Source organism: Staphylococcus sp. IVB6181 (genome assembly GCF_025561445.1).
GTDB classification, from domain to species: domain Bacteria; phylum Bacillota; class Bacilli; order Staphylococcales; family Staphylococcaceae; genus Staphylococcus; species Staphylococcus simulans_B.
The window spans coordinates 1,441,788-1,499,458 of the sequence record NZ_CP095096.1; the positions used below are offsets into that span (position 1 = coordinate 1,441,788).

63 protein-coding genes, 2 pseudogenes and 1 riboswitch (2 of these 66 cut by a window edge) are annotated in these 57,671 nt (G+C 35.1%); of the genes and pseudogenes, 61 read left to right on the forward strand and 4 right to left on the reverse strand.

Annotated elements, in window-relative coordinates:
• From hemW to recO, 19 genes are all read left to right on the forward strand, one after another.
• On the forward strand, positions 1–410 hold the final stretch of the coding sequence (gene hemW, locus MUA90_RS07030) for a radical SAM family heme chaperone HemW (protein WP_262585938.1). It extends 712 nt beyond the left edge of the window; only the last 410 of its 1,122 coding nucleotides appear in the window; its start codon lies beyond the left edge, outside the window; it ends in the stop codon at positions 408–410.
• A gap of 99 nt (positions 411–509) precedes the next feature.
• Complete coding sequence (gene hrcA, locus MUA90_RS07035) at positions 510–1,469, forward strand: heat-inducible transcriptional repressor HrcA (RefSeq protein ID WP_262585940.1); 960 nt, start codon at positions 510–512, stop codon at positions 1,467–1,469.
• Between the two features lie 26 nt (positions 1,470–1,495).
• Positions 1,496–2,086 (forward strand): nucleotide exchange factor GrpE, encoded by a 591-nt coding sequence (gene grpE, locus MUA90_RS07040; protein ID WP_262585942.1) that lies wholly within the window; start codon positions 1,496–1,498, stop codon positions 2,084–2,086.
• Positions 2,087–2,137: 51 nt separating this feature from the next.
• A complete protein-coding gene (dnaK, locus tag MUA90_RS07045; protein WP_262585944.1) occupies positions 2,138–3,976 on the forward strand; it encodes a molecular chaperone DnaK in 1,839 nt (612 codons plus the stop codon).
• Between the two features lie 180 nt (positions 3,977–4,156).
• Entirely contained in the window at positions 4,157–5,290 is a 1,134-nt protein-coding gene (dnaJ, locus tag MUA90_RS07050) for a molecular chaperone DnaJ (RefSeq protein WP_262585946.1), read from the forward strand.
• 5 nt (positions 5,291–5,295) lie between these two features.
• A complete protein-coding gene (prmA, locus tag MUA90_RS07055) occupies positions 5,296–6,234 on the forward strand; it encodes a 50S ribosomal protein L11 methyltransferase (RefSeq protein WP_262585948.1) in 939 nt (312 codons plus the stop codon).
• Between the two features lies 1 nt (position 6,235).
• Entirely contained in the window at positions 6,236–6,988 is a 753-nt protein-coding gene (locus MUA90_RS07060) for a 16S rRNA (uracil(1498)-N(3))-methyltransferase (RefSeq protein WP_262585949.1), read from the forward strand.
• Between the two features lie 6 nt (positions 6,989–6,994).
• Positions 6,995–8,341, forward strand: a complete 1,347-nt coding sequence (mtaB, locus tag MUA90_RS07065; protein ID WP_262585951.1) for a tRNA (N(6)-L-threonylcarbamoyladenosine(37)-C(2))-methylthiotransferase MtaB — start codon at positions 6,995–6,997, stop codon at positions 8,339–8,341.
• Positions 8,342–8,471: 130 nt separating this feature from the next.
• Positions 8,472–8,648 carry a 30S ribosomal protein S21 gene (gene rpsU, locus MUA90_RS07070; protein ID WP_000048060.1) on the forward strand — a complete coding sequence of 59 codons (177 nt, stop codon included), beginning with the start codon at positions 8,472–8,474 and terminating at the stop codon, positions 8,646–8,648.
• A 210-nt stretch (positions 8,649–8,858) separates the two neighbouring features.
• Positions 8,859–9,572: an NfeD family protein gene (locus MUA90_RS07075; protein ID WP_262585953.1), complete on the forward strand. Its 714-nt coding sequence runs from the start codon at positions 8,859–8,861 to the stop codon at positions 9,570–9,572.
• A gap of 18 nt (positions 9,573–9,590) precedes the next feature.
• On the forward strand, positions 9,591–10,577 hold the full coding sequence (gene floA / locus MUA90_RS07080; protein WP_114603255.1) for a flotillin-like protein FloA: 987 nt from the start codon (positions 9,591–9,593) through the stop codon (positions 10,575–10,577).
• Positions 10,578–10,589: 12 nt separating this feature from the next.
• On the forward strand, positions 10,590–11,216 hold the full coding sequence (locus MUA90_RS07085; RefSeq protein ID WP_262585956.1) for a hypothetical protein: 627 nt from the start codon (positions 10,590–10,592) through the stop codon (positions 11,214–11,216).
• A gap of 209 nt (positions 11,217–11,425) precedes the next feature.
• Positions 11,426–12,748 (forward strand): ISL3 family transposase, encoded by a 1,323-nt coding sequence (locus MUA90_RS07090; protein ID WP_262585957.1) that lies wholly within the window; start codon positions 11,426–11,428, stop codon positions 12,746–12,748.
• Between the two features lie 281 nt (positions 12,749–13,029).
• Positions 13,030–13,977: a PhoH family protein gene (locus MUA90_RS07095; RefSeq protein WP_262585959.1), complete on the forward strand. Its 948-nt coding sequence runs from the start codon at positions 13,030–13,032 to the stop codon at positions 13,975–13,977.
• A gap of 6 nt (positions 13,978–13,983) precedes the next feature.
• Positions 13,984–14,445, forward strand: coding sequence for an rRNA maturation RNase YbeY (gene ybeY / locus MUA90_RS07100; protein ID WP_114603257.1), 462 nt, complete (start codon positions 13,984–13,986; stop codon positions 14,443–14,445).
• Positions 14,446–14,447: 2 nt separating this feature from the next.
• Positions 14,448–14,792 carry a diacylglycerol kinase family protein gene (locus MUA90_RS07105; RefSeq protein ID WP_262585961.1) on the forward strand — a complete coding sequence of 115 codons (345 nt, stop codon included), beginning with the start codon at positions 14,448–14,450 and terminating at the stop codon, positions 14,790–14,792.
• Between the two features lie 14 nt (positions 14,793–14,806).
• Positions 14,807–15,214, forward strand: a complete 408-nt coding sequence (cdd, locus tag MUA90_RS07110; RefSeq protein ID WP_105992672.1) for a cytidine deaminase — start codon at positions 14,807–14,809, stop codon at positions 15,212–15,214.
• The gene (gene era / locus MUA90_RS07115) at positions 15,211–16,110 is read left to right on the forward strand and encodes a GTPase Era (protein ID WP_262585964.1); all 900 of its coding nucleotides are present in this window, start codon (positions 15,211–15,213) and stop codon (positions 16,108–16,110) included. Before cdd ends, era begins: the two co-directional genes overlap by 4 nt.
• Before the next feature lie 25 nt (positions 16,111–16,135).
• Positions 16,136–16,900, forward strand: coding sequence for a DNA repair protein RecO (recO, locus tag MUA90_RS07120; RefSeq protein ID WP_262585965.1), 765 nt, complete (start codon positions 16,136–16,138; stop codon positions 16,898–16,900).
• A 49-nt stretch (positions 16,901–16,949) separates the two neighbouring features.
• Here the strand turns inward: recO and MUA90_RS07125 are convergent, their stop codons facing one another.
• Complete coding sequence (locus tag MUA90_RS07125; RefSeq protein WP_262585967.1) at positions 16,950–18,341, reverse strand: glycine--tRNA ligase; 1,392 nt, start codon at positions 18,339–18,341, stop codon at positions 16,950–16,952.
• 318 nt (positions 18,342–18,659) lie between these two features.
• Between MUA90_RS07125 and MUA90_RS07130 the strand changes: the two genes are divergently transcribed.
• From MUA90_RS07130 to gcvPB, 29 genes and pseudogenes are all read left to right on the forward strand, one after another.
• Positions 18,660–19,283 carry a transcriptional regulator CcpN gene (locus MUA90_RS07130; protein WP_105992676.1) on the forward strand — a complete coding sequence of 208 codons (624 nt, stop codon included), beginning with the start codon at positions 18,660–18,662 and terminating at the stop codon, positions 19,281–19,283.
• 12 nt (positions 19,284–19,295) lie between these two features.
• Positions 19,296–20,120, forward strand: a complete 825-nt coding sequence (locus MUA90_RS07135; RefSeq protein ID WP_262585969.1) for a pyruvate, water dikinase regulatory protein — start codon at positions 19,296–19,298, stop codon at positions 20,118–20,120.
• Between the two features lie 115 nt (positions 20,121–20,235).
• The gene (gene dnaG / locus MUA90_RS07140; protein ID WP_262585971.1) at positions 20,236–22,008 is read left to right on the forward strand and encodes a DNA primase; all 1,773 of its coding nucleotides are present in this window, start codon (positions 20,236–20,238) and stop codon (positions 22,006–22,008) included.
• An 81-nt stretch (positions 22,009–22,089) separates the two neighbouring features.
• On the forward strand, positions 22,090–23,199 hold the full coding sequence (rpoD, locus tag MUA90_RS07145) for an RNA polymerase sigma factor RpoD (protein WP_105992679.1): 1,110 nt from the start codon (positions 22,090–22,092) through the stop codon (positions 23,197–23,199).
• A gap of 129 nt (positions 23,200–23,328) precedes the next feature.
• Positions 23,329–24,000: a tRNA (adenine(22)-N(1))-methyltransferase gene (locus MUA90_RS07150; protein ID WP_262585973.1), complete on the forward strand. Its 672-nt coding sequence runs from the start codon at positions 23,329–23,331 to the stop codon at positions 23,998–24,000.
• Positions 24,000–25,094 (forward strand): Nif3-like dinuclear metal center hexameric protein, encoded by a 1,095-nt coding sequence (locus tag MUA90_RS07155; RefSeq protein ID WP_262585975.1) that lies wholly within the window; start codon positions 24,000–24,002, stop codon positions 25,092–25,094. The genes MUA90_RS07150 and MUA90_RS07155 overlap by 1 nt, the downstream gene beginning before the upstream one ends.
• 23 nt (positions 25,095–25,117) lie before the next feature.
• A complete protein-coding gene (locus MUA90_RS07160) occupies positions 25,118–26,458 on the forward strand; it encodes a DEAD/DEAH box helicase (protein ID WP_262585977.1) in 1,341 nt (446 codons plus the stop codon).
• Between the two features lie 16 nt (positions 26,459–26,474).
• The gene (locus MUA90_RS07165; RefSeq protein WP_262585978.1) at positions 26,475–27,368 is read left to right on the forward strand and encodes a deoxyribonuclease IV; all 894 of its coding nucleotides are present in this window, start codon (positions 26,475–26,477) and stop codon (positions 27,366–27,368) included.
• Positions 27,369–27,464: 96 nt separating this feature from the next.
• On the forward strand, positions 27,465–28,271 hold the full coding sequence (locus MUA90_RS07170) for a metal ABC transporter ATP-binding protein (RefSeq protein ID WP_199790638.1): 807 nt from the start codon (positions 27,465–27,467) through the stop codon (positions 28,269–28,271).
• A pseudogene (locus tag MUA90_RS07175) lies at positions 28,271–29,178 on the forward strand (metal ABC transporter permease). The gene MUA90_RS07170 and the pseudogene MUA90_RS07175 overlap by 1 nt, the downstream one beginning before the upstream one ends.
• On the forward strand, positions 29,120–29,527 hold the full coding sequence (locus MUA90_RS07180; protein WP_262585980.1) for a Fur family transcriptional regulator: 408 nt from the start codon (positions 29,120–29,122) through the stop codon (positions 29,525–29,527). Before MUA90_RS07175 ends, MUA90_RS07180 begins: the two are co-directional and overlap by 59 nt.
• A 179-nt stretch (positions 29,528–29,706) precedes the next feature.
• On the forward strand, positions 29,707–30,312 hold the full coding sequence (locus tag MUA90_RS07185) for a superoxide dismutase (RefSeq protein WP_105992687.1): 606 nt from the start codon (positions 29,707–29,709) through the stop codon (positions 30,310–30,312).
• 207 nt (positions 30,313–30,519) lie between these two features.
• Positions 30,520–32,580 (forward strand): peptidoglycan D,D-transpeptidase FtsI family protein, encoded by a 2,061-nt coding sequence (locus MUA90_RS07190; protein WP_262585982.1) that lies wholly within the window; start codon positions 30,520–30,522, stop codon positions 32,578–32,580.
• Positions 32,581–32,710: 130 nt separating this feature from the next.
• The gene (locus MUA90_RS07195; RefSeq protein WP_262585984.1) at positions 32,711–33,253 is read left to right on the forward strand and encodes a 5-formyltetrahydrofolate cyclo-ligase; all 543 of its coding nucleotides are present in this window, start codon (positions 32,711–32,713) and stop codon (positions 33,251–33,253) included.
• A 12-nt stretch (positions 33,254–33,265) separates the two neighbouring features.
• Complete coding sequence (locus tag MUA90_RS07200; protein ID WP_262585985.1) at positions 33,266–34,726, forward strand: rhomboid family intramembrane serine protease; 1,461 nt, start codon at positions 33,266–33,268, stop codon at positions 34,724–34,726.
• Positions 34,707–34,907: a YqgQ family protein gene (locus tag MUA90_RS07205; protein WP_105992691.1), complete on the forward strand. Its 201-nt coding sequence runs from the start codon at positions 34,707–34,709 to the stop codon at positions 34,905–34,907. The genes MUA90_RS07200 and MUA90_RS07205 overlap by 20 nt, the downstream gene beginning before the upstream one ends.
• A complete protein-coding gene (locus MUA90_RS07210; protein WP_114603277.1) occupies positions 34,907–35,893 on the forward strand; it encodes an ROK family glucokinase in 987 nt (328 codons plus the stop codon). Before MUA90_RS07205 ends, MUA90_RS07210 begins: the two co-directional genes overlap by 1 nt.
• Entirely contained in the window at positions 35,893–36,222 is a 330-nt protein-coding gene (locus tag MUA90_RS07215) for an MTH1187 family thiamine-binding protein (RefSeq protein WP_105992693.1), read from the forward strand. The genes MUA90_RS07210 and MUA90_RS07215 overlap by 1 nt, the downstream gene beginning before the upstream one ends.
• On the forward strand, positions 36,222–36,845 hold the full coding sequence (locus tag MUA90_RS07220) for an MBL fold metallo-hydrolase (RefSeq protein WP_262585988.1): 624 nt from the start codon (positions 36,222–36,224) through the stop codon (positions 36,843–36,845). The genes MUA90_RS07215 and MUA90_RS07220 overlap by 1 nt, the downstream gene beginning before the upstream one ends.
• A 66-nt stretch (positions 36,846–36,911) precedes the next feature.
• A pseudogene (gene comGA / locus MUA90_RS07225) lies at positions 36,912–37,877 on the forward strand (competence type IV pilus ATPase ComGA).
• Entirely contained in the window at positions 37,849–38,922 is a 1,074-nt protein-coding gene (gene comGB, locus MUA90_RS07230) for a competence type IV pilus assembly protein ComGB (RefSeq protein WP_262585990.1), read from the forward strand. The pseudogene comGA and the gene comGB overlap by 29 nt, the downstream one beginning before the upstream one ends.
• A gap of 17 nt (positions 38,923–38,939) precedes the next feature.
• Positions 38,940–39,269, forward strand: coding sequence for a competence type IV pilus major pilin ComGC (comGC, locus tag MUA90_RS07235; protein ID WP_262585991.1), 330 nt, complete (start codon positions 38,940–38,942; stop codon positions 39,267–39,269).
• A gap of 17 nt (positions 39,270–39,286) precedes the next feature.
• Positions 39,287–39,697, forward strand: a complete 411-nt coding sequence (locus MUA90_RS07240) for a prepilin-type cleavage/methylation domain-containing protein (RefSeq protein WP_262585993.1) — start codon at positions 39,287–39,289, stop codon at positions 39,695–39,697.
• Entirely contained in the window at positions 39,681–40,001 is a 321-nt protein-coding gene (locus MUA90_RS07245; protein ID WP_262585995.1) for a hypothetical protein, read from the forward strand. Before MUA90_RS07240 ends, MUA90_RS07245 begins: the two co-directional genes overlap by 17 nt.
• A gap of 52 nt (positions 40,002–40,053) precedes the next feature.
• A complete protein-coding gene (locus tag MUA90_RS14085) occupies positions 40,054–40,410 on the forward strand; it encodes a competence type IV pilus minor pilin ComGF (protein WP_398577384.1) in 357 nt (118 codons plus the stop codon).
• Between the two features lie 164 nt (positions 40,411–40,574).
• Positions 40,575–41,096 (forward strand): shikimate kinase, encoded by a 522-nt coding sequence (locus MUA90_RS07250; RefSeq protein WP_262585996.1) that lies wholly within the window; start codon positions 40,575–40,577, stop codon positions 41,094–41,096.
• Positions 41,093–41,212, forward strand: a riboswitch (glycine riboswitch). Its footprint overlaps the gene before it by 4 nt.
• Before the next feature lie 81 nt (positions 41,213–41,293).
• Entirely contained in the window at positions 41,294–42,388 is a 1,095-nt protein-coding gene (gene gcvT, locus MUA90_RS07255) for a glycine cleavage system aminomethyltransferase GcvT (RefSeq protein ID WP_114603286.1), read from the forward strand.
• A gap of 21 nt (positions 42,389–42,409) precedes the next feature.
• Positions 42,410–43,756 carry an aminomethyl-transferring glycine dehydrogenase subunit GcvPA gene (gcvPA, locus tag MUA90_RS07260; protein WP_262585999.1) on the forward strand — a complete coding sequence of 449 codons (1,347 nt, stop codon included), beginning with the start codon at positions 42,410–42,412 and terminating at the stop codon, positions 43,754–43,756.
• Positions 43,749–45,224, forward strand: a complete 1,476-nt coding sequence (gene gcvPB, locus MUA90_RS07265) for an aminomethyl-transferring glycine dehydrogenase subunit GcvPB (protein ID WP_262586001.1) — start codon at positions 43,749–43,751, stop codon at positions 45,222–45,224. Before gcvPA ends, gcvPB begins: the two co-directional genes overlap by 8 nt.
• 98 nt (positions 45,225–45,322) lie before the next feature.
• Here the strand turns inward: gcvPB and MUA90_RS07270 are convergent, their stop codons facing one another.
• Entirely contained in the window at positions 45,323–45,709 is a 387-nt protein-coding gene (locus MUA90_RS07270; RefSeq protein WP_105992705.1) for a rhodanese-like domain-containing protein, read from the reverse strand.
• 233 nt (positions 45,710–45,942) lie between these two features.
• Here MUA90_RS07270 and MUA90_RS07275 point away from each other — a divergent pair, with 233 nt between their 5' ends.
• Positions 45,943–46,773 carry a lipoate--protein ligase family protein gene (locus MUA90_RS07275; protein WP_262586005.1) on the forward strand — a complete coding sequence of 277 codons (831 nt, stop codon included), beginning with the start codon at positions 45,943–45,945 and terminating at the stop codon, positions 46,771–46,773.
• Between the two features lie 44 nt (positions 46,774–46,817).
• Here the strand turns inward: MUA90_RS07275 and MUA90_RS07280 are convergent, their stop codons facing one another.
• Both MUA90_RS07280 and MUA90_RS07285 read right to left on the reverse strand, forming a co-directional pair.
• Positions 46,818–47,030: an SA1362 family protein gene (locus MUA90_RS07280; RefSeq protein WP_114603290.1), complete on the reverse strand. Its 213-nt coding sequence runs from the start codon at positions 47,028–47,030 to the stop codon at positions 46,818–46,820.
• A 26-nt stretch (positions 47,031–47,056) separates the two neighbouring features.
• On the reverse strand, positions 47,057–47,644 hold the full coding sequence (locus MUA90_RS07285) for a hypothetical protein (RefSeq protein ID WP_262586007.1): 588 nt from the start codon (positions 47,642–47,644) through the stop codon (positions 47,057–47,059).
• 240 nt (positions 47,645–47,884) lie between these two features.
• Between MUA90_RS07285 and MUA90_RS07290 the strand changes: the two genes are divergently transcribed.
• The 12 genes from MUA90_RS07290 to MUA90_RS07345 form a co-directional block, all read left to right on the forward strand.
• Positions 47,885–48,943, forward strand: coding sequence for a M24 family metallopeptidase (locus MUA90_RS07290; protein ID WP_262586008.1), 1,059 nt, complete (start codon positions 47,885–47,887; stop codon positions 48,941–48,943).
• Positions 48,944–48,970: 27 nt separating this feature from the next.
• Complete coding sequence (gene efp, locus MUA90_RS07295; protein ID WP_105992709.1) at positions 48,971–49,528, forward strand: elongation factor P; 558 nt, start codon at positions 48,971–48,973, stop codon at positions 49,526–49,528.
• A gap of 231 nt (positions 49,529–49,759) precedes the next feature.
• Positions 49,760–50,233, forward strand: coding sequence for an acetyl-CoA carboxylase biotin carboxyl carrier protein (accB, locus tag MUA90_RS07300; protein ID WP_114603293.1), 474 nt, complete (start codon positions 49,760–49,762; stop codon positions 50,231–50,233).
• 2 nt (positions 50,234–50,235) lie between these two features.
• Entirely contained in the window at positions 50,236–51,588 is a 1,353-nt protein-coding gene (gene accC / locus MUA90_RS07305; protein WP_105992711.1) for an acetyl-CoA carboxylase biotin carboxylase subunit, read from the forward strand.
• Between the two features lie 21 nt (positions 51,589–51,609).
• Entirely contained in the window at positions 51,610–51,972 is a 363-nt protein-coding gene (locus MUA90_RS07310; protein WP_105992712.1) for an Asp23/Gls24 family envelope stress response protein, read from the forward strand.
• A gap of 32 nt (positions 51,973–52,004) precedes the next feature.
• Positions 52,005–52,394 carry a transcription antitermination factor NusB gene (nusB, locus tag MUA90_RS07315; RefSeq protein WP_105992713.1) on the forward strand — a complete coding sequence of 130 codons (390 nt, stop codon included), beginning with the start codon at positions 52,005–52,007 and terminating at the stop codon, positions 52,392–52,394.
• A 15-nt stretch (positions 52,395–52,409) separates the two neighbouring features.
• On the forward strand, positions 52,410–53,753 hold the full coding sequence (xseA, locus tag MUA90_RS07320) for an exodeoxyribonuclease VII large subunit (RefSeq protein ID WP_262586011.1): 1,344 nt from the start codon (positions 52,410–52,412) through the stop codon (positions 53,751–53,753).
• Positions 53,743–53,976 carry an exodeoxyribonuclease VII small subunit gene (locus tag MUA90_RS07325; protein ID WP_262586013.1) on the forward strand — a complete coding sequence of 78 codons (234 nt, stop codon included), beginning with the start codon at positions 53,743–53,745 and terminating at the stop codon, positions 53,974–53,976. Before xseA ends, MUA90_RS07325 begins: the two co-directional genes overlap by 11 nt.
• Positions 53,930–54,844 (forward strand): polyprenyl synthetase family protein, encoded by a 915-nt coding sequence (locus MUA90_RS07330; RefSeq protein WP_262586014.1) that lies wholly within the window; start codon positions 53,930–53,932, stop codon positions 54,842–54,844. Before MUA90_RS07325 ends, MUA90_RS07330 begins: the two co-directional genes overlap by 47 nt.
• A 181-nt stretch (positions 54,845–55,025) precedes the next feature.
• Entirely contained in the window at positions 55,026–55,478 is a 453-nt protein-coding gene (gene ahrC, locus MUA90_RS07335) for a transcriptional regulator AhrC/ArgR (RefSeq protein WP_262586016.1), read from the forward strand.
• Between the two features lie 14 nt (positions 55,479–55,492).
• Positions 55,493–57,172 (forward strand): DNA repair protein RecN, encoded by a 1,680-nt coding sequence (gene recN / locus MUA90_RS07340; RefSeq protein ID WP_262586018.1) that lies wholly within the window; start codon positions 55,493–55,495, stop codon positions 57,170–57,172.
• 24 nt (positions 57,173–57,196) lie between these two features.
• Positions 57,197–57,671: the 5' portion of a phosphate acyltransferase gene (locus tag MUA90_RS07345; RefSeq protein WP_262586019.1), read on the forward strand. Its footprint extends 416 nt past the window's final position; only the first 475 of its 891 coding nucleotides appear in the window; the start codon lies at positions 57,197–57,199; its stop codon lies off the right edge, out of view.

Here is a 57,671-nt window from a genome sequence, read left to right on the forward strand (position 1 = left end):
TCGGCCATGAATCTGAACATAATAAAGTATATTGGAAAAACGAAGGGTATTACGGCTTTGGTGCAGGCGCCAGCGGTTACGTGAATGGGGTAAGATATTCGAATGTTAATCCAGTCAATCACTACATTAAGAAAATACAAAATAATGAACGCCCAATACTTCATCAGACAACACCAACGCGTAATGAACAAATGGAAGAGCAAATGTTTTTAGGTTTACGTATGAATCAAGGCGTAGATAAAACAGTTTTCAAAGAAAAATTCCAAACTGATATCAATCAAGTTTATGAGAAAGCATTAACAGATTTAAGCAAAAAAGAACTGATTATTAATGATGAGAATCATGTTGCTTTAACCGACAGAGGGAAAGTAATCGGCAATGAAGTCTTCGAAGCATTTCTTATTGATTAACTTTTTTTACAGTCCAATGCTTTAACATTGACTTACTTTGACCAATTTGATAAATTATAATTAGCACTTGGAAGAAGAGAGTGCTAATGAGGTGGAAACATGATTACAGATAGACAATTGAGCATTTTAAATGCCATTGTTGAAGATTATGTAGATTATGGTTTACCTGTTGGATCTAAAACGATTATAGAGCGGCACAACGTAAATGTCAGTCCTGCTACTATTAGAAATGAAATGAAACAATTGGAATCAATTGGTTTAGTAGAGAAGTCTCATGCTTCATCTGGCAGGTCGCCGTCAGTGAAAGGTTTTAGATATTACGTAGACCAGCTGTTGGAAAATACTTCTCCTCTTAAAGAATCGCACAACCAGCGTTTAAACAAATTATTAATGGAATATAATTTCAATTTATCTGCTGCATTAAGTGTTTATGCAAATGAATTGTCATTATTTACCCAGTATACTACGTTGGTAATGAAACCGAATCAATCAAAAGATTTAATCAGCGATGTTCATTTGTTTAATGCGACCGCAAATTTGGTTATTATGGTAATTGTGTTCGAAACAGGTGATGTAGAGCACATTCAATTGGCCATAGATGAGAAAATTTCTAAATCGCGTTTAATCCAAATTGCCAACTACATCAAAGAAATTTATAATAACAAAGGCTTTGAAGATAAAACATTTGAACAATCCAATGATATCTCAACGGTTCATCAATTAACAGATTTGCTTTACCAAAGAGTAAATGATAGTCAAAACGACATTTACCTTGGCGGAAAATCTATTTTAATTGATACATTAAATGAACAGAATGTGAATTCAATACAACAAATTCTTCAATATTTAGAGTCCAATAAGATATTGAAACTGTTCGAAGAAGGTAATCACTCTGGTATCGATGTTAAAATCGGTCAAGAAATTGATAATAGATTAGAAGATATTTCCATTGTGATGAGTGATTATCATATTGATGAGCATCTTAAAGGGCACATAGCTGTTATTGGACCAACCGCTATGCGTTATCAAAATGTAATTCAATTACTATACAAAATATAGTGTTGAAACGTATTGGAGGACGGAAAATGGCAGAAAAAGATCAATCAGTAAACAATGAAGAAGTTGCTGAAAATGAAGAAACAGCAGTAGATTCAAATACTGAAGAACAGACTCAAACAACAGAGAATAATGAAGACGTTCAAAATGATTCAGAAGAGAATCAACAAGAGAATGAAATCCAACAACTTAAAGATGAGTTAAATGAACAAGAAGAAAAATATTTACGTCTTTATGCAGAGTTTGAAAACTACAAAAGACGTATTCAAAATGAAAATCAAACTTTAAAAACTTACCAATCTCAAAGTGTTTTAACAGATATCTTGCCGACAATCGATAACATCGAACGCGCGTTGCAAATCGAAGGCGACGATGAATCATTTAAATCTCTTCAAAAAGGGGTACAAATGGTTTATGAAAGCTTATTACGCGCATTGGAAGAAAATGGTCTTGAAAAAATTCAAGCACTTGGCGAACAATTCGATCCAAACTTCCATCAAGCTGTAATGCAAGATAATGATGATTCATACGAATCAGGCGCTGTTACACAAGAGCTTCAAATGGGTTATAAATTGAAGGATCGTGTATTACGCCCTTCAATGGTAAAAGTAAACCAATAAAAATAACTGATTAAATAAAACAACAAATGTAATTAGGAGGAATTATTAGTTATGGGTAAAATTATCGGTATTGACTTAGGTACAACAAATTCTTGCGTGTCTGTTTTAGAAGGCGACGAACCAAAAGTTATTCAAAATCCAGAAGGTGCACGTACAACTCCATCAGTTGTTGCATTTAAAAATGGTGAAACTCAAGTAGGTGAAGTTGCTAAACGACAAGCAATTACAAACCCTAACACAATTCAATCTATCAAACGTGAAATGGGTACTGAACACAAAGTAGACGTTGATGGAAAATCATATACACCACAAGAAATTTCAGCAATGATTCTTCAAAACCTAAAAAGCACTGCTGAAAGCTATTTAGGCGACAAAGTTGATAAAGCAGTTATCACAGTACCTGCATATTTCAACGACGCTGAACGTCAAGCAACTAAAGATGCTGGTAAAATTGCTGGTTTAGAAGTTGAACGTATTATCAACGAACCAACAGCAGCTGCATTAGCTTATGGTTTAGATAAAACTGAACAAGACGAAAAAGTCTTAGTATTCGACCTTGGCGGCGGTACTTTCGACGTATCTATCCTTGAATTAGGCGACGGCGTATTCGAAGTACTTTCTACTGCTGGCGACAACAAACTCGGCGGTGACGATTTCGACCAAGTAATCATTGACTATTTAGTAGAAGAATTCAAAAAAGAAAACGGAATCGACTTATCTCAAGATAAAATGGCATTGCAACGTTTGAAAGATGCAGCTGAAAAAGCTAAAAAAGACTTATCAGGTGTATCTCAAACTCAAATCTCATTACCATTCATTTCTGCTGGAGAAAGCGGTCCATTACACTTAGAAATCACACTTACGCGTTCTAAATTCGAAGAACTTTCTGATGATTTAGTACGTCGTACAATGGAACCGACTCGTCAAGCATTAAGCGATGCTGGTTTAACAAGCAAAGATATCGATGAAGTTATCTTAGTTGGTGGTTCTACTCGTATTCCTGCAGTTCAAGAAGCTGTTAAAAAAGAAATCGGCAAAGAACCAAACAAAAGTGTTAACCCTGACGAAGTAGTTGCTATGGGTGCAGCAATCCAAGGCGGCGTTATCTCAGGTGACGTTAAAGACGTTGTATTATTAGACGTTACACCATTATCATTAGGTATCGAAATCATGGGCGGCCGTATGAATACACTTATTGAACGTAATACAACAATCCCAACATCTAAATCTCAAGTTTATTCAACTGCTGCAGATAACCAACCAGCTGTAGACATTCACGTATTACAAGGTGAACGTCCAATGGCTTCAGACAACAAAACATTAGGACGCTTCTCATTAACTGATATTCCACCAGCTCCACGCGGTGTACCTCAAATCGAAGTAACATTCGACATTGATAAAAACGGTATCGTTAATGTAACAGCTAAAGACTTAGGTACTAATAAAGAACAAAATATCACAATCGAATCAAGCTCTTCATTATCTGACGATGAAATCGATCAAATGGTAAAAGATGCTGAACAAAATGCTGAAGCTGACAAAAAACGTCGTGAAGAAAGTGACTTACGCAACGAAGCTGACAGCTTAGTCTTCCAAGTTGAAAAAACATTGAAAGACTTAGGCGGCAACATTTCTGAAGACGACAAAAAACAAGCTGAAGACAAAAAAGAAGACTTGAAAAAAGCGCTTGAAGGTGACGATTTAGATGATATTAAATCTAAAAAAGAAGACCTTGAAAAAGTAGTTCAAGATTTATCAATGAAAGTTTACCAACAAGCTCAAGAAGCTCAGCAACAACAACAAGGTGATCAAGGCGGCAACAACAGCGATGTTGAAGATGCTGACTTCACTGAAGTTAAAGATGATGATAAAAAAGACGATAACAAATAATATTTGAAATCGTATATGTTTGAAAGCTGCTATAACTAAATAATAGAAGAAGGCGGCTTCTTGAATTAAAATTTAAGTCAAAGTCAATTGTACATTGGCTTTGACTTTTTATTATTTAACGAACTATACTTTAAAAGGTAAATAAAATCTATACTAGCAGAAAAGATAGGAGAGATTACAGTGGCAAAAAGAGACTACTATGAAGTCTTAGGTGTCAGCAAAGATGCGTCAAAAGACGAAATCAAAAAAGCCTACCGTAAATTATCCAAAAAATATCATCCAGATATTAATAAAGAAGAAGGCGCAGAAGACAAGTTCAAAGAGGTCACTGAAGCATATGAAGTCTTAAGTGATGAGAACAAACGTGCAAACTATGATCAGTTCGGCCATGATGGACCGCAAGGCGGATTCGGCAGCCAAGGCTTCGGCGGACAAGACTTCAGCGGATTCGGCGGCGGTTTCGAAGATATTTTCAGTTCATTCTTCGGCGGCGGAGGTGCTCAAAGAGATCCTAACGCACCCCGTAAAGGCGATGATTTACAATATACAATGACAATTTCTTTCGAAGAAGCAGTTTTCGGTACTGAAAAAGAAATTTCAATCAGAAAAGAAGTAAAATGTGAAACTTGCGGCGGATCAGGTGCAAAACCAGGTTCTAAAAAGAAAACTTGTCATTACTGTAATGGTACAGGACATGTATCAGTTGAACAAAATACAATACTAGGCCGTGTACGTACAGAAAAAGTTTGTCCAGTATGTAATGGTACAGGTGAAGAAATTGAAGAGCCATGTCCTACATGTCACGGTAAAGGTACTGAAACTAAAAATGTTAAACTTAAAGTCAAAGTACCTGAAGGTGTAGACAATGATCAGCAAATCCGTTTAGCAGGCGAAGGTGCACCGGGGCATAATGGCGGACCTCAAGGTGATTTATATGTTGTATTCAGAGTTCAACCTTCTGATAAATTCATTCGTGAAGGCGATGACATCTTCTACAACTTGAAAATCAGCTTCCCTCAAGCAGCACTTGGTGATGAAATCAAAGTACCTACACTTAATGGTCATGTTATGCTTACTGTGCCGGAAGGTACACAAGATGGTAAGCAATTCCGCATGAAAGACAAAGGTGTTAAAAATGTTCACGGTTATGGACATGGTGATTTATTCGTTAATATCAACGTTGTAACTCCAACGAAATTAAACGAAAAACAAAAATCATTAATGAGAGAATTTGCGGAAATCAGCGGTGAAGAAATTGAAGAACAACCATCAAACTTCAAAGAACGCGCACGCAGATTCTTTAAAGGAGATTAAATGCGATGAACTGGATGGAAATTTCAATTGTTGTGAATCATGAAGTCCAAGATGCTGCGTCCAATATACTAGAAAACTTTGGGTCAAATGGCGTTGCTATAGAAGATTCTAATGACTTGAAAGGTAATTTAGCGGATAAATTCGGAGAGATTTATGAGTTGAACCCAGAAGACTATCCGACTAGCGGCGTTAGAATAAAAGCATACTTTAATGAATTGGATTACTCAGAGCAATTAAAACAAGATATTTTAAATGAATTGAACAATTTGGATGATTTAGATAAAAATATCTTCAGTTTTGATGAAAAAACAATTCAAGAACAAGATTGGGCTAATGAATGGAAGAATTATTTCCATCCTTTCAAAGCCTCTGATAGATTTACAATTGTTCCAAGTTGGGAACAATACGATAAAACAGATGCTGATGAGCTGTTGATAGAATTAGATCCAGGCATGGCTTTCGGGACAGGAGATCATCCAACGACAAGCATGTGTTTAAAAGCGATAGAAAAATATGTGACACCTGATCATTCAGTGATAGATGTAGGTACAGGCTCTGGTATTTTAAGCATTGCTTGCTCTCTGCTTGGCGTTAAAAAGATAAAAGCTTTGGATTTAGATGAACTCGCTATCAAAGTAGCAAAAGAAAACTTTGAAAAAAATGGCTGCGTAGATCAAATTGAAACAGCAACAGGCAATTTATTACAAGGTGAAACACATCACTATGATGTTGTTATTGCAAATATATTAGCGCATATTATTGAAGAAATGATAGATGACGCTTATAATACTTTAAATGATGATGGTTTATTTATCACATCTGGTATCATCGAAGAGAAAAGCGATGAAATTATCAATCATATGAAGCGTACAGGTTTTAATATCATTTCTATTAATCACGACAACGGTTGGGTTTGTATCGTTGGCGAGAAAGCGAGCAATTAATATGCAAAGATATTTTTTAAATCAAAACGCTGATGAAGATCAGCGTTTTTTTATTACTGATAAAGAAGATATACACCATATAACGAATGTTATGCGTCATCAAATCGGCGACAAAATCATAATTACTTTCGAAAATTTAAAAGTTTATACATGCATCATTACTTCAATCGATGACACAGAAATTGAAGTCGAATTGGAAGAAGCACAACCGAACGATACTGAATTGCCGGTTGAAGTTACTATTTGCAGCGGATTGATAAAGGCAGATAAATATGAATGGCTGCTTCAAAAATCTACAGAGCTTGGTGCCTCTCATTTTATCGCTGTACAAATGGACCGCTCAGTTGTGAAATTAAACCAAAGCAAAGTTGATAAGAAAATGGTGCGTTGGAACAAAATTGTTAAAGAAGCAGCAGAACAAAGTTATCGTCTTGTTATCCCTACAATAGAATTTGTATCGAATTTAAAGGGAGTTTATGTTAATATAGATAAATATGATTATGTACTAGTCGCTTACGAAGACGTTGCCAAAGAAGGCGAAATGAGTGAATTCAAACGTGCTCTGAAGCAATTTGGCAGTGGAGATCGTGTATTAATTATTTTTGGACCAGAAGGCGGTTTAAGTCCTGAGGAAGTTGAATTGTTCAAAAACAATGGATACATAGTGGGCTTAGGTCATCGGATTTTAAGAGCAGAAACAGCTCCATTGTATGCGCTTAGTGCAATTAGTTATGAAAAAGAATTAATGGGGTGAAAATAAATGTCAACAGTAGCTTTTCATACTTTAGGTTGTAAAGTAAACCATTATGAAACTGAAGCAATTTGGCAATTATTTAAAGATGCCGGCTATGATCGTGTTGAATTCGATACAAATGCCGATGTCTTTGTTATAAATACATGTACAGTCACAAATACAGGCGATAAAAAAAGCAGACAAGTTATTAGAAGAGCAATTAGAAAAAATCCAGATGCAGTCGTATGCGTAACAGGCTGTTATGCACAAACTTCATCTGCGGAAATTATGGATATTCCAGGTGTAGATGTTGTAGTAGGAACACAAGACCGTACGAAATTACTTGGTTATATCGAAGAATTTAAAGCAGAACGTCAACCAATCAACGGTGTCGGCAACATTATGAAAAACCGTAAATATGAAGAGTTGGAAGTGCCTTACTTTACAGACAGAACACGTGCTTCACTTAAAATCCAAGAAGGCTGCAACAACTTCTGTACATTCTGTATTATTCCATGGGCGCGTGGTTTAATGCGTTCAAGAGATCCGGAGAAAGTTGTAGAACAAGCAACTACATTAGTCAACTCTGGTTATAAAGAGATTGTATTAACAGGTATTCATACCGGCGGATACGGTCAAGACTTGAAAGATTATAATTTAGCTCAATTACTGCGTGACCTTGAAGCAGTAGATGGACTAGAAAGAATCAGAATTTCATCAATTGAAGCAAGTCAATTAACTGATGAAGTCATTGATGTTATTTCAAATTCAAACAAAGTTGTACGTCACTTGCACGTACCATTGCAATCAGGTTCAGATTCAGTTCTAAAAAGAATGAGACGTAAATACTCAATGGCGCATTTCTCTGAACGCTTGATGAAATTACATGAAGCATTGCCTGGTTTAGCAGTAACCAGTGATGTGATTGTTGGATTCCCAGGCGAAACAGAAGAAGAATTCCAAGAAACTTACGACTTTATTCTTGATCATCATTTCTCTGAACTTCATGTATTCCCATATTCTGCTCGTACAGGTACACCTGCAGCTAGAATGGATGGACAAATTGATGAAAGTGTTAAAAACGAACGTGTCCATAAATTGATTGAATTAAGTAATCAATTAGCAAAAGAATACGCATCTCACTTTGATCAAAAAGTACTTGAAGTCATTCCTGAAGAAACAGGTGACGAACCTGGTACATTAGTAGGTTATGCAGATAACTATATGAAAGTACAATTTGAAGGCGATGAATCATTAATCGGCGAATTAGTGAGAGTTAAAATTACTGAAGTCGGCTATCCTTTAAATAAAGGCTATGTTACACGCGTAATTGATCATGCGACAAACAGCAGTGAATTCTCAGCTATCGTATAATGTACAAAAAATTAATTATTCTAATTGACCGCAACAATCAGTTATATTATAATTATGATTGCATGGTTTACACTCAACCATGTGAATGAATTTTAAAGTTCCGTTGTTATTTGGAGGGAGGGAAATACAGATGTCTAAAACAGTAGTCCGTAAAAACGAATCACTTGAAGATGCATTACGCCGTTTCAAACGCTCAGTTTCTAAAAGCGGTACAATTCAAGAAGTACGTAAACGTGAATTTTACGAAAAACCAAGTGTTAAACGTAAAAAGAAATCAGAAGCTGCACGTAAACGTAAATTCAAATAATTATTAAGTCTGTTGACTCCCTCAACAAACAATTAATTATTATATTAAGCAGTTTATAGACTCCAGGTTTTACTTATTGTAAAACTTGGGGTTTTTTCTTTTATTTAATAAAAATAATCATATCTATCTCTTTGCGCATTAAAATGTATCAATATTCCTATAATTACCTAAAGCAATAATGTATAATAAAACTGAGAGCGAGGTGAATCTATGTCACATCAGGCTGAAATCCTACATAATATTTCAGTATTTCAGACTAATTCTGATCCCTTATTACATCAAATCAGCGATGTCATCACAAGTCCGTTAATATCATTAATTTTGACTTGTATTATCTTTTTAGGTTTTCTTTATCAACTCTATTCTAAACGCATCAATTTTATGGGGATTATTGCGTCCATCGCTTTATTAATTCTATTTCTAGGTTATTTAATCCAAGGTGAAGTTTCACTAATATCCATTGGTTTATTCATTATAGGTGTTATACTGCTTATAATAGAATTTTTCGTTGTGGGTGCCATTATAGGAATCATCGGGATAATTCTGATTACAATCAGTATTATTATGCTCGGTGATAATATTTTATGGATGCTGATCAACGTAGTTATTGCTTTGATTCTGACTATTATAGAATGGGTGATTTTAGTGAAAGGATACAATAAGAAGATTTCGTTGTTTGAAAAAGTAATATTAAGGGATTCCACTACATCTGAAGCTGGCTACACTTCACATGATGACCGCTCTAATTTAGTAGGACAAACTGCTGTCACTTTAACTGAATTACGTCCTGCCGGTATTATTTCACTTAACGATGAACGTATCGATGCAGTATCTGATGGAACATTTATTCAAAGAGATGTGAAAGTCAAAGTAACAGTAGTTGAAGGTTCGAGAGTAGTTGTAAGAGAAATTAAAAACACATAACACTAGGAGGCACATTACATGTTAATACCATTAATAATCATCATTGTTATTGCAGTAATCGCTTTATTAATCTTATTTTCATTTGTACCAATCGGTTTATGGATCTCTGCAATAGCAGCTGGTGTAAAAGTAAATATCGGTACATTAATCGGTATGCGCTTAAGACGTGTATCACCGCGTAAAGTTATTGCACCATTAATTAAAGCACACAAAGCTGGTTTGAATTTAACAACTAATCAATTAGAATCTCACTACTTAGCCGGCGGTAATGTTGACCGCGTTGTAGATGCAAACATTGCTGCGCAGCGTGCAGATATCAACTTGCCATTTGAAAGAGGGGCAGCTATCGACTTAGCAGGTCGTGATGTACTTGAAGCAGTACAAATGTCTGTTAACCCTAAAGTTATTGAAACACCATTTATTACAGGTGTCGCAATGAACGGTATCGAAGTAAAAGCGAAAGCAAGAATCACAGTACGTGCTAATATTTCTCGTTTAGTCGGCGGTGCCGGCGAGGAAACAATTATTGCCCGTGTCGGCGAAGGTATTGTTTCAACAATCGGTTCAAGTGAACATCATACAGTCGTTCTTGAAAATCCAGATAACATTTCTAAAACAGTTCTCAGCAAAGGTTTGGATTCTGGGACAGCATTCGAAATTCTATCAATCGACATCGCTGATGTAGATATCGGTAAAAACATCGGTGCTGACTTGCAAACTGAACAAGCATTGGCTGATAAGAACATTGCTCAAGCGAAAGCTGAAGAACGTCGTGCTATGGCAGTAGCTTCTGAACAAGAAATGAAAGCTCGTGTTCAAGAAATGCGTGCTAAAGTTGTGGAAGCTGAATCTGAAGTACCGTTAGCAATGTCTGAAGCACTAAGAAAAGGCAATATTGGTGTTAAAGATTACTATAACTTGAAAAATATAGAAGCAGATACAGGAATGCGTGAATCAATCAATAAACGTACACAACCTGACGATAATGAGTCACCAGATAATTAAAGAGGTGATTAAATGAGTATCGGTCTTATAATTTTTATCATCAGTATTGTTATTTCATTAATCAGTGCAATCAATGATAAAAATCATAAAAAACGTCAACAAAACCAACCTAAATCACCTAGAAGACAGCCTACAACTGAGCGAAAGCCTCATAAAGGCTTCTTAGAACAGTTAGGTGATAAGTTCGAAGAGATGGAAAAACAATTTGAAGCAGAAACACAACCTTCAAAACGTAATTCATCTCCTAGACAATCAGAACCTGCTCAAACGAGAACCCAAGAGACGCGTCAAAGAAAAACTGAATCATCTTCCAATAAGAGACTGAACCAGCAAGAAAAAGAACAAGAATTAAAACAAGCACTTAATAATACTTTAGATAGTGAATTAAGTGACCTTCGTTCTGAAATGGACAGAAACAAAGAAAAGCAAATGGCAATTCTCGAACGTCGTGCACAAGAAATCATTGCGGATAAATACTTATCTGAACGTGCAAAGCGAGAACGTCTTAAACAGCTTTTCGCTAATAAATTCAGTCAGCATCGAGGACAAAACAATGATGATTTACGATTTAACGATGATGAAGTCTTAAACGGTATGATTTGGTCTGAAATATTAAAAAAACCGAAACAACTTCAATAAAAAAGAAATCGGGCTTGCGATGAAAATTGCAAGTCCGATTTCTTTTTTGTTTCTGTCTCATGAACATTATTGGATTAATAAAGGCTCTATAATAAATTCGGTTGATGAGATAACCTAGCGGTTATTTCTCAATCGAATTTTTTGCATAAAAAGGGCGCAACCCCCTAATATTTAAGTTACCAACACAAATAAAGAGAGGAATTGCGCTTATGACACATTGTATAGCAAAAATACTTGATTATAAAGGGAAAAATATTACTTTTTCTGATGATGTTCAGGAAGTTTACTTTAACTTGGTAAGAACTTTACTATTTAAAGGCACTTTGACATACACACCAGATTGTTGTGAAAACTGCGGAGCAGTAAATGAAAACCATAGAATAGTAAAGAATGGTAAAAGAAAAACGATGATAAAGCTTATGAAGATTCAAGGTAGTCCCAGTTATTTAGAGCTTAAAAAACAAAGGTTCTTTTGTCGTTCATGCCATTCATCATTTGTAGCAAAGACGAATTTTGTGAAAAAGCATCATAATTTCTGTAATAAATTAGCACTGCATATTCTGTATCAAAGCCATGAGAATAGATCTTGCAAAGGCATTGCTTACGATAACAATGTTAGTTCTGCTTCTGTAATACGTTATATTAATAAAACTGCAAATAGTGTTAAGTTAGGTCCATTTAATGAACTGCCCAAACATATCATGGTGGATGAATTCAAAAGTGTTAAAAATGTAGTAGGTAAAATGAGTTTTATATTTTGTGATGGTGATACGCATCAAATCGTAGATATTTTACCTGATCGTAGAAAGCGTGCATTATTTGCTTATTTTATCCGGTTTGATAGAGAAGTAAGAAAAAGAGTTGAAACAGTTACAACCGATATGTACAGCCCATATATTTCTTTATTTAAGCAGTTATTTCCAAATGCGAAAATCATTTTAGATCGATTTCACCTTGTTCAAGCATTAAATAGAGAACTCAATAGAGTTCGTATCAGGATAATGAATGAAAAAAGACATAAGGATGGCAAATACTATAGAAAACTTAAACATTATTGGAAGCTTATTCTTAAACCTTCCGAATCCTTGAATAGTACGCTTTATAAAGATAACAAGCTTTTCCCTGGATTAGAATCAGAAAAATCAATGATAAATTTTATTTTGGGTGAAAGCCCAGAGTTAAAGGATGTCTATGACAAAGTAAATGCGCTTCGTACATCAATAAAGACCAATGAAAATCATAAATTAACTCATCAAATTCTTAAATACCTTAAGGATAGAAATACTGATGGCGGACTTAAAAGAGTACTTAAAAGCTTTAGAAATTTTTTACCAGAAATTATGAATGCATTAAATCATCCTGGTCGCTCAAACGGCCCTATAGAAGCTATAAATAACAACATTAAAGTACTAAAAAGAATCGCTTATGGATACAGAAATTTCTATAACTTCAGAAATAGAATTCTAATCAAATTCAAGCTATTAGCTAAGAAAAAACATCGCTTCCATACCCCATTGCCTAAAGCAGCTTAAAATAAAAAATGCTCAGTTAGTAATACTAAATTCCATAGGAATTAAAGCAATACTAGCTGAGCGACATAGTTTATGGTAACTATAATATTTGATTTCAAATTTTATGCATCAACCGAATTTGACATAGAGCCTTAATAAAACGTTAGAACATGATATAATGAAACTATGAATATGTGGAAATTATTAACTAAGTCCGTAGTTTCCGTTGACAATAATATTCTGCATCTTAATTAAAATGAACACGCTGTTTGACAGCGATATATGTGAAAAGGAGTTAATGTATGCCAGGAATAATAGTTATTGACGATATGCATCAAGCCCAAGCTTTAATCGGTAATAATGATGAACACTTGCAAGCAATTGAAGAAGCGTTTAATGTCATTGTTCATGCAAGGGGGCAAGAGATAGCTGTAAAAGGGCAGCAACAAGAAGAAATAGAAAAAGCAGAAGCTGTAATTAAAAACCTTTTAAAAGTAATTGATCAAGGCGTATCGATTAATCTTAAAGATGTGGAAGCAGCAATTAAAATGGCAGAGAGAGGCTCAATTCAACATCTTGTTGATTTATACGATGAAGCCATCACTAAAGATGCTTACGGTAAAACCATTCGTGCTAAAACAATGGGGCAACGTCTTTATTTAAATGCGATGAAGCATAATGATTTAGTGTTCGGCATCGGACCTGCAGGTACAGGTAAAACTTTCTTAGCTGTGGTCTATGCTGCTAAAGAATTGCGACAAGGTAATGTAAAAAGAATTGTACTCACACGTCCGGCAGTAGAAGCCGGCGAATCATTAGGTTTCTTACCGGGTGACTTAAAGGAAAAAGTAGATCCTTATTTAAGACCGCTTTATGATGGTCTTCATACTGTATTAGGGCCAGAACAAACTGCACGATTTATAGAAAGAGGCATTATTGAAGTTGCACCGCTCGCATATATGCGCGGACGTACACTTGATGATGCATTTGTTATTTTAGATGAAGCGCAAAATACTACACATGCGCAAATGAAAATGTTTTTAACACGTTTAGGATTCGGCTCTCAAATGGTAGTGACAGGCGACATGACACAAGTCGACTTGCCAAAAGGCGTTAAAAGCGGGTTGAAACAGGCAGTTAATAGACTATCAAGTGTTAAAGGCATCAGTGTCCAAACGTTAGATCAAAGCGACGTAGTACGCCATCCATTGGTAAGCAAGATTATCAGCCGTTACGAAGGAGATGAATAATCCGCTATGTTTACAATCGATTTTTCTGACCATACTGATGAAGTAAAAGAAGAATGGTATGAACAAATAGAAAGCTTGCTTAATTTTGCAAAAGAACAAGAAAACATAGAAGATGATGCGGAACTTTCTGTTACATTTGTAGATCAAGCAGAGATTCAACAAATCAACCGCGACTATAGAGATAAAGATAAAGTTACGGATGTTATTTCTTTTGCGTTAGAGGAAGATGAACCTGAAATCGAAGGTTTGGATATTCCGCGTGTTTTGGGCGATATCGTGATTTGTGCTGATGTCGCTAAGACACAAGCAGAACAATATGGTCATTCTTTTGAAAGAGAACTTGGTTTTTTAGCACTTCATGGCTTTTTGCATTTATTAGGATATGATCATATGAATGAAGAAGAAGAAAAAGAAATGTTCGGCAGACAAAAATCAATTCTAGATGCTTACGGCTTAACGAGAGATTAACAATGAAACGGTTTATATATCCGATAGAAGGACTTGTCACGATTTTAAAAAAGGACCGCAATTTCGTATGGCATGTAATGATTGCCTTTATCGTGGTAATTGCGGCTTTCTTTTTTAAGATTAATCGTATCGAATGGATCGCAGTTATCCTCTCTATTTTTATGGTTTTAGCGTTTGAAGCAATCAATACAGCAATTGAATATGTTGTGGATCTTGTAACGGATGAATATCAACTCTATGCCAAGCACGCTAAAGATATTGCTGCTTTAAGTGTACTTTTAGCTTCAATAGCTGCAGCTATTATAGGTCTGATTATTTTTATCCCTTACATTCTAAGTCTAATATAAAGGAGATAGAAAATATGGCTTATAGTCAAAATCATTTTAACAAAGTCAGAGAAGCACAAAGTCGTGCCTATGCACCTTACAGCAACTTTAAAGTAGGCGCTTATTTAAAAACGAAAGATGGTAAAGAATTTTATGGCGCTAATGTAGAAAACGCGGCATATGGAGAAGCAATCTGTGCTGAGCGTTCCAGTTTAGTTGCCGCAATCAGCCAAGGCTATCGACCAGGTGATTTTGAGTCTATCACAGTAACGGTAGATGCTGAATCGCCTTCTTCGCCTTGCGGGGCATGTCGACAAGTAATCAAAGAATTATGCGATGATGATATGCCGATTTATTTAACCAATCATAAAGGCGACATGATTGAAACTACTATCAGCGAACTACTCCCACTAGGTTTTTCAGGAAAGGATTTGAATTTATGACAGAACACAAATCAGGATTTGTCTCTATTATCGGCAGACCTAACGTAGGTAAATCTACGTTTATGAATAGAGTGCTAGGACATAAAATTGCAATTATGTCAGATAAAGCACAAACAACAAGAAATAAAATACAGGGTGTTATGACAGAAGATGATGCCCAAATTATTTTTGTGGATACACCAGGTATTCATAAACCAAAACATAAATTAGGCGATTATATGATGAAAGTTGCTAAAAATACTTTGTCAGAAGTCGACTCTGTTATCTTCATGGTAAATGCGGATGAAAAGATCGGCAGAGGCGACGAATATATTATGGAAATGCTGAAAAATGTTAAGACACCTGTATTTTTAGTAATTAATAAAATCGATTTGGTCCACCCAGATGAAATTATGCCGATTATCGAAAGTTATCAAGAACATATGGAATTTTCAGAGACAGTTCCAATGTCTGCACTTGAAGGACTTAATGTCGAACACTTTATCGATGTACTTAAATCATATTTACCAGAAGGTCCGCAGTACTATCCTGATGGCCAGATTTCAGATCACCCGGAACAATTTGTAGTAAGCGAATTAATCAGAGAGAAGATCTTACATTTAACAAGTGAAGAAATTCCGCACTCTATTGGTGTCAATGTCGATAGAATGGCTAAAGAATCTGAAGATAAAGTACGCATTGAAGCCACAATCTTTGTTGAACGCGACTCTCAAAAAGGGATTGTTATCGGCAAAGGCGGTAAAAAGCTGAAAGAAATCGGTAAACGTGCACGATTAGATATTGAACATCTTCTCGGCTCAAAAGTATATCTGGATTTATGGGTAAAGGTCCAAAAAGATTGGAGAAACAAAGTCAACTTTATCCGTCAAATGGGCTATATCGAAGATCAAGATTAATAATAGAAGGTCGGTGGTACCTTTTATGTTAGTGAAACAAAAAGGAATAATTATTAAGACGGTTGATTATGGAGAATCTGATAAAATCATTACGATTTTAAGTGAAAGCGGCGCAAAAATTCCGCTTATGGTCAAACGTGCTAAAAAAAGCCGCACAGGTATGCAGGCCAATACACAAATGTTTGTTTACGGATTATTTATCTATGCGAAATTAAGAGGATTAGGTATTTTGAATTCCGTGGATGTCATCAGTCAGAATTATCAATTACGCTTAGACATTTATGAAAGCAGCTATGCTGCATTGTGTACTGAGGTCATTGATAAATCCATGGAGGAAGAACAAGTATCAAAGTTCAACTTTCAATTATTGGACTTCTGTCTTGATAGGATTGCACAAGGCTATAGTTCGCAACTCATGTCTGTTATTGTCTTATTGAAGAAAATGCCGGAGTTTGGTTTTACAATTGCATTCAATCAGGATGTGTTAAACGGTAATACCGATCAATCTGTTTTAAGCGGCTATAGCTTTAAGTTTCATGGGGTCATTGCACAAGAAAACTTTGATAAAGATGAACGTGCAATTCCTATATCTAACAAAACGTTCTATTTGTTAGATGTATTGCAAAAGCTGCCGATAGATAAAATGAATGCTTTAAAGATTCATCAAACGATTGTAGATGAGATGTCTGAACTTTTGATTATGTTGTATAGAGAATATGCAGGTGTTTTCTTTAAAAGTCAAAAGCTGATTAACCAGCTGCATCGTTTAGAATCTCATAATAAAAAATAACAAGCGTATCGCAAATCAGCGATACGCTTGTTATAGTCTATAGATACAATTAGAATTTAACTTTTTCAGCTAAGAAATCATTCAATTCTGAGATAGGCATACGGACTTGTTCCATAGTGTCACGTTCACGAACAGTAACTTGTTTGTCTTCTAATGAATCGAAGTCAAATGTAATACAGTAAGGTGTACCGATTTCATCTTGACGACGGTAACGTTTACCGATTGATTGAGATTCATCAAAGTCTACTGTAAAGTCTTCACTTAATTGTTCGTAAACTTTAATAGCTTCCTCAGATAATTTTTTGCTTAATGGTAAAATAGCTGCTTTGTATGGTGCTAGGGCAGGGTGGAAGTGTAATACAGTACGTTCGTCTTTACTGCCTTCAACACCTTCACGGTCATAAGCATCGCATAAGAATGCTAATGTAACACGGTCAGCACCAAGTGATGGTTCAATACAATATGGGATGAATTTTTCATTTGTTTCAGGATCATGATATTTAAAGTCATCTCCTGAATACTCACTATGTTGTTTCAAGTCGTAATCTGTACGGCTTGCGATACCCCAAAGTTCGCCCCAACCGAATGGGAATTTGTATTCAATATCAGTTGTCGCATTTGAATAGTGAGATAATTCATCTTCATCATGGTCTCTTAAACGAAGGTTTTCATTTTGAAGACCAAGGTCTAATAACCATTTTTCCGCAAATGTTTTCCAGTAATTTTGCCATTCGATTTCTTCACCAGGTTTGCAGAAGAATTCTAATTCCATTTGTTCGAATTCACGTGTTCTGAAAATGAAGTTACCCGGTGTGATTTCGTTACGGAATGATTTACCGATTTGACCGATACCGAATGGTAATTTTTTACGCATAGAACGTTGTACGTTTTTGTAGTTAACAAAGATACCTTGTGCAGTTTCCGGACGTAAGAAGATTTCGTTAGTTGAGTCTTCAGTTACACCTTGGAAAGTTTTGAACATTAAGTTGAATTGACGGATATCTGTCCAGTTTGCAGTACCGCTTACAGGATCTTTGATGCCTTCTTCATCGATAATACGTTTCATTTCATCAAAGCTTAAACCGTCTGCGATGAAGTTTTCGTCGCCTTTTTCGTTTTGCACATAATCTTCGATTAATTTATCTGCACGGTAACGAATTTTACTGTCTTTGTTATCGATCATCGGATCGTTGAAGTTGCCTAAGTGACCTGATGCTTCCCAAGTTCTAGGCTTCATCAAGATCGCAGCATCTAAACCTACGTTATATGGTGATTGTGAAATGAATTTTTTCCACCAAGCACGTTTAATATTATTTTTTAATTCAACACCTAATGGACCATAGTCCCAAGTGTTTGATAAACCACCATAAATTTCACTGCCTGGGAATACAAAACCTCTGTGTTTAGCCAGTTGTACTACTGAATCCATATCTTTTGCCATAAAAAAACACTCCTCTTTAATAATAAAAAACTCGTCCCAAGATAACGGAAAATAAATTCCGAAATCTTGGGACGAGTTTAATATTTCATAATTCATAATCATAAAAATAACCCGCGGTTCCACCCAAATTAGTGAAGACACTCGCTTAGTTTATATAAGTTTTTAGGCCAATTTTATTGTTAAGCTCGCACCATCCTTAACTCGCTTCAAATTTAATTCTAATGCATCACAAAATTAAAGGCAAGTGTTTACATACATTTGTAGAGCAATTCGATTACAGTTATAATATGAATTGTAAGTGTGAAGGGGTGAAGACATATAGAACTGAGTAACAGGCAAAGCGAGATTATAGAAATAGTGAAGCATAACGGGCCGATTACTGGGGAGAAGATTGCCGAACAACTAAGTTTAACGAGAGCGACGTTAAGACCTGACTTAGCAATTTTAACAATGTCTGGGTTTCTCGAAGCTAGACCTAGAGTAGGTTACTTTTATTCTGGTAAGACAACAAATCAATTATTAACAGAAAAACTGCGCCAATATGTTGTTAAGGACTATCAATCATTACCGATTATTTTAAAAGGCGACATTTCTGTTTACGAAGCAATTTGTACCATATTCCTTGAGGATGTGAGTACATTATTTATAGTCAACAGCAATAATGATTTTATTGGTGTGTGTTCAAGAAAAGACTTACTCAGAGCATCTATGATTGGTGAAGATATACATACTATGCCAGTCAGCGTCATTATGACAAGAATGCCGAATTTAACACACGTCCTGGAAAACGACTTAGTCGTATTAGCTGCACAGCTTATGATAGAAAAAGAAATTGATTCTTTACCAATCGTTCGTGGTAAAGAGAATGGTAAGTTAGAAGTAATTGGACGTATTTCAAAAACTACGATTACAAAGCTATTTGTATCAATTTTTGATGAGTAGGAGAAGGATTTCATGCAAAAGATAAAAATAATAATTGCATCTGATTCGGTAGGAGAAACAGCCGAACAAGTTGCAAAAGCTTGTGTTTCTCAATTTAATTCCAAAAGATTTCAAAGTGAAGTCGTACGTTATCCATATATTGAAACCAATGAAAATGTGGATGAAGTCATTGAAGTCGCAAAAGAGAATGAACTGAATATTGTAGTCTTCACATTAGTCAAACCCGATATTAAAGAATATATGGAAAATCAACTTGCGGAGCATGAAATCAAGCATGTTGATATTATGGGACCGCTAATGAACATTTTAACTGAAGAAATCGATGAAAAACCTTATTATGAACCGGGCATTGTCCATAAACTTGATGAAGCATATTTCAAGAAAATAGAAGCGATTGAATTTGCGGTTAAATATGACGATGGCAAAGACCCTAAAGGATTGCCAAAAGCAGATATAATATTAATTGGTATTTCTCGTACTTCTAAAACACCTTTATCGCAATTTTTAGCACACAAACGTTATAAAGTGATGAACATACCGATTGTTCCGGAGATTAATCCTCCAGAAGCTTTGTTTGAAGTCGATCCAAAAAAATGTATTGCTTTAAAAATCAGTGAAGAAAAGCTGAATATTATTAGAAAAGAACGTTTAAAACAATTAGGATTAGGCGATTCTGCAAGATATGCGACAGGCCAACGTATCCAAGAAGAGCTCGATTACTTCGATAAGGTTGTTGAAAAAATCGGCTGTCCTGTCATTGATGTTTCTGACAAAGCTATCGAAGAAACAGCAAATGACATCATGTATATCATTGAACAAAACAAAATGAATAAATAAACTGCCGAATACGCTGATACTGCACTATCAGCGTATTTTTTAAAAATGAGCGAATAACTTTTAATTTTTATAGAAAATGATATAATAGTATGACTAATGTATATAGGTGGTTAGTGTGCGAATAGAGCAATCAGTAATAAATGAAATAAAATACAAAACAGATATTCTGGATCTTGTAAGTGAATATGTGAAATTAGAAAAAAGGGGACGCAATTATATCGGTTTGTGTCCTTTTCATGATGAAAAAACACCTTCATTTACTGTTTCTGAAGATAAGCAGATCTGCCATTGCTTCGGTTGTAAAAAAGGCGGCAACGTCTTCCAGTTCACACAAGAAATCGAAGGCATTTCGTTTGTCGAGGCTGTTAAAGAGCTTGGGGAACGGGTAAATATAAAAGTAGATGTCGGCAATTCAAATGAACAAAACCAGATTGCTTCAGATGATTTAATGATGATTAAAATGCATGAACTCATGCAAGAATATTATCATTATGTCTTAATGAAAACTGTAGAAGGCGAGAAGCCGCTTGAATATTTGAAATCAAGAGGATTTTCAGAACAGCTTTTAAGAGATAGAAAAATCGGTTTTGCGCCTGACAACTCTCATTTTTGTCATGATTTTTTACAAAAGAAAGGATATGATATTGAGTTAGCGTATGAAGCTGGCTTACTTTCTCGGAATGAAGAAAACTTCAGTTATTATGACCGATTTAGAGATAGAATCATGTTTCCTTTACAAAATGCGCAAGGCAGAACAGTAGGCTACTCAGGACGAACATATAAAAATCAAGAACCTAAATACTTGAATAGTCCTGAAACACCTATTTTCCAAAAACGCAAATTATTGTATAACATCGATAAAGCACGAAGAGTAATTAGACAAAAGAACGAACTTATTTTGCTCGAAGGTTTCATGGATGTCATTAAAGCTGATAGTGCAGGGGTTAAACAAGTTGTTGCGAGTATGGGAACTCAAATTTCTCAAGAGCACATTGCATTTATTAAAAAGCTTACATCTAATGTGACTTTGTTATTTGACGGCGACTTTGCCGGACAAGAAGCAACTTTGAAAACAGGTCAGCAATTACTTGAACAAGGACTCAATGTCTTTGTCATTCAGCTGCCATCTAAAATGGATCCGGATGAGTATATTACTAAATACGGGGAAGATGCATTCAATAAATATATCGACCATGAAAAACGTGTATTTGTCTTGTATAAGGTCAACTTATTCAAAGATGAAATTGCACATAATGATATGGCCTACGAAAAATATTTAAAAGAAATAACAGATGATATTTCTTTAATGCCGTCAGGGATTTTACAGAAAAAAGTATTGCAAGACGTTTCTGAATTGTTTAAAGTTAGTTTTGATAGTCTAAATAATGAAGTGGTAAAGCATAATCATCAAACATTTCAGCAAGTTCCGTCTGCACCGCCTGTATTCAAGCAGCAGAAATTCACTAAACAAGAAGATGCAGAGCGTAAATTATTGAAACATTTTATGTTCAATAAAGACGTATTTCTTGAATATAGTAAACAAGTCGAAGCAGATGACTTTACAAACCAACAATTTAAGCGTATATTTAATATTTTGCATGACTATTATACTGAGAACGAATATTATGACTTAAGCACTGCATTATTGTATAGCGATGGGGAGACAGATCGTGAAACATTAATAGCGTTAGACAATCTCTTACTTAACAACAATCCCTATGAACATGAGCTTGATGAATATATTCAAATCATTATTAACAGCCGCAATAATGAATCAGCTGAATCACTCAATGAAAAATTGCGTGAAGCTACAAGAATCGGCGATAAAGAATTGCAAAAATATTATTTGCAAAAAATTGTAGCATTAAATCAAAAACGAATGAATTAAAATAAAAACTATAAGAATCATTAATAGCGTTGACCTAGGTTAACGTGTTGTGTGCGTATATTAATTTTGGGAGGCCTTTTTATGTCTGAAAACCAAGTAAAAGTAGTTAAAAAACAAACCATCGATCCGACATTAACTTTGGAAGATGTAAAAAAACAATTATTAGAAAAAGGGAAAAAAGAAGGTCATTTAAGCCATGAAGAAATTGCTGAAAAACTTCAGAATTTCGATATGGATTCAGATCAAATGGACGAATTTTTTGATCAATTAAATGATAATGATATCAACCTAGTTAACGAAAAGGATAGTTCTGATACAGACGAAAAATTGAATCCTAACGATTTAAGTGCCCCTCCAGGTGTTAAAATTAATGATCCGGTCCGCATGTATTTAAAAGAAATCGGAAGAGTAGACCTTTTAAATGCACAAGAGGAAATCGAACTTGCGAAAAGAATCGAGCAAGGCGATGAAGTTGCAAAAGCACGCTTAGCAGAAGCCAACTTACGTTTAGTTGTAAGTATTGCCAAAAGATATGTAGGTCGCGGAATGTTATTCTTAGACCTTATTCAAGAAGGTAATATGGGCTTAATCAAAGCAGTAGAGAAATTCGACTTCAGCAAAGGGTTCAAATTCTCTACTTATGCGACATGGTGGATTCGTCAAGCCATCACACGTGCTATTGCCGACCAAGCTCGTACAATCAGAATTCCGGTGCATATGGTTGAAACAATTAATAAATTAATCCGTGTTCAACGTCAATTGCTTCAAGACTTAGGTCGTGACCCAGCACCTGAAGAAATCGGAGAAGAGATGGACTTACCGCCTGAAAAAGTACGTGAAATCTTAAAAATAGCTCAAGAGCCTGTATCATTAGAAACACCGATTGGTGAAGAAGACGACAGCCACTTAGGCGACTTCATTGAAGACCAAGAAGTACAAAGTCCATCTGATCATGCAGCTTATGAGTTATTAAAAGAACAATTAGAAGATGTATTAGATACATTAACTGACCGTGAAGAAAATGTATTAAGATTACGTTTCGGTCTTGATGACGGACGTACAAGAACACTCGAAGAAGTAGGTAAAGTCTTTGGTGTTACAAGAGAACGTATTCGTCAAATCGAAGCTAAAGCGCTTAGAAAGTTAAGACATCCAAGCCGTAGCAAACGCCTTAAAGACTTTATGGACTAATTAAGTGAAAATAGCGAGACAATAAGCTGAAAATGTTTGGCTGACGAAGGCCAGGAAGTATGGAATTCACCTACAGTCAATCGAATTTATTGCTTGTTGTCTCGCTTTTTATGTTAGAGAGGTACAAACATGATTGTATTAAACCAAAGATTAACAGCAGTAAGTAAATATATCACAGGCAGTACATTAGCTGATATCGGTTCAGACCATGCCTATTTGCCGATATACGCTATACAAAACGCATTATGCGCTTCTGCAATAGCCGGAGAAGTTGTTAAAGGTCCATTTCAAGCCGCGCAAGAGAATGTTAAAAAATATGGCATGGAAAAAGTAATTGATGTTAAACTTGGTAATGGATTAAATGTATTAGAAATAAATAATGATATCGACACGATAACAATTTGCGGAATGGGCGGTCCGTTAATCGCTGATATTTTAGATAAAGGCAGTGAAAAGCTTGGTAACCATCCGCGCTTAGCTTTGCAAAGCAATATTCAAACGTCAGCTTTAAGAAAAACATTAATGCAATTAGAGTATCATATTGTTGAAGAAGAAATTATGGAAGAAAAAGGGCATATTTATGAAATTGTGATTGCTGAATATGGGCCACAATCGATGGATGAATATGCATTGAAGTTCGGCCCGAAACTATTGGAGAATAAAACTGCAGTATTTACAAAGCATTGGCAACGAGAATTAGATGCTTTAGAGAATATCAAAAAGCATTTAGATGAATATAAACATAAAGACCGTTTAGAACAAATTGATCGTGAAATTAAACTCATTCAAGAGGTGTTATAATGAAAACTTCAGAATTACTTTCTATTATTAACCAGCATGTACCTTTTGCTTCTGCGGAATCATGGGATAATGTAGGTTTATTAATCGGAGATACCAATCAAGAAGTCAATGGCATTTTAACAACATTGGACTGCACATTTGATGTAGTAGATGAAGCGATTGAAAAAAATATTAATACAATTATTGCACACCATCCGCTTATCTTTAAAGGTGTTAAAAATATTAACGAAGGCGGTTATGGTACAATCATCCGACGTTTAATTCAAAACAATATTCAACTGATAGCACTGCACACAAATTTAGATGTATACCAATATGGTGTCAACGCAATGCTTTCAAAACGAATCGGTATTAAAAATGCAGAAATCTTAGAACCCCAAACAGAAAGCTATTATAAAGTTCAAGTATTTATCCCTGAGGAAAATGTAGTTGAGTTTAAAGATAAAATGAATGACCAAGGGTTTGCTTCTGAGGGAGATTATGAATATTGCTTCTTCTCAACTAAGGGCGATGGACAATTTAAACCTGTAGATGGTGCTAATCCTCATATTGGACAACTTAATGACATTGAGACGGTAGAAGAAGTCAAAGTTGAATTTATGATTCAAAATAACGAACGCGCTAAAGCAGAACATTTCATCAATGCACTGCATCCATATGAGACACCTGTTTATGATTTTATACCTTTAACAAAATCATTGAACCGAGGTTTGGGTATGATTGGCGACTTGCCTGAACAAACTACATTAAAAGCATTAGCTTCAGCTATTAAAACACAATTGGATATTCCAAGTGTCAGATTCACAGGCAATCCTAATGCATTAATTTCAAAAGCTGCTGTGATTGGCGGTTCTGGTATCGGTTATGAACAATACGCACACCAAAAAGGTGCAGATGTCTTTATTACAGGAGATATTAAACACCACGATGCCTTAGATGCAGAAATCGATGGTTATCATTTAATTGATATTAATCATTATAGTGAATATGTGATGAGAGATGGATTAAAAGCATTGCTGGATCAATGGCTAGAAGGCAAAGTTGACAATATCGAAGCATCACATTTAAACACTGATCCGTTTAATTATGTATAAATCAAAGAAAAGGAGGGATTTTAATGGCCGTAGAACATCCGTTTAACCAATTTGAGCTTAGTTCACAATTAATTGACGCTGTAAAAGACTTGAATTTTAATCAGCCAACTGAAATCCAACAAAGAGTAATACCTAAAATTTTGAAAGGGAACAACATTATCGGTCAGTCTCAAACTGGTACTGGTAAATCACATGCATTCCTTTTACCGCTTATGGAAGGCATCGATCCAACGGTGCAAGAGCCGCAAGTAATTGTAGTAGCACCGACAAGAGAATTGGCGCAACAGCTATTTAATGCTGCACAGCATCTTGCTCAATTTAAAGATGATGTGAAAGTATCATTATTTATCGGCGGTACAGATTTCGAAAGAGATAAACAGCGCTGTAATATTCAACCGCAACTCGTTATCGGTACACCGACTAGAATCAATGACTTATCTAAAGATGGCACTTTGCATGCACATCTTGCACATTACCTCGTTGTTGATGAAGCAGATTTAATGATTGATTTAGGTTTAATTGAGGACGTAGACCATATTGCAGCACGCTTGGATGAAAATGCGCATATTGCAGTGTTCAGTGCAACGATTCCGAAGTCATTACATCCTTTCTTAAATAAATACTTGAACCAGCCTGAATTAATCGAAGTTGATAGTAAAACACAAAACAAGAAAAACATCGACTTCTATTTAATCCCGACAAAAGGTGCGTCAAAACTAGATAAAACAAAAGCTTTGATTGATATTGTTAATCCATATCTTTGCCTGATTTTCTGTAATAGCCGAGAAAATGCGGATGAACTTGCGGAAGCGTTAACCGCTGATGGTCTGAAAATCGGTATGATTCATGGCGGATTAAGTCCACGTGAAAGAAAACAGCAAATGAAACGTATTCGTAATTTAGACTTCCAATTTGTGATTGCCAGTGATTTAGCTTCTCGCGGTATCGATATTGAAGGTGTCAGTCATGTTATTAACTATGATGTGCCTAAAGATATTGATTTCTTCACACACCGTGTGGGCCGTACAGGCAGAGGACAGTATAAAGGCGAAGCATTTACACTTTATACACCTGATGAAGAGGATTTAATCGCAGAAATCGAGAAAAAAGGCTATCACTTTAAAGATGTCGATATCAAAAACGGCGAGTTAGTTGAAATCAAAGCACACAATACGCGTAAAACAAGACAAAATAAAGATGATCACTTGACTACACAAGTCAAACAGAAAATCAGACGCGGCAATAAGAAAAAAGTTAAACCAGGTTATAAGAAGAAGTTCAAAAGAAAACTTGAGCAAGCAAAACGTCAAGAACGTAAACAATACAGCAAGCGCAAAAACAGAGAGCAGCGTAAAAACAAGTAAAGGATAGGTGGAAAGATTGTTAATAGGGTCTCACGTACCGATGAATGGTAAGAAAATGTTATTAGGTTCTGCTGAAGAAGCACATAGATTAAATGAAAAAACGTTTATGATTTATACAGGTGCACCTCAAAACACGAGAAGAAAACCTATTTCAGAATTAAATATCGAAGCTGGAAAAGAGGCAATGAAACAATACGGACTATCTAATATTGTTGTACATGCACCTTACATTATTAACATCGCAAATACTCAAAAACCGCATGTCTTTGAGTTAGGTGTTGAGTTTTTACAAAAAGAGATTGAGCGTACAGAAGCAATCGGTGCAAAAGATATCGTATTGCATCCAGGCTCTCATGTAGGAGCTGGTTCTGAAGCTGGTATTAAAAGAATTATCGAAGGCTTGAACGAAGTACTCACAAATGAAAATGATGTACGTATCGCTCTAGAAACTATGGCAGGCAAAGGTTCTGAAGTAGGCAGAACGTTTGAAGAGCTTGCTCAGATTATTGATGGTGTTAATCACAATGAACGCCTTTCTATTTGTTTTGATACTTGCCATACACATGACGCAGGTTATGATGTCAAACACGACTTTGATGGGGTACTAGAAGAATTCGATAAAATCATCGGATTAGATCGTATCAAAGTCTTGCATGTAAATGACAGTAAAAATGAAGTAGGCGCACATAAAGACCGTCACGAAAATATTGGTTTTGGTCATATCGGCTTTGATGCATTAAATTACATCGTGCATCATGAGGTCTTTGAAAACATTCCTAAAATACTAGAAACACCATTTGTCGGCGAAGATAAGAAAAATAAAAAGCCGCCATATAAGCATGAAATTGAAATGCTTGAAAATCAAACATTCAACCCAGATTTAAAACAAATTATTATGAATGAATCCTAACACCGAGTGTAATGCGGTGCGATTAAAAGACAAAGTCAGCTTTGTCTTTTAATTTTTTGTTATATTCTTAATCGTAAGCATTACAATTTACATAATATGAAGATAAGGTTATATTTATTACGAGGTGAAGATATGTCTACCCCAGTTTTTGAATTGAAAAATATAAATTACTCTTTTGGTACAAAACAAGTACTCGAAAATATTAATATAAAGATTTACAAAGGCGATTTCTTAGCTATTGTGGGACCCAATGGAGCAGGGAAGTCCACAATTTTAAAATTAATGCTAGGCTTGCTGCCGATGCAAAGTGGAGAAATGTTTATTGATGGCATTAAGTATCAGCGCAAGGTATCTGAATTAAAAATCAGTTATGTCTCTCAAAAAGCAAAAGCATTTAATTCAGGATTTCCAGCAAGTGTAAAAGAAGTAGTACTTAGTGGATTAACGAAACAAAAACGACTCTTTCAATGGTTTAACAGAAAAGATGTTGATAAAGTGAAAAGCATCCTTAAAAGGTTAAACATTGAATACTTGCTCAATAAGAACATCGCAGAATTATCAGGGGGACAGCAGCAACGTGTTTTAATTGCAAGGGCACTCATATCCGATCCATCTGTTTTAATATTAGATGAACCGACAAACGGAATTGATGCTAAGCATGTAAATGAATTCTACAACACGTTAGAACAGTTGAAACAAGAAGGTGTTACAATTATTTTAGTAACACATGATATTGGTGTAGTTGTTGATACTGCTACTAAAGTAGCTTGTCTCAATAAACATTTGCACTTCCACGGACCGGCACAAGAATTCAAATCATTAGATCAAGTAGAAATTTCAAAAATATACGGCTATCCTGTAAAATTCGTGGATCATCAACATGAAAGGGAGTGCTGTAACTAATGATTGAAGCATTAATGAATTTTGATTTTATGAGATACTCTTTAATAAGCGGGATTTTAATCGGATTTATCGCACCATTTATCGGTGCATTCATAGTTGTCAGACGTTTATCGCTGATTGCCGATGCTTTAAGCCACGTAACATTAGGCGGTATCTCATTTGAAATGTTCTTAGCAACTCTGTCTCCGATATTTATGTATGCTAATCCAATGTGGGGCGGTATCGCTTTCGCAGTCATTGGTGCTTTGTTAATTGAAAAGTTAAGAACGTCTTATCAAAATTATCAAGAAATTGCTATACCTATTATTATGAGCGCAGGTATAGGTTTAAGTGCAATATTTATTTCTTTAGCTGATGGTTTCAACCAAGAATTAGTTGGATTATTATTCGGTTCAATCAGTGCAGTTTCATTAAGTGATATGGTAACAGTGCTGACTATTGCAGTCATTGTTACATTGTTCATTCTACTATTTTATAAAGAGCTCTTTATTTTATCGTTCGATGAAGAATATAGTAAGGTAATCGGCGTTCCAAGATGGATACAATTCTTATTTATCATTATTGTAGCAATGGTAATTTCTGCATCAATGAGAGTGGTCGGAATTTTACTTGTAAGTGCACTTATGACTCTTCCAGTAGCCATTGCAATGAGAATAACAAAAGGATTCAAGCAGCTTATTCTCTATAGCATTATCATTGGAGAAATTGCAGTCATCGGCGGATTAGTAATCGCATTTTACCTAAATTTATCTCCAGGCGGTGTCATCGTAGTATTATTAGTATTACTATTAGTAATCGTTATGGCTATTCAATATATGCGCTCTAGATTTAAAAAAGGAGTAAGTTAAATGAATACAACAGATGCTATAAAATTATTAAAAGACGAAGGTCACAAATATACAGATAAACGAAAAATGATTATCGATATTTTTGTTAAAGAAGACAAGTATGTAAGTGCAAAAACGATTCAACAAAGAATGGATGCAGCATTCCCTGGTATTTCTTTTGATACAATCTATAGAAATTTATATTTGTTTAAAGATTTAGGTATTATCGAAAACACTGAGTTGGATGGGGAAATGAAATTCAGAATCGCATGTACACACTATCATCACCATCACTTTATTTGCGAAGTTTGCGGAGATACTAAAGTGATTGATTATTGTCCGATGGATGCTATTAAAGCACAACTTCCTAACGTGCTGATCCATACACACAAACTCGAAGTTTATGGTGTATGCGAAAAATGTCAATAATGAATTTAAAATTAATAAATATACCAACTCAATATGTTTAAATAATCTTCTTCAGGATATAGATATAGAGGAAACAGTCATATTCTAGATTTTTACATTTTCTTATAAGCAGAAAAATTGTAAGGTATCTAACGAATTGATATAGTAGTGTTGAAAACAATTTAGGAGGATGATTATTTATGGCTTTTGAATTACCAAATTTACCATATGAGTTTGATGCATTGGAACCACACATCGATAAAGAAACTATGGAAATTCACCATGACAAACACCATAACACTTATGTTACAAAATTAAACGCAGCAATCGAAGGTACTGATTTAGAAAACAAATCAATCGAAGAAATTGTTGCTAATTTAGATAGTGTACCATCTGACATTCAAACTGCAGTACGTAATAATGGCGGCGGTCACTTAAACCACTCATTATTCTGGCAAATTCTTACACCTAACTCTGAAGAGAAAGGTACAGTAGTTGATAAAATTAAAGAACAATGGGGTTCTTTAGACGAATTCAAAGATGAATTTGCTAAAAAAGCTGCTGGACAATTTGGTTCAGGATGGGCTTGGTTAGTAGTAGATAAAGACGGTAAATTAGAAATCGTTACTACAGCAAACCAAGACAACCCAGTAACTGAAGGCAAAACTCCTATCCTTGGTTTAGATGTTTGGGAACATGCTTATTACCTTAAATATCAAAACAAACGTCCAGACTATATCAATGCATTCTGGAACGTTGTAAACTGGGAAAAAGTTGACGAATTATATAACGCAGCAACTAAATAAGTTCGAGTTATAACATGATACGTTGAATATCAACTTTAGCAGCAATTGGTCAATACCAATTGCTGCTTTTTAATTTTACATAGAATCCTTGCAACGGCTTTTATTAAATTCTTAAATTTATACTGTGATTTCTATGCAAATTATAGAAAAAAGTTCCGTTTTCATATATCATTTGTTTAGAGAACTGTTGAATTGAGGTTGGTTGTATTGTTAAAAAGAATAAAGGAAAAAACGAATGATGAAAAAACTAGAAATCTTATGGATAAAAGGATTGGATTTTTCTTCGGTCTCGTAGTTGTAGTATTTTTAATCATTGTTTTAAGGTTGGGTTACTTACAAATCGCACAAGGTTCTCATTATAAGCAGCTCATTAAAAATGATGAAAATATTACGGTCAATGAATCTGTGCCTAGAGGAAGAATTTTAGACCGTAACGGAAAAATTCTTGTTGATAATGCTTCTAAAAAGTCTATTACATATACAAGAGGTAGAAAGACTTCGCAAAAAGATATATTAAAAGTAGCTGAACGTTTATCTAAATTAATAGATATGAAGACTGATCGAATTACCAAAAGAGATAAACAAGACTTTTGGATTCAATTACACCCTAAAAAAGCTGAAGATTTAATGAAAAAAGAAGATAAGATGCTGAGTAACGGGGAAATCACACAAGAACAATACGACGAAGAATTACACAATAAAATCAAAGGTAAACAACTTGATGAATTATCTGATAAAGATTTACAAGTTCTAGCGATTTATCGTGAAATGATGTCAGGTTCAACATTGAACCCTCAAACGATTAAGAAAGATGATGTCAGCGATAAAGAATATGCTTCAGTTTCTCAACAGCTGTCCAAGCTTCCTGGTGTCAATACTTCTATGGATTGGGATCGCAAATATCCTTATGGTGATTTGCTGAGAGATTTATTCGGTAGTGTGTCTACCTCAGAAGAAGGTATTCCTAAAGAATTAACAGATGATTATCTTTCTAGAGGCTATTCTAGAAATGATCGTGTAGGAAAATCTTACTTAGAATATCAGTATGAAAGTATTCTTCGAGGCAAAAAGAAAGAAATGAAATACACAACTGATAAATCTGGAGAAATTACAGATACTGAAGTCATTAATCCTGGTTCCCGCGGGGATGATTTAGTGCTGTCCATCGATATTGATTTGCAGAAAAAAGTAGAAGAAGCTTTAGAAAAGCAAATCACTAAATTAAGAGGCGAAGGCGCTAAAAACATGGACAATGCATTAGTGGTTGTTCAAGACCCTAATAACGGAGATATTTTAGCTATGGCCGGCAAGCAGATAAAACCGAAAGGCGAATTAACTGATTACACTATCGGTAACTTCACATCGCAATATACTGTAGGTTCATCAGTTAAAGGCGGTACATTGCTTACTGGGTATCAAAATAAAGCAATACATGTCGGAGAACATATGATAGATGAACCGCTGCATTTCCAAGGCGGGCTCACTAAGCGTTCTTACTTTAACCAAAACGGTAAAGTTGATATCAACGATAAAGAAGCGTTAATGCATTCATCAAACGTTTATATGTTCAAAACTGCATTGAAACTTGCTAAAGATCCATACCATTTCAATATGGGACTTCCAACAGATATTACTGATGCGGGTCAAAAATTGAGAAAAGGTCTAAATCAAGTTGGTTTAGGTGTTAAAACCGGTATCGATCTTCCTAATGAAGTAGCAGGGCAAATTGAAAAACTGAACACTAACAGCGGTAACTATTTAGATCTTGCAATCGGACAATATGATACGTATTCACCGATGCAATTATCACAATATGTGTCTACTATTGCTAATAATGGTTACAGAATCACACCGCATGTCGGCTTAGAAATCAGAAAAGCAACTGACAAAGATACGTTAGGACCAGTTAAACACAAAATTCGCGGCAATGTCTTAAATCGCCTGAACAACTCACCAGATGAAATCAAACAAGTTCAAAAAGGGTTTGATATGGCATTTAATAAGGAACCAGGTACAGGTTATCAAAGTTTCCATAATACCGTTGTTCCATCTGCTGGGAAAACAGGTACTGCCGAAGTGTTCCAAGACGGTAAGCCAAGAGTTAACTCAACTTATGTAGGTTACGCACCAAAGGATAATCCTAAGCTAGCATTTTCAATTGTGTATACGAACCAGCCTGTCCCAGAACCTTGGTTGCAAGGCGGAGACTTAGGCAGAGATATTATTAATTATTATTTCGAAAAAGAAAAGAAATCATCTAAATCATAAAATAATGCCGATGGCCTGCAATCTAGGTCATCGGCATTTTCATTAGCAAACAACATACGGGTCTAATGACACTTCAATATAGAAACGTTATAATAAACATATCACTATATAGACAAATCGGGGTGTAACTATGAAGAAATCTGAATTAAGGAAATCAACATTGCAAAAAATGCAGTCAATTGATAATCAAAATAAAGAGAAAGCAGACCAATGGTTAGCTGATCAGCTTTTTAATACAGATGAATTTAAAGCGGCACAAACCATCGGTATCGTACTTTCTATGGATCATGAAGTGAATACAAAGCCGATTATAGAAGAAATTATACGCCAAGATAAAAAAGCATTTGTGCCCGCTACCGATTATCAGAACAAGTCAATGACTTTTCAAAATCTAACTGATTTTTCACAACTGAAAACAGATGAAAAAGGCATCCAATATGTAGATGCAGACACAGAAAAAACAAACGACTTGGATCTACTCGTTGTACCTGGCGTCGTTTTTAATCATGAAGGATATAGAATCGGATACGGCGGCGGTTATTTCGATAAATTGTTAAGCCGTCATCGAACTCAAACATTAAGTTTGGTTTATGATGTACAAATGAACGATTCATTTACAGAAGAAGCACATGATGAAGTCGTAGATCGACTTATCATTGCTGAAACTAGATAAATTGGAGGCACCATGAATATAGAAAAACAATTTTGGAAATTAATATATTTTTATGTAAAGTATTTGAACTACCAAATTGCACATACAAATGAAAATGAAACAGAAGTTTGGTTGTCCAATAAAAACAAGAAAAAGTTAGTAATTATCAAAACAGGTGTAAGCAGTACACAAGAACTTCGTTTTGATAAAAGCAGAGTATTAGAACATCAAGAAGAGATTGCTGCATATACAGGTTTCAAACCTCAAGATGTAACTTTCAATTATCTTACAGAGAAAATGTTCACCTATGAAAATCTCAGTGAAATACATCCGATACGAATGCGCTTTAATGTTATTCGGAACCAAAAAGAATTACTGAAAGTGTTGCCGAATCCATTATTAACAAAACTCTATACCAGAGATAACGAGAAAACATCGCTTTATTACAAGCGGCGTTTGCACAGCAATAATCCTTTAGAAAAATACATGATGAAATTTGCGCCTGTTACATATTCACTGATTGCAATTAATATAATTGTATGGTTGTTTATGTTCTTAATTGTAAATGCATTTTCGAGCAGAAGTTTACTAGATTGGGGCGGATTAGTTCATTTCAATGTGGTACATGGAGAGATTTATCGACTTATCACTTCCATGTTCATACATTTTAATTTTGAACATATATTAATGAATATGCTTTCGCTCTTTATCTTTGGTAAATTAGTAGAAGCCATCGTCGGTCACTGGAAAATGCTTGGTATTTACTTTATTTCAGGGATTTTCGGCAATATTGTTTCTTTAGCAATAGATACCAACTCTATCTCAGTAGGTGCAAGCGGAGCAATATTCGGTTTAATCGGCAGTTTATTTGCGATAATGTATATCAGCAAAACATATACTTCTAAAATGCTGATGCAGCTGATTTTTGTTTTAGCCATCTTAACCGTGGTTTCATTGTTTATAGCTAACGTGAACATTTATGCACATATTGGCGGATTTGTCGGCGGCGCATTAGCAACATTTATCAGTTACTATTTCAATCGTGATCGTAAAATGTTTTGGATTTTATTAGGTACAGCAATATTACTGCTTTTGATTCTGTTAATAAGAACATTCACTATTAAGGAAGATAACATTTATGATAAATTAATAAGTGATGAGATGAGCAATGGTAATTATAATAAAGCTGAAGCACTTATCAAGCATACAATGGATAAAGGGTATGCTGATGATGAAACTTATTACCTCAGCGGCTTGCTCAAAGCTACTAAGGACTCAAAATCTGAAGGTATTTCAACATGGGAGCGCGGATTAAAACATTACCCTGAATCCGGTATACTGAATTATGAACTTGCAATTGCAAATCGTTCATTAGGTGACGATAAATCTGCATTACGACACATTAAAAAAGCAGTGAAATCCGAACCTGATAATGAAAAATATAAGTATTTAAAAAAAGAGTTGGAAAAACAAAATGAATCGAAAAATAGATAGTTTTTATGATGTTCAACAATTGCTTAAACAATTTGGGTTTATAGTTTACTTTAAGAATAAAAGCGACATGTATGAAATGATGGAACAAGAAATAAGAGAACTTTATGAGTATCAACTTATCTCAAAGGATGCATTTATCAAATGTATTTTAATTATCAATCAAAGAAGGATGAATAAGTAATGAGAAATTTAATATTGGCAGCCGATGTCGGTGGAACAACATGTAAACTAGGAATTTTCGACAAAGATCTTGAAAGAATTACAAAGTGGTCGATTCAAACTGATATTAGTGATACTACAGGTGTAGTACTATTAAAATCGATTTATAGTTCGTTTGTACAAAAAATGAACGAGTTGGAATTAAAAATGGAAGATGTTATAGGATTCGGCGTTGGTGTGCCAGGCCCAGTAGACTTCGAAACTGGTGTTGTTCACGGCGCAGTCAACCTTAACTGGCCAGGTGATGTAAATGTTAGAGAAATTCTATCGCAATTCGTGAATTTCCCTATCTTCGTCGATAATGATGCCAACGCAGCTGCATTAGGCGAAAAACACAAAGGTGCTGGTCATGATGCTGACGATGTTGTTGCGATTACATTAGGAACTGGTGTCGGCGGAGGTATTATCTCAAACGGCAAACTTGTGCATGGTCATAATGGTTCTGGTGCTGAAATCGGTCATTTCAGAGTAGACTTTGATCAACGTTTCGCATGTAACTGCGGCAAGTATGGATGTTTAGAAACTGTAGCATCTGCGACAGGTGTTGTGAATCTAGTAAAATTCTACCATCCGAAACTTACAATTAAATCCTCAATCTTAGAATTGATAAAAGAAGATAGAGTAACAGCGAAAGACGTTTTCGATGCATCCAAACAAGGTGATTTATTCTGCTTATTCATTACAGAACGTGTCGCTAATTACATTGCTTATGCCTGCAGTATTATCAGTGTCATGAGCAATCCAAAATATATTATTTTAGGTGGAGGTATGTCTGATGCTGGCGATATTTTAATTGAAAATATCAAAACAGAATACAGAAACCTAACATTTACACCAGCACAAAACGGTACTGAAATTGTTAAAGCACAATTAGGCAATGATGCAGGTATCACAGGTGCTGCAGGATTAATTAAAACATATGTTATTGATGAGGAGCGTGTTGAATAGTGGCAATTGTAGATGTAGTTGTGATTCCGGTAGGTACAGAAGGACCTAGCGTGAGTAAATATATCGCTGATATCCAAACAAAATTAGAAGAATATAAAGAACAAGGATTGATTGATTATCAACTTACACCAATGAACACACTGATAGAAGGCGAATTAAAAGATTTATTCACAGTGGTACAAGCGATTCATGAATTACCTTTTGATGAAGGCATTGAAAGGGTATGTACAAATATAAGAATAGATGACCGTCGTGACAAGTCTAGAAAGATGAACGATAAATTGGTCTCTGTTCAAAAACAATTAGACAAAAAACGTGGTGAGCAATAATGAATATTTCATCTTTAGCTTTAGGAATTGCGGATACAAATACGTACTTTATTGAAGGTCAAGACGGCGTATTGCTAGTCGATCCATCAAGTGATGGTCATCAAATCATTTCAAAGCTTGAATCCATTGATAAGCCTTTGAAAGCAATTATTCTAACACATGCACATTTCGACCATATCGGTGCATTAGATGAAGTTCTTGAGAAATATAATGTTCCCGTGTATTTATACAAAGAAGAATTCGACTTTCTTACAGAACCTGAGAAAAACGGTTCGCAAAAGTTCAGCCAATATGGATTAAAACCAGTCGTAAGCAAAGCACAACCAACTGCTTTAGATGAGGGTGAACATACAATAGAAGGCTTTAACGTAAAAGTAATGCATACGCCGGGACATTCACCAGGCAGCTTGACATACGTGTTTGATGAATTTGCGGTAGTAGGCGATACTTTATTCAACAATGGTATCGGGCGAACAGATTTATATCGTGGTGATTATGAAACGCTTGTGGATTCAATTCAAGATAAAATCTTTACGATTCAAGATGATCTTCCGCTATATCCTGGACATGGTCCATCTACAACAGTTGAAGACGAACAATTAAATCCATTTTTACATGGCTAAAATTTAATAGAGTAAATGAAACACCTCCTGCGTTTATCTATGTAGGAGGTGATTTTTTATGAAAAATTGTTCGAGAAAATTTTAACGGATGCAATCTCACATCGTGTTTCAGACATTCATTTTATTCCGATAGAAAATGCAGTAACAATCAAATTCAGAATGAATGATATCTTATCTGATTATGAAATGATTGAAACTGCTACTTATAAACGACTGCTTAATTTTATGAAATTTCTATCAGGGTTAGATGTATCGACTTTCCATCAAGCACAAAGCGGCCAAACAACATTCAAACTCAAAACACTATACAATTTAAGAGTTTCGACATTGCCGCTTTCATTAGGGATGGAAAGCTGCGTTATCAGGGTCTCACCGCAATATTTCACTAATGAATATGAGAGCGAAGGACCTAAACACTTTCATCACTTGATGAATAAGAAGCAGGGACTGATTCTTTTTACAGGACCAACCGGATCAGGTAAAAGCACAATGATGTATGAAATGGTGACTTTTGCGAAAGAGACCTTGAACCTTAATATTATTACTGTTGAAGATCCAGTTGAAAAACGTATTTCTGGCATTACACAGATTTCTGTTAATGAAAAAGCGGGCATCAATTATGAAAACTCATTTAAAGCCATCTTAAGATGTGATCCAGACATCATCTTAATCGGTGAAATCAGAGATGCACATATTGCAAAATGTGTCATACAAGCTTCATTAAGCGGTCATTTAGTACTTTCAACACTACACGCAAATGATTGTGAAGGCGCATTGCTCAGACTGCTGGAAATGGGAATTACACCCCAAGAAGCACAGCAAGCAATAGCGCTCATTTCTAATCAACGTTTAGTGACAAATCAATCGGGGTTTCGAGAATTAGCATATGAAACCATGTATTAATCTGATATCCAGTACTTTTTCAAAAACAATCATACAATGCCTAAAAGCTTTATCAAGTTAAGTAAAGTACTTTGTCGTATGAATAAAGAGGGGGTTATCTGTGAGGAAGTATTTAAACGCTATACTTAATTACAATTTGAAAAAGAAAAAGCTGCTTACAGAAAAAGATCAGTTGATTTTATTGTTCAGGCTTAATATCTTGCTTAACCATGGGTTTACACTATTAGAAGCATTCTCTTTTTTAAATATGCATATAAAATATAAACAAAAGAACACAGCTGAGACTATTCTGAACCTCTTAAGAAATGGTGAAAACTGTCACCGAATTCTATCCTTTTTGAACTATCCCCAAACGATTGTAACTCAGATTTATTTTGCGGAAAGATTCGGCAGGTTATCAGAGAACCTGACTGAGTCCCACGCTTTCTTAAAACGAAAAGCAGAAGCTAAGCAGCGTTTTATTAAAACAATACAATATCCTCTTATCTTAATCGGTATATTTATGTGTATGTTGTTCGGTATCAATTATTTTATCTTGCCGGAGTTCCAACAAATCTATACGACAATGGATATTCAACTATCCCCGCTTTTAAAATCTCTCAATTTCATCATTCAGCACTTTCCTCATATATTTCTAACATTTTCAGGAAGTGTTGGCTGTTTAACTATTATAATCCACCTATACATCAAGAAATTGAGCATCCCTCAAAAAATTAAATTTATTTCTAGACTTCCGCTTATCAACACCTGCTATAAATTATTCAAAACCTACCAAATTGCCAATGAATTAGCTTTGTTTTATAGAAATGGTATTGTGCTTCGGCAGATCTCTTTAATTTATACAGAACAAAATATCGATATATTTTTAAAATACCTTGGAGAAACGATGATTAAAAAGATAGAAGAGGGCATGAAACTGCCAGAAATACTTGCTTCTGTCGGCTGTTTTCAAACTGAGTTGATTCAATTTATCGAACAAGGAGAAAAGAGCGGTAAAACAGATATAGAGCTCTCTATTTATACAGAAATACTACTCAGTCAAATCGAAAATCAAATGAATAAGCAAATTAAGGTCATTCAACCAGTGATATTTTTACTGCTTGGATTTCTGATTATCTCACTTTATTTAGTTATCATGCTTCCAATGTTTGACATGCTTCAATCTATTAAATAAAAGAAAAGGCGGTTTCTATGAAAAAATTATTATCAAAATTAAAACAGCGTCATTTTAAAGCTTTTACATTACTAGAAATGATGTTAGTCCTTTTAGTTATAAGCGTCCTATTAATTTTAATCATTCCAAATATCGCAAAACAATCTAAACATGTGCAAGATACAGGGTGCGAAGCACAGCAAAAAATGGTGAATAGCCAAATTGAAGCGTTCAGTTTGAATAAAAACAGAGCGCCATCATCCATCGATGAGCTTGTAAGTGAAGGTTTCTTAAAAGAAGGACAAAAAACATGCAAATCCGGCAAGACAATATCTATCAGTGATGGCGAAGCTAAAGTTAATGAATAGCCATGAAAGCTTTTACTATGCTAGAAACATTGCTAGTTCTTGCTATGATAAGTATTTTGACATTCTTAAGTCTTAAGGTGCAAAGTGCGAGTCATCTAAGCAGTGTCGAAAATGAATTATCCGCTAAAAATTTAGCTGCTCAAATCACATATTTAAAATCACAAGCTATCAAAGAGCGTAGCAGCATTATGTTGATTTTTAATAGAGGCAGCAATCAAATTAAAGTCGTCAATACTGACCATCAAGCCAAGTATATCCAAATAGCGAATGGCATTATTGAAAATAACAGAAATATGGATAATGTCATCATTGATTCTGATGGTGAGTTTAATCGTTTTGGCTCCGTATATATTCGTATTAACAATACATTGTTTCGTTTCATTTTCCATATTGAGAAAGGAAGTCTGCGTATTGAAAAACAAAATTAAATGTTCAACGATGACTGCTTCATTTTTATTGGATGCACTGACTTCCTTTTCTTTAATAACCACTATTTTACTTATTTTCTTGCCGATCCTAATCAACCAGCATGCGTATTACCAAAAAGAAATCGATAAAGCAGATATGTATCGTACTTTAATTACGGTAATCAACCATTTTAACAGAGATGAAATCAACCAAGGCATCCAAATTGAACACTATGAAGTTACTAACATTAATCAAAAATTATGTATTCAAAGCACTACAACACACAATCGCTATTGTTTTGATATTGAGCAGAAGAAAAATTAAAGCTTTTACTTTTATTGAAATGACGTTTTCATTATTTATCTTTTCATTAACGATGAGTCTGGTTCCACCGTTATTTCAAGCCATTCAAAAATTGAATGTACAAATCAATGATACGTCCCTTATCAATTACGAATTTTTTGCACAAGATATCACTCGTGAACTGAATGGCGTTCCAATCAATGAAATATACATTGAAAAAAGACGAATGAAAATTGATAAAAGAGATAAACAAATTTACTATATATTCAATAGTCATAAGCTGTATAAAAATATCAATCAGCACGGTAATGTAACATTAATCGGAAATATCAGCAGCTGTAAGTTTACAAAGATTAACAATCAATATATTAAGGTGGAATTAACACTTGTCGAAAACCGAGAAAAGTATTATAAAGTTCTTATCCTCTAAACCTAAAGGGTACATGCTGCCGTTTATTTCAATGATATTTATGGTTTTTATCATCATAATTACTTCCTATAGTTATCAATATAGCTTAAAATTAAAGACACTGAACAACCTTAACGTTAACTATGAACAACAGCTAGAGCAATTAGTTGAGAAGGATGATAAATATGAAATTCAATCTAGAAGATAAAGTGCCATTAATATTCATAGGCTTTATGGGGACTGGAAAGACAACCTTAGGCCAATATACTGCAAACCAGACCAACAGCAGCTTTGTCGACTTAGATCATTTGATTGAGCAGCGTACCAATCAAACGATTCCAGAAATATTTGCCTCACAAGGCGAGTCTGGATTCAGAGAGCTTGAAACTCAATATTTACAGGAAGCAATTGAGCAATATGATATAATTTCAACTGGAGGCGGCATCATTGAACGACCGGAATCCCTTGAGTTATTATCAAAATGTAAAAATGTTATTTGGTTAGATACAGACATTAATCTAATTTTTGATAGAATTAAAAATGATGCTAATCGACCTAATGCGGCAAATAAAGCATTCGCCGAATTAAAAAGGTTGTATTTATCAAGGGTTTCACGATATAATGAAATCGCATTCAGCAGAATGGATACAAACAAGGACTTAGATTTACTACATCAAGAATTGATGAACATTTTAAATTGCGAATGACCAGTATTGGAGAGAATGAATGATTTCACTTTCTGAGAAGAAAGTAAGATTAATTCATCGCCGAAGGTGCAAGATTTCATATCGAATCTCTCAGGCAAAAGGATAATACTGCGACGCGTTCCTGAAGGTAACTACAGGGTGGCAATTTAGTTTGCTATCCTGTTTTTAATATTTAATCACATATAGGGGGTTGCAAGATGTCAAATGATTTAAAAAAGACACCATTATACGATCGTTTCCTAGAAAGCGATGCTAAAATTGTTGAATTCGGCGGATGGGCTATGCCTGTTCAATTTTCAAGTATCAAAGAAGAACATAACGCAGTTAGGGAAGTTATGGGAATCTTTGATGTCAGCCACATGGGCGAAATTTTAATTGAAGGAAAAGACGCTTCAGAATTCATTCAATATGTGCTTTCTAACGATACAGATCAGTTAACTGATAGCAAAGCCCAATATACTGCACTTTGTAATGAAAAAGGCGGTATCATTGACGACTTAATCACTTATAAATTAGATGATAATAAGTTCTTATTAGTGGTTAACGCAGCTAACACTGATAAAGACTATGAATGGATTAAGTCTCACTCAGATAAATTTGATGTATCAGTAGAAAATGTTTCTGATCAATACGGACAACTTGCTGTCCAAGGTCCAAAAGCACGCGACTATGTTGCTAGCTTAGTAGACGTTGATGTTTCTGAAATGAAACCATTCGAATTTAAAAAAGATGTCAAAATCTTTGGTAAAAATGTAATCTTGTCACAATCAGGTTACACAGGTGAAGACGGTTTCGAAATTTACTGCGACTCAAAAGACGTTGTAGCAATTTGGGACGGCCTTTTAGAAAATGAAGAATTGAAACCTGCAGGCCTTGGTGCACGTGACACATTACGTTTAGAAGCTGGTCTTCCTTTACATGGTCAAGATTTATCTGAAGATATTACACCATATGAAGGCGGTATTGCTTTTGCAGCTAAACCATTAATCGAAGCTGATTTCATTGGTAAAGAAGTATTGAAAGACCAAAAAGAAAATGGTTCTAAAGTAAGATCAGTTGGTTTAGAAATGATTGAAAAAGGTATTCCAAGAACTGGTTATGATGTACTAGATTTAGATGGTAACAAAATAGGGCAAGTTACTTCAGGTACACAATCTCCAGCTACTGGAAAAGGAATTGCATTAGCTATGATTGACCGCGATGAATTCGAAATGGGTAAAGAAGTCATCGTACAAGTAAGAAAACGTCAAGTTAAAGCTAAAATCGTTAAGAAAAATCAAATCAGTAAATAATTTAATGAAGGGGTGGCAGTGGTGAGTCATCGTTATATACCATTAACTGAAAAAGATAAAAAAGAAATGTTAGAGACAATTGGTGCAAGCTCAATTGAAGAATTATTCGGAGATGTGCCAAAAGAAATTTTATTAGATAGAGAACTTGATATTCCAAGCGGAGAAGATGAAACTTCTCTGTTCAAACGTTTAAGCAGAATTGCTAACAAAAATACAACTAAAGAAGATCATACTTCTTTCTTAGGTGCAGGGGTTTATGACCATTATGCACCAGCTGTTGTAGATGCTATGATTTCACGTTCAGAGTTCTATACAGCTTATACACCGTACCAACCAGAAATTTCACAAGGTGAACTTCAAGCTATCTTTGAATTCCAAACATTAATTTGTGAATTAACTGGTATGGATGTAGCAAACTCTTCTATGTACGATGGAATTACAGCATTTGCTGAAGCATGTATCTTAGCATTCAGTCAATCTAAAAAGAATAAAATCGTAGTATCTAAAGGGTTGCATTATCAAGCACTTCAAGTACTTCACACTTATTCTAAAGTAAGAAACGACTATGAAATCGTAGAAGTAGACTTAGACGGCACAATCACTGATTTAGTAAAATTAGAAGCTGCTGTTGATGAAGATACAGCTGCAGTTGCTGTTCAATATCCAAACTTCTATGGTTCTATTGAAGACTTAGAAAAAATCCAATCATTTATTAAGAGCAAAAAGACGTTATTCATCGTCTATGCAAACCCACTTTCACTTGGCTTGTTAACACCTCCAGGTGAATTCGGTGCAGATATCGTTGTAGGTGATACACAACCATTCGGTATCCCTAGCCAATTCGGCGGACCGCATTGCGGATACTTTGCTACAACTAAAAAATTAATGCGTAAAATCCCAGGTCGCTTAGTAGGTCAAACAAACGATGATCACGGCAACCGCGGTTTCGTATTAACTTTACAAGCACGTGAGCAGCATATCCGACGTGATAAAGCAACATCAAACATATGTTCAAACCAAGCATTAAACGCACTAGCTTCATCTATCGCAATGTCAGCGCTTGGTAAACAAGGTATTCAAGATATTGCTGAACAAAACTTTGAAAAAGCTAACTATGCTAAGCAATCGTTTGAAAAAGCAGGCGTAGAAGTATTACCAGGTACATCTTATAACGAATTCGTTATCAAGTTGAATAAACCTGTTAAAGAAGTTAACGAAAAATTATTAGATGAAGGCATTATCGGCGGTTTCGATTTATCTGAAGTAAACGACGATTTAGGACAAGCAATGTTAGTTGCAGTAACTGAATTAAGAACAAAAGCCGAAATTGATACTTTTGTTGAGAAAGTGGGTGAGATTAATGGTTAGTAAATCAAGTCCATTAATTTTCGAACGTTCAAGAGCAGGAAGATACGCATATTCTCTTCCAGAAAAAGAGATTGACAATATTGAGATTAAAGATATTTTAGATGATAAATTCATCCGTAAAAATAAAGCAGAATTCCCTGAAGTTGCAGAGTTAGACTTAGTAAGACACTATACTGAGTTATCTAATAAAAACTTCGGTGTAGATACAGGATTCTATCCTTTAGGTTCTTGTACTATGAAGTACAACCCTAAAATCAACGAGAAAGTTGCTCGTATTCCTGGATTTGCGGAAGCACATCCATTACAACCAGAATCAGAAATCCAAGGTTCTCTTGAAATCATTCACAGTTTACAAGAAGAACTTAAAGAAATTACTGGTATGGACGAAGTTACGTTGCAACCAGCTGCAGGTGCACATGGTGAATGGACAGCACTTATGATTTTCAAAGCTTATCATGAGAAAAACGGCGAAGGTCACCGTAACGAAGTAATCGTACCTGACTCAGCGCATGGTACTAACCCAGCGTCAGCTGCTTTTGCTGGTTTCAAATCAGTAACTGTAAAATCAAACGAAAACGGAGAAGTCGACGTAGAAGACTTGAAACGTCTTGTTAACGAAAACACAGCAGCAATCATGTTAACAAACCCGAACACACTTGGTATTTTCGAACACAATATCATGGAAATCGGTAAAATTGTTCACGATGCCGGCGGTTTATTATACTATGATGGTGCTAACTTAAACGCTATTATGGATAAAGTAAGACCAGGCGACATGGGCTTTGACGCAGTTCACTTAAACTTACACAAAACATTCACTGGTCCGCACGGCGGCGGTGGTCCTGGTTCAGGTCCTGTTGGAGTTAAGAAAGAACTAGCAAGCTTCTTGCCAAAACCAATGGTAGTTAAAGATGGAGACACTTATAAATATGATAATGATATTGAAAACTCTATCGGCCGTGTTAAACCATTCTATGGTAACTTCGGTATCTACCTACGTGCTTACACGTATATCAGAACTATGGGTAATGTTGGTCTTAAAGAAGTATCTGAAGCAGCTGTGCTTAATGCCAACTACATTAAAGCACGTCTTAAAGATGCATTCGAAATTCCATATTCTCAATACTGTAAACACGAATTCGTATTAAGCGGATCTAAACAGAAGAAAGACGGTGTCCGTACGTTAGATATGGCGAAACGTCTATTAGACTTCGGCGTACATCCGCCTACAATCTACTTCCCGCTTAACGTTGAAGAAGGCATGATGATTGAGCCGACAGAAACAGAATCTAAAGAAACATTAGATCACTTCTGCGACGCTTTAATTCAAATTGCTAATGAAGCGAAAGAAGATCCGGATAAAGTACTTGAAGCACCTCACAGTACTGTTATCGACAGACTTGACGAAACAAAAGCAGCAAGACATCCGGTATTGAAATTCGAAAACTTGCATGAAGAAAAACTTTAATCTATAAATAGAGAATCCTCCGTTATTTGATAGCGGAGGATTTTTCATATAAAAATACGGCAATGACTTTACGTCATCGCCGCTATTTTTGATTGATGCTATTTTTTTGCTTTAACTTTTCCGGTCCATTTTTTGTAACCGCCTTTAAGCATATAAATATCTCTATATCCATTTTTTCTTAAAATACGTGCTGCTCTGTAGCTTGCTACTCCGTTCGCATCACATAAATAAATAGGCTGGTCCTTTCTAAGACCTTTAAATCGTTGACTAAATAGTGTCATTGGAATGTTTCTGGCACCGATGATGTGACCGTAGTCATAGTCAACTTTTTCACGTACATCAATAACTTGAGCTTTGCGCAGACCTTTGTGGAACTCATCTTGGTTCAATTCTGTCACAGCTCTTCGATTGATGAAAAATTGGACTAACATATATAAAGCAATAATAACTAAAACAGCTAAAATGATTATCCAAAAGCTATTCATCATGCTTCCTCCTATTTTTACCGATACTACAATTATAAGACTGTTTCATTCAATTATCAAAAAGTTTTTCTCAAATTTGAAAGGAGTTTGTCTTTTATTAAGATATTCATAAATAAAAGAGATTGAAGGTATCGAAAGTTTTCATTTAGCAAATTAATTTGAATCAAATATACTCTGTAGTATGGTACTATACATACATACGAGTAATTCTAAGGTGATTGGAGATTTTAAAATTGACAGAAACATGGAATTTTATTAATTCAGGCAGTCATGATCCATTCTATAATATGGCAATGGACGAAGCGTTATTAAATTTTGTTTCAAGAGGGGAAATTGATCCTGTAATCAGATTTTATACTTGGGATCCTGCTACACTTTCTATCGGTTATTTCCAAAGACTTAAAAAGGAAATTGATATAGTAAAAGTGAAAGAAAAAGGTTATGGCCTTGTGCGTCGCCAAACAGGCGGCAGAGGCGTGTTGCATGACAAAGAACTTACTTATAGTGTGATTGTACCAGAATCTCATCCAAACATGCCTAACACCGTTACAGAGGCATACAGAGTCATCTCTCAAGGATTATTAGAAGGCTTTAAACTCTTAGGCTTTGATGCTTACTTTGCGGTACCGAGAAGCAAAGAAGAAAGAGAAAAATTAAAACAGCCTAGAAGTTCAGTTTGTTTCGATGCTCCGAGCTGGTATGAATTAGTAGTAGAAGGCAGAAAAATTGCCGGCAGTGCACAAACAAGACAAAAAGGTGTTATCTTGCAGCATGGTTCCATTTTGAAAGATATAGATATTGATGATTTGTTTGATATGTTTATATTTAAAAACGACCGCTTAAAAGACAAAATGAAACAAGCATTTATCGATAAAGCAGTAGCAATCAATGACATTTCAGATAAAACAGTCACATTAGAAGAAATGGAAACTGCTTTTGAAAAAGGCTTCCAAAAAGGATTGAATATCAACTTCAAACCTTTAGAACTTAACGAAAAACAAAAACAAGAAATTGATGAACTTGCGGAAAAATATAAATCTGAAGAATGGACTTACCGCAAATAAAATGAACCCCTGAACAAAAAATCTATTGTTCAGGGGCTTTAAATTTACTTATTACGTCTTCTATATTTCCATTTAGCAATTTTATACTTTCTTTGATCCTTTGTTAAGAAGAAAAAGAAGTAAATCAAATAAGCAATTGCTGCGATGATAGCTAAACTAATGATAGTTCTTACTAAAGAAAATAGCATAGCGTCTAAATTCAAAATCAAACCGATTAACGCTATAAATAAAATAATATAAAATAGTCCTTTACGCATATTTTCACCTTTCAATGTACTATGCTTTACGAATTAGAATTACTAATCTTAACTTGTGAGAGTTCTTGTTGTCCTTGTTTTAATTTCTTACTGTCTTTTGCAGAATAACCATCTCTGATATTTTTAAATGCTTTAACAAGATCTTTGTTTAAAGTTTCGATGTTCTTGTCATCAGATTTATCTTTATCAGACAAGTTGCTGCTTTCACGTTCAAGTTTATACTTATCATGCGCACTTTGTAAGTCAGTTACGATTTTATCCAATTTGCTGACAACTGCTTCTTTACGCTTATTTTTATGAACATCGCCTTCGATTTTATGATAATCCTTCAGAGTGTCCGTAACTTGCTGATAATATGCAGATGTCGCATGTGCGTTCTTAGTTTTTGAATTATTCTCTGCTGCTGCTTTTGTATTCTTTTTATCTGCACCTAATTGTTTTTCTTTGTTTTTTAAATCACTGATTTTCTGTTCCAACTCTTGATTGTCTAATTTTAGTTGATGATTTTCATCACGTAATTTAGTTGTTTTCTTTTCTAATGGTCCCAAATTCTGACTGCCACAACCTGATAAAAGCAGTGCAGCACTAAAAATAGTCAAAAATACTTTTTTCATAACCTTCTCCTAATTCATAAGCAAATAATATAGCATTATTTTATCATATTTAGAACTGGTATTCTTATAATACCGTTTCATGTCTATTACTTTTTAATTTTCATCTCAATAAAGCGTGTAATCAAGTATAAAACCTTATAGTTCCGGTATCTTTGTGATAAACTTTGTTTATACGTAAATGAATGATTTTGTTAATCTCCAAATTAACTACCTAAATGAATTTACATAGGAGGAATACAAATGTCAAAAAATGAAAAAGTAATTGAACTTTTATCTCAAAACAATCTAGATGCATTGGTTGTATTATCAGATTACAACCGCCGCTATTTATCAGGTTTTACAGGTACAAGCGGTGCATTAGTCATCACACCGAAAGAAAACATTCTGATTACGGACTTCCGTTATATTGATCAAGCCACACAACAAGCATCTGATTTTGAAATTGTAAATCGTTCTGCTGGGCTTGTAGAAGAAGTTAAAACTGTATTGGATAAACTTAATGTTAAAAAAGCAGGGTTTGAAGGCCATATTGTAAGTTACGATACTTTCCAACTACTAAATGATTCTAACGTTGAATATCAAAGTATCGGCAACGCTATTGAGGATATCAGAGCGGTCAAAGAACAATACGAAATCGACACAATCCAAAAAGCTGCACAAATCGTAGATGAAACTTATGAATATATTCTAACTATTGCAAAAGCAGGGATGACAGAACAAGAATTAAAAGCTGAATTAGAAAGCAAAATGCTTCGTTTAGGTGCCAGCGGTCCATCTTTCGATACGATTGTAGCTTCTGGTTACAGAGGTGCGCTCCCTCATGGTGTAGCAAGTGATAAAGTCATTGAAGAGGGCGACCTTATCACATTGGACTTCGGAGCATATTATAATGGATATGTCTCAGATATCACACGTACTTTTGCAATCGGCCAACCTGATCCGAAACTTGTAGAAGCTTACAATATCGTTTTGGAAGCACAACAAGCTGCAGTAGATCAAATCAAAGCAGGCATGACTGGAAAAGAAGCTGACGCTATTGCACGCGATATCATCGCAAGCTATGGATACGGCGACAACTTCGGTCATTCTACAGGCCATGGTATCGGCTTAGAAATCCATGAACAACCTATGTTAGCCAAACAATCCGACTATGTATTAACACCAAATAATTGCGTGACGGTAGAACCGGGTATCTATATAGAAGGACTAGGCGGCATCAGAATTGAAGATGACATTCTAATTACAGAAAATGGCAATGAAGTCTTTACTAAATGCACAAAAGACCTTATTATTTTATAATGAAAGCCTATATGAGGAGGAAACTGGATGATTTCGGTTAATGATTTTAAAACAGGTTTAACAATATCTGTAGATAATGGTATTTGGAAAGTTATTGATTTCCAACACGTAAAACCCGGAAAAGGTTCTGCGTTCGTTCGTTCTAAATTAAGAAATTTAAGAACTGGTGCGATTCAAGAGAAAACATTCCGTGCTGGTGAAAAAGTTGAACAAGCTATGATTGAAAACCACCGTATGCAATATTTATATGCGGATGGCGATTCACACGTATTCATGGACAACCAAACTTTCGAACAAACAGAACTATCTGGAGATTATTTAGAAGATGAATTAAAATACTTAAAAGCAAACATGGAAGTACAAATCCAAACTTATGAAGGCGAAACAATCGGTGTTGAACTTCCGAAAACAGTTGAGCTTGCAGTTACAGAAACTGAGCCAGGTATTAAAGGTGATACAGCAACTGGTGCCACTAAATCTGCTACTGTCGAAACAGGCTACACACTTAACGTACCTCTATTCGTAAACGAAGGAGATGTCCTAGTTATCAACACTAGCGACGGCAGCTACGTTTCAAGAGCTTAATAATTTATCACCCTTTTCTTATATCCTAACTCAACAACAGAAATTAAATGGTTTCTAAATGAAACATTGGTTTTATCACGTTGAGGAGGTTTAAGAAAAGGGCTTCTTTTTATTTAATCGTCATTTTCATACCGATATACTTAGTTAAAGTTGCAGTGATATGCTTGAATTGATAATTTCACTCAAGTAAAATATACAAGAAGAGTAAAAACAATCTGAAGGAGCAGTACTATGAATTTTAAAGAAATCAAGGAATTAATCGAAATACTAGATAATTCAAATCTTACTGAAATTAATATAGAGGACAATAAGGGAAGTATCATTAATTTGAAGAAAGAAAAAGAAAGAGAAATTATTACACCTCAGATTTCGCAGCAAGCTTTCCCACAACAAACAGCTGCACCTGCACCTGTTCAAAATGAATCAGCTGCCAGCGAAACATCAGCTGCTGCTAATTCAGATGCGGATCAAGGCAAAACAATTAATGCACCTATGGTGGGAACTTTCTATAAATCGCCATCACCAGAAGAAGAAGCATATGTCAAAGTTGGGGACACAGTTTCAAATGATTCTACAGTATGTATATTAGAAGCGATGAAATTATTTAATGAAATTCAAGCTGAAGTATCTGGGGAAATTACTGAAATCTTAGTTGAAGACGGACAAATGGTAGAGTATGGCCAACCGTTGTTCAAGGTGAAATAATTATGAAAAAGGTATTAATCGCCAACCGCGGAGAAATCGCGGTTCGAATCATTAGAGCATGTAAGGATTTAGGATTGCACACAGTAGCAATTTATTCTGAAGGGGATAAAGACGCATTACATACTCAAATTGCTGATGAAGCATACTGTGTAGGTCCTACACAATCTAAGGATTCTTATTTAAACATTCCAAACATTTTATCTATCGCAACTTCAACAGGTTGTGATGCAGTGCATCCTGGATACGGCTTTTTAGCTGAAAACGGTGATTTTGCGGAATTATGCGAAGCTTGCCAACTTAAATTTGTCGGACCAAGCTATGAGTCTATTCAAAAAATGGGTATTAAAGACGTCGCAAAAGATGAAATGATTAATGCGAATGTACCGGTCGTACCAGGCAGCGATGGACTTGTAGAATCAATTGAAGATGCTAAGAAAACAGCTGAGGAAATCGGATATCCAGTTATTATCAAAGCTACTGCCGGCGGCGGCGGTAAAGGGATTCGTGTTGCACGTGATGAGAAAGAATTAGAAAATGGTTATAAAATGACACAGCAAGAGGCTGAAACAGCATTCGGCAATGGCGGACTATATTTAGAAAAATTCATAGAAAATTTCCGTCACATCGAATTTCAAATTATCGGGGATCAGTATGGCAACGTTATACAACTAGGGGAACGCGACTGTACGATTCAAAGAAGAATGCAGAAACTTGTCGAAGAAGCACCTTCTCCGATTCTAACAGAAGAAAAACGTCATGAAATGGGGCAAGCATCAATCAGAGCGGCTAAAGCTGTAAATTATGAAAATGCCGGAACGATTGAATATATCTATGATTTAGATACAGATGAGTATTACTTCATGGAAATGAACACAAGAATCCAAGTTGAGCACCCAGTTACTGAAATGGTCACAGGTGTTGATTTAGTCAAACTTCAACTTCAAGTAGCAATGGGAGAACCCTTGCCGTTTAAGCAAGAAGATATAAAAATCAATGGCCATGCTATGGAATTTCGTATTAATGCGGAAAACCCTTATAAAAACTTCATGCCATCACCTGGTAAAATCACACAATATTTAGCACCTGGCGGCTTTGGTGTTCGTATCGAATCTGCTTGCTATACAAACTATACAATTCCGCCTTACTATGATTCTATGGTTGCTAAACTGATTGTGCATGAACCTACACGTGAACAAACAATCATGGCCGGCTTACGAGCATTAAGCGAGTTTTTAGTACTTGGTATTGATACAACTATTCCTTTCCATATCCGTCTATTGGAAAATGATATTTTCAACAGCGGACAATACAGCACCAAGTTCTTAGAACAAAATAACATTATGAATGAAGACTAACTTTGATTAGGAGGCTAATATATGGTTAAGGTATCAGAAAATACACATTCACAGCTAGGAAGAATTGAAATTTCACCTGAAGTCTTAATTTCAATTGCAAGCATTGCAACATCTGAAATTGAAGGGCTTGCTGGACACTTTGCCGAATTAAAAAATGCATCTCCAGAAAAACTGAACCGAAAAAATCTGACTAAGGGTATCAAATTAGATACAAAAGAAGATGGAATTTATATAGATGTATTCTGTGAGTTTAAATATGGTATAAACATTTCTAAAACTGCATTGAAAATTCAAGAGACAATTTTCAATTCACTCAGCAACATGACAACTATAGTTCCTAAACAAGTCAACGTTCATATTACACATATCGAGGTTGAAAAGTAATAAGAAATAAGATAAAAAAGGAGCAACTCTAAATGAGTCGTAAAGAATCAAGAAGCCAAGCATTTCAAGCACTATTCCAACTTGAAATGAAAAATACAGATTTATCTATAGACGAAGCCATTAACTTTATTAAAGATGATTATCCAGACTTGGAATTTGATTTTATTCATTGGCTGGTTTCAGGCGTTAAAGACCATGAAAGCGTACTAGATGAACAAATTCAAGAAAATCTTAAAGACTGGAAAGTATCTCGATTATTAAAAACCGATCGCATTATACTAAGAATAGCAGCTTTTGAACTTAAGCATAGCGATACACCGCCAAAAGTGGTCATCAATGAAGCAGTCGAGCTTGCGAAACAATTCAGCGACGATGATCACTATCGCTTTATTAACGGCGTGTTGAGTAATTTAAATCAATAGGATAGAGTGATAAGAATGTCCGATTATTTAAGTGTTACAGCCTTAACCAAATATATTAAATATAAATTTGATCAAGATCCGCATTTGCAATCTGTGCTGTTAAAAGGAGAATTGTCGAACTTTAAAAAGCACAGCAGCGGACACTTATATTTTAATCTTAAAGATAATAACAGTGTCGTCAATGCGATGATGTTCAAAGCACAAGCAAGCAAATTAGACTTTTCTCCAAAAGAGGGGGATGAAGTCTTGATTGAGGCACGTGTTTCTGTTTATGAACGTCGAGGCAATTATCAAATCTATGTAAATAAAATGCATTTAGATGGTGTAGGTAATTTGTATCAGCGTTTAGAAGCATTGAAAAAGGATCTGACAAAACAAGGCTTATTCAATATGGAACATAAAAAACCGATTCCTAAGTTTCCTAAGAAAATAGCTGTCTTAACTGCCAGTACCGGTGCAGCTATCAGAGATATCCATTCTACAATTAACAGTCGTTTCCCGCTTGTTGAACAAATTCAAATCAGCACATTAGTACAAGGGGATCAGGCTAAAAAGGATATCGTTGAAAAATTAGAATATGCAGATACATTAGGGGCTGATGTAATTATTTTAGGCCGCGGCGGCGGTTCAATTGAAGATTTATGGAACTTTAACGAAGAAGAAGTTGTCAGAGCCATCTTCAATAATAAAACACCTGTTATATCAGCTGTAGGCCATGAAACAGACTTTACACTCAGCGATTTTGTGGCAGATGTGAGAGCTGCTACACCGACACAAGCTGCAGTTATAGCTACACCAGACCAAGTGGAGTTAAGCCAATATATCAAACAGATGGAGTTGAATCTGTCACGCCATATTGTGCAATTAATCAACAATCAGAAAAAACACTTAGAACATGTAGCTTCATACTATAAGTTTAAACAACCTTCTTTATTGTATGATCAACAAATACAAAGACGTGATGATTTAGAGCGTCAACTTAATATCAGTATGAACAATCAGCTGACAAGTCTGCGTCAACGCTTAGATTTGCTGAATAACCGTATTAACATCAGAGATTTGCAGCAATTGGCGCAACAATCAAAAACATATAAAACACAATTAGACGATACGATGAATAAAGCGATTCAAAATATTCTTCATAATGCTAAATCTAATTTAGCGCAGCGCTTAGAAAGTTTAAACAACCTGAGCCCGACAAATACTATGCTGCGCGGATATACGATTGTTAATAAAGATGATCAAGTGATTACAAGTACACAAGCATTAAAAACTAATGATAATATCAGCTTAACGATGAAAGATGGCGAAGTTGATGCGATAGTTAAGAAAGTTAGGTGTAATAAAGATGAGCAATAATCAGAGTTTCGAAAATATGATGGAAGAATTAGAAGGCATTGTTAAAAAGTTGGATAATGAAGCTGTCTCTTTAGAAGATGCTTTAAATCTTTATCAAAGAGGCATGAAACTTTCAGCAGCTTGCGACGAAACGTTAAAAAATGCTGAGAAAAAAGTGAATGAACTCATGAAGAATGATGAGGGAGAAGAAACTGAAGTTTCAGCTGAAAGTGATGATAAATAATATGATAGAAATGATTAATAAACAATTATTAAAAATGATACCTGATTCTCCGCTCGGAACAAACCTGGAAGAAAGTATGCGTTATTCTTTGGAAGCAGGCGGTAAACGTATTCGTCCTGTCCTTTTATTAGAAACTTTGAAAATGTTGAATGCTGACCATTCTTATGATAAAGGTGTACAAACAGCATTAGCATTAGAAATGGTTCATACTTATTCACTCATTCATGATGATCTGCCTTCAATGGACAATGACGACTATCGCCGTGGAAAATTAACGAATCATAAAGTATATGGTGATTGGAAAGCATTATTAGCAGGTGATGCTTTGCTTACGAAAGCATTCAATTTAATTAGTAAAGACACATCTATTGATGCTGAAACTCGAATAACATTAGTCGCACAACTATCTGATGCAAGCGGCCACCTAGGCATGGTCGGCGGACAAACATTAGATATGGAAAGCGAAAATAAAAAGATTGATTTAGAGACTTTACAGCATATCCATCGTGAAAAAACAGGTGCTTTATTATCTTTTGCGATTAATGCTGCAGCGACGATTGCTAAAACAGACGCTGATGTCTCTCAAATTTTAGATACTTACAGCGGTCATCTTGGTTTGATTTTCCAAATCAAAGATGATTTATTAGATGTTTACGGTGATGCTGAAAAACTCGGCAAACCTGTAGGCAGTGATGAAAAAAATCATAAAAGTACTTATGTTACATTATTAGGTCTAAAAAACACTGAACAACGCTTGCAGTATCATGTAGAAGAAGCTGAAAAATGCCTAAAACAGCTTGCTGCAAAGCAATACGATACAACTGAATTAGAAAAATTAACACAGTTATTTTATAAAAGAGATCACTAAACAAAATAAGCTGAGCCTTAAATTTTCCCATTTAAGCTTAGCTTATTTCTATTTACAATATTTTATAATTATGCACGCTATTCATTTTTATTGCATAGTAATTTAAAGAAAATCAAAGCAATTTCTTTAAACATGTGATACTATGATTGTATAAATATTCGTAATTTGAGGTGTGAAAGTAGTGGCTAAAAAATCAGTAAGACATATAAAAATCAGAGAAATCATATCCACTGAACAGGTTGAAACTCAAGATGAATTAGTAAAACGTTTGAACCAATTCGATTTAAATGTAACACAAGCAACAGTATCAAGAGATATTAAAGAGTTGCAATTAATCAAAGTACCTGCTCCGACAGGACAATATATTTACAGTTTGCCAAACGACAGAAAATATCATCCCTTTGAAAAATTAGGGCGTTATTTGATGGATTCTTTCGTCAATATCGAAGGAACAGGCAACTTATTAGTACTTAAAACTTTACCCGGCAACGCACAATCTATCGGTGCTATTTTAGACCAAATCGACTGGGACGAAGTACTCGGTACAATTTGCGGTGACGATACATGCTTACTCATTTGCCATGATGAAGCATCAGCAAATGAAATTAAGACACGTATTTTTAATCTGTTATAAGGAAGCGATGAGCCATGTTACAAACATTAACAATTAAACAGTTTGCTATCATTGATGAATTAGAAATTAATTTTGGCGATGGGCTAACCGTTTTAAGCGGGGAGACTGGTGCAGGTAAATCTATCATCATAGATGCAATCGGACAATTAATAGGTATGCGTGCATCTTCAGACTTTGTTCGTCATGGCGAAAAGAAAGCAACGATTGAAGGAATTTTCGATATTGATAACAATCCAGCAGTCATTGATACGCTTAAGACATTAGAAATTGATGCGGATGAAGATTTCCTGATCGTTAAGAGAGAAATATTCAGTTCAGGCAAGAGTCTATGCAAAGTGAATAACCAAACTGTTACTTTGCATGACTTGCGTCTGATTATGCAAGAATTGCTAGATATTCACGGACAACATGAAACACAATCTTTGTTAAAACAAAAATATCATCTGCAATTAGTGGATTCATATGCAGATGGCAAATACGAGTCGGTGCTTAATCAATACCAGACAACGTATCAAAATTATAAAGCTAAGACACATGAATTAGATGAATTAGAATCTGCTGACCAAGCATTGCTTCAAAGATTAGACTTGATGAAATTCCAAGCTGAAGAGTTAGCTGAAGCCAACCTTCAAGAAGGAGAAATCGAACAGTTAGAAGCAGATATAAAACGTATTCAGAATTCAGAAAATTTAAGCTTAGCGCTTAATGCAGCGCATGTAACTTTAACAGATGAACAAGCCATTCCAGACCGTTTATATGAATTAAGCCAACAGCTTCAAAGAATTGATGAAATTATTCCTAAAAAGTTCACAGCATTAAAAGAACAAGTCGATCAATTTTATTATACTTTGGAAGATGCCAAACATGAATTGTATGATGAACTATCCAATACGGAATTTGATGAACAATATTTAAATGAACTCGAATCACGTATGAACCTGCTTAACAATTTAAAACGTAAATATGGCAAAGATATCAGCCAATTGATGCAGTATCAAGAAAAACTGAACGATGAGATTAATAAAATCGAGAACTATGAACAAAGCACTGCAAATCTAAAAGATGAAATTTCTCAATTGCATGCGCAACTGCTTGAAGAGGGTAAAGCACTTTCTAAAGAAAGACGCTTGGTCGCAAGAGAATTAAGAGACCACATTGTAGATGAGATTCAAAATCTCCAAATGAATGATGCAAATTTAGAAATTTCATTCAAACCGTTAGAAGAACCTAGTGCAGAGGGTATTGAAAAAATAGAAATTCTTATCAGCCCGAATAAAGGCGAACCGCTTAAAAGTTTAGCTAAAATCGCTTCAGGCGGCGAATTATCTCGTATCATGCTGGCGTTAAAAAGTATCTTTGTGAAATCCAGAGGACAAACAGCAATTTTATTTGATGAGGTAGACTCAGGCGTTTCTGGTATTGCGGCACAAAAAATGGCTGAAAAAATGCGAGACATTTCTAAGTATATTCAAGTTATTTGTATTTCTCACTTGCCGCAAGTTGCGTCTATGAGCGATCATCACTTATTAATCAGCAAAGCATCACAAGAAGACAGAACAACAACAAGCGTTGAAGAATTGACAGGTGAAAATCGCATTGATGAAGTAGCCAGAATGATTTCAGGTGCCAATGTTACACAATTAACCAGAGAAAATGCGAAAGAAATGATAGAACAAAATCATGGTGCGCAGTGAACATAAAATGGGAGGAATCTAGCTATGCAATTTGAAGCATTAATTTCAAACGCTAATGCATTAGAAGGTAATATCGGTGTCTTGTTCGCAAATGATGAAAAGACGATTGCATCAATTATTGAGATTTTAGAACAAACTAATTGTCATGTCACACTATATGGTGTAAAAGATCCGACAGAATTAATTCGCTCTTTTAATATTGATAGTGCGTTTTTAAACCGTATTCATTTAAGAACGTTTCAAGAGCGGGAAGATGTATTTCAAAAGTGTGCAGATGATTTAAATCAGCAAGTAACACATGTTTTGATGAAAGGCGACATCACTTCATCTGAAATTTTATCTTTTGTGCTGAAGAATAAGTCATTTATGGATAAGCAGCATTTCTTAAATCATGTGGCATGTTTTGATATTCCTTCTTATCACAAAATGCTGATACTGAGCGACGTAGCTTTAAATGTTCACCCAAGTATCGATGAGCGTATTCAAATGATTGAAAACA

Bases quoted from the DNA above. Each gene is read 5' to 3' on its own strand.
- MUA90_RS07325 (WP_262586013.1), top strand. From the start codon at position 53,743: ATGAGCAATAATCAGAGTTTCGAAAATATGATGGAAGAATTAGAAGGC.
- MUA90_RS07330 (WP_262586014.1), top strand. From the start codon at position 53,930: ATGAGGGAGAAGAAACTGAAGTTTCAGCTGAAAGTGATGATAAATAAT.
- nusB (WP_105992713.1), top strand. From the start codon at position 52,005: ATGAGTCGTAAAGAATCAAGAAGCCAAGCATTTCAAGCACTATTCCAA.
- efp (WP_105992709.1), top strand. From the start codon at position 48,971: ATGATTTCGGTTAATGATTTTAAAACAGGTTTAACAATATCTGTAGAT.
- accC (WP_105992711.1), top strand. From the start codon at position 50,236: ATGAAAAAGGTATTAATCGCCAACCGCGGAGAAATCGCGGTTCGAATC.
- MUA90_RS07240 (WP_262585993.1), top strand. From the start codon at position 39,287: ATGCTAGAAACATTGCTAGTTCTTGCTATGATAAGTATTTTGACATTC.
- MUA90_RS07210 (WP_114603277.1), top strand. From the start codon at position 34,907: ATGAGAAATTTAATATTGGCAGCCGATGTCGGTGGAACAACATGTAAA.
- rpsU (WP_000048060.1), top strand. From the start codon at position 8,472: ATGTCTAAAACAGTAGTCCGTAAAAACGAATCACTTGAAGATGCATTA.
- MUA90_RS07290 (WP_262586008.1), top strand. From the start codon at position 47,885: ATGTCAAAAAATGAAAAAGTAATTGAACTTTTATCTCAAAACAATCTA.
- MUA90_RS07200 (WP_262585985.1), top strand. From the start codon at position 33,266: ATGAATATAGAAAAACAATTTTGGAAATTAATATATTTTTATGTAAAG.
- dnaK (WP_262585944.1), top strand. From the start codon at position 2,138: ATGGGTAAAATTATCGGTATTGACTTAGGTACAACAAATTCTTGCGTG.
- grpE (WP_262585942.1), top strand. From the start codon at position 1,496: ATGGCAGAAAAAGATCAATCAGTAAACAATGAAGAAGTTGCTGAAAAT.
- gcvPB (WP_262586001.1), top strand. From the start codon at position 43,749: ATGGTTAGTAAATCAAGTCCATTAATTTTCGAACGTTCAAGAGCAGGA.
- MUA90_RS07155 (WP_262585975.1), top strand. From the start codon at position 24,000: ATGAAAACTTCAGAATTACTTTCTATTATTAACCAGCATGTACCTTTT.
- MUA90_RS07285 (WP_262586007.1), bottom strand. From the start codon at position 47,644: ATGAAAAAAGTATTTTTGACTATTTTTAGTGCTGCACTGCTTTTATCA.
- MUA90_RS07310 (WP_105992712.1), top strand. From the start codon at position 51,610: ATGGTTAAGGTATCAGAAAATACACATTCACAGCTAGGAAGAATTGAA.
- MUA90_RS07205 (WP_105992691.1), top strand. From the start codon at position 34,707: ATGAATCGAAAAATAGATAGTTTTTATGATGTTCAACAATTGCTTAAA.
- prmA (WP_262585948.1), top strand. From the start codon at position 5,296: ATGAACTGGATGGAAATTTCAATTGTTGTGAATCATGAAGTCCAAGAT.
- comGC (WP_262585991.1), top strand. From the start codon at position 38,940: ATGAAAAAATTATTATCAAAATTAAAACAGCGTCATTTTAAAGCTTTT.
- MUA90_RS07280 (WP_114603290.1), bottom strand. From the start codon at position 47,030: ATGCGTAAAGGACTATTTTATATTATTTTATTTATAGCGTTAATCGGT.
- ybeY (WP_114603257.1), top strand. From the start codon at position 13,984: ATGTTTACAATCGATTTTTCTGACCATACTGATGAAGTAAAAGAAGAA.
- MUA90_RS07125 (WP_262585967.1), bottom strand. From the start codon at position 18,341: ATGGCAAAAGATATGGATTCAGTAGTACAACTGGCTAAACACAGAGGT.
- floA (WP_114603255.1), top strand. From the start codon at position 9,591: ATGTTAATACCATTAATAATCATCATTGTTATTGCAGTAATCGCTTTA.
- MUA90_RS07095 (WP_262585959.1), top strand. From the start codon at position 13,030: ATGCCAGGAATAATAGTTATTGACGATATGCATCAAGCCCAAGCTTTA.
- recO (WP_262585965.1), top strand. From the start codon at position 16,136: ATGTTAGTGAAACAAAAAGGAATAATTATTAAGACGGTTGATTATGGA.
- MUA90_RS07170 (WP_199790638.1), top strand. From the start codon at position 27,465: ATGAAGATAAGGTTATATTTATTACGAGGTGAAGATATGTCTACCCCA.
- MUA90_RS07250 (WP_262585996.1), top strand. From the start codon at position 40,575: ATGAAATTCAATCTAGAAGATAAAGTGCCATTAATATTCATAGGCTTT.
- MUA90_RS07060 (WP_262585949.1), top strand. From the start codon at position 6,236: ATGCAAAGATATTTTTTAAATCAAAACGCTGATGAAGATCAGCGTTTT.
- MUA90_RS07195 (WP_262585984.1), top strand. From the start codon at position 32,711: ATGAAGAAATCTGAATTAAGGAAATCAACATTGCAAAAAATGCAGTCA.
- xseA (WP_262586011.1), top strand. From the start codon at position 52,410: ATGTCCGATTATTTAAGTGTTACAGCCTTAACCAAATATATTAAATAT.
- mtaB (WP_262585951.1), top strand. From the start codon at position 6,995: ATGTCAACAGTAGCTTTTCATACTTTAGGTTGTAAAGTAAACCATTAT.
- MUA90_RS07090 (WP_262585957.1), top strand. From the start codon at position 11,426: ATGACACATTGTATAGCAAAAATACTTGATTATAAAGGGAAAAATATT.
- accB (WP_114603293.1), top strand. From the start codon at position 49,760: ATGAATTTTAAAGAAATCAAGGAATTAATCGAAATACTAGATAATTCA.
- hrcA (WP_262585940.1), top strand. From the start codon at position 510: ATGATTACAGATAGACAATTGAGCATTTTAAATGCCATTGTTGAAGAT.
- MUA90_RS07185 (WP_105992687.1), top strand. From the start codon at position 29,707: ATGGCTTTTGAATTACCAAATTTACCATATGAGTTTGATGCATTGGAA.
- cdd (WP_105992672.1), top strand. From the start codon at position 14,807: ATGGCTTATAGTCAAAATCATTTTAACAAAGTCAGAGAAGCACAAAGT.
- MUA90_RS07105 (WP_262585961.1), top strand. From the start codon at position 14,448: ATGAAACGGTTTATATATCCGATAGAAGGACTTGTCACGATTTTAAAA.
- MUA90_RS07160 (WP_262585977.1), top strand. From the start codon at position 25,118: ATGGCCGTAGAACATCCGTTTAACCAATTTGAGCTTAGTTCACAATTA.
- MUA90_RS07270 (WP_105992705.1), bottom strand. From the start codon at position 45,709: ATGAATAGCTTTTGGATAATCATTTTAGCTGTTTTAGTTATTATTGCT.
- MUA90_RS14085 (WP_398577384.1), top strand. From the start codon at position 40,054: ATGAGTCTGGTTCCACCGTTATTTCAAGCCATTCAAAAATTGAATGTA.
- recN (WP_262586018.1), top strand. From the start codon at position 55,493: ATGTTACAAACATTAACAATTAAACAGTTTGCTATCATTGATGAATTA.
- MUA90_RS07135 (WP_262585969.1), top strand. From the start codon at position 19,296: ATGCAAAAGATAAAAATAATAATTGCATCTGATTCGGTAGGAGAAACA.
- MUA90_RS07085 (WP_262585956.1), top strand. From the start codon at position 10,590: ATGAGTATCGGTCTTATAATTTTTATCATCAGTATTGTTATTTCATTA.
- era (WP_262585964.1), top strand. From the start codon at position 15,211: ATGACAGAACACAAATCAGGATTTGTCTCTATTATCGGCAGACCTAAC.
- MUA90_RS07075 (WP_262585953.1), top strand. From the start codon at position 8,859: ATGTCACATCAGGCTGAAATCCTACATAATATTTCAGTATTTCAGACT.
- MUA90_RS07150 (WP_262585973.1), top strand. From the start codon at position 23,329: ATGATTGTATTAAACCAAAGATTAACAGCAGTAAGTAAATATATCACA.
- gcvT (WP_114603286.1), top strand. From the start codon at position 41,294: ATGTCAAATGATTTAAAAAAGACACCATTATACGATCGTTTCCTAGAA.
- rpoD (WP_105992679.1), top strand. From the start codon at position 22,090: ATGTCTGAAAACCAAGTAAAAGTAGTTAAAAAACAAACCATCGATCCG.
- MUA90_RS07180 (WP_262585980.1), top strand. From the start codon at position 29,120: ATGAATACAACAGATGCTATAAAATTATTAAAAGACGAAGGTCACAAA.
- MUA90_RS07220 (WP_262585988.1), top strand. From the start codon at position 36,222: ATGAATATTTCATCTTTAGCTTTAGGAATTGCGGATACAAATACGTAC.